Raw genomic sequence first — 47,368 nt, forward strand, 5'->3', positions numbered from 1 at the left:
GCTTGCCCTTGCGCCCGCCCGGCACAAATGGCTCGATCCGAGCCCACTGATCGTCCCGAAGAACTTCGCCTTCCAACACCGCCTCCAAAAAGCAGCGTTGAATCAGAACCGCCTCTCGACGGGAATCCTAAATCGTCACCAGGCCCTAGAGCATTTTTCGAGCGAAGTGGTTCCGGTTCGCGTGAAGAAAAATGCGTCAAAACAGAAGATTAGAGCTCACGGCTTGACGCAGTCAGGTCGGGAAATGCTCTAGCCCCGCCGCAAGAGCACCGTCGGTCCGTCCTTGTAGATCGTCCGCGCCACCTCGACGAACTCCATGCGCCTTGCCAGCTTCAGCGACGGGGCGTTGTCCGGATCGATGATGCAGACCACGGGACCCTCGCCCCACACCGTCTCGCCCCAGGCCAGGCCCGCCGTCACGGCCTCCGACGCCAGGCCCTGCCCATGCGCCCAGAGCGCCAGCACCCAGCCCATCTCGGGAATTCCGTCGATCGACGGCTCCAGCGCCCGGTGAAAGTCGGCGAACCCCACCTCGCCGACATAGCGGCCGGTGGCCGTCTCGCGCACGCCCCAATAGCCGTAGCCCAGCAACGACCACAGGCCGCGGGCCCGCAGCAGGCGCGCCCAGCTCTCCTCCGGCGTCGAGGTGCGGCCGCCGACATGGCGGGTGACCATCGGGTCGCTCCACAGCGCGACGCTGTCCTCGAAGTCGGACCGCTCCGGCGGGGCCAGGGTCAGGCGTGCGGTGGTCAGCACGGGCAGGGACGACATGCGGTCGGGGCCTCCTGTTTGCGACGGTCAGGGCGCAGCCTATACCGGCGTACGGCCCGCCAGCCACATGCAACTCGAGCGCTTGCCCATGACCTCGCCCACCGACGCCATCGCCGCCCGCCGTAAGCTGACCAACAGGCTGATCGCCGGCAAGGACGCGCGTCGCCTGGCGCCGTTCTTCGCGCTGGACATCAAGGTGATCGTCGGCGACGGGTCATTGATCCTGGGTCGCGACGACGTGCTGGCCGCCTTCGCCAGCCAGTTCACCGACCCGGCCTTCGTCGCCTATGTCCGCACCACCGAACGGGTCGTGAGCGACGCCCAGGGCGACCGGGCCGCCGAGCACGGAACCTGGGTCGGCACGACGCGCGGCGTGGCGGATACAAGCGGGACCTATCTGGCGACCTGGCGCAAGATCACCGGCCAGTGGGTGATCGAGAACGAGCTGTTCGTGACCTTGAGCTGACACGGTCCGCCGCATGAAACATGCGCTTGGCCGCAAGATGACGGGAAATTAATGCCGCCGCCGTTGCCGCGCCGGGCAAGGCCCTCTAGGCCTTTGCCCAGCTAGATCCAGGGCAAGGGGACCCACGCCATGCAAAACCGTCGTCAGATGCTGCTGTCCACCGTCGCGGCGGGCTTCGCCGCCAGCGCGCCCAGCCTGGCCCTGGCCGACGCGCCCGCCGCCGCCGCCGCCACCGGCGAGGCGGCCAGGCTGAACGCCCTGTTCGACGCCTTCATGGCCAAGACCCTGCGCCAGTCGCCCGAGACCACCACGGGCCTGGGCATGGACGTCGGCGACCTGGCCTGGACCAAGTCGCTGCTGGCCGACCGCTCGTCCGCCGCCATCGCCGCCGGCGTCGCCCAGACCAGGCAGCAGCTGGCCGACCTGCGCGCCATAGACCGCAAGGCCCTGACCGGCATGGACGGGGTCAATTACGATACCGTCGAGTTCACCCTAGCCGTGCAGGATGAGGGCAACAGCAAGTTCAGCTATGCCGGCGGCGGCTCCGGCGCGCCCTATGTGCTCAGCCAGCTGACCGGCTCCTACCAGTCCTGTCCCGACTTCCTCGACACCCAGCACGCCATCGAGACCAAGGAAGACGCCGACGCCTATCTGTCGCGGTTGGAGGCCTTTGCCCGGCTGATGGACCAGGAGTCAGCCATCGCCGCCCGCGACTTCGCCGACGGCGTGATCCCGCCGGACTTCGTGATCGACAAGGCCCTGATCCAGATGAAGGCCTTCGCCGGCACGCCCGTCGCCGAGGCGCCGCTGGTGCTTTCGGTGGCCCGCCGGACCAAGGCCAAGACCATCCCCGGCGACTGGGCCGGCGAGGCGACCAGGATCTACGAGACCTCGGTGCTGCCCGCCCTCAAGCGCCAGATCGCCCTGCTGGAAAGCGTCCGCCCCAAGGCCACCCATGACGCCGGCGTCTGGCGGCTGAAGAACGGCGACGACTACTACGCCGTGTCGCTGAAGAACTACACGACCTCGAGCATCACGCCGGACGAGATTCACCAGCTGGGTCTGGACCTGGTCAAGTCGCTGTCGGCGCAGATCGACGTGCTGTTCAAGAGCCGGGGGATCACCAAGGGCACGGCGGGCGAGAAGATGCGCGCCCTGGCCACCGATCCCGCCCAGATCTACGCCAATACCGACGCGGCCAAGGAACAGCTGATCGCCGACCTCAACGCCAAGGCCAAGTGGATCGACAAGCAGCTGACGGCCTATTTCGGTGAACTGCCCAAGGCCCCGCTGGAGATCCGCCGCGTGCCCAAGGCCATCGAGGCCGGCGCGCCGGGCGGCTACTACAATTCGCCGTCGCTGGATGGCAAGCGTCCGGGCATCTACTGGATCAATCTGCGTGACACCGCCGAGCAGCCGAAATATCTGCTCACCACCCTGACCGTCCACGAGGGCGTCCCGGGTCACCACCTGCAGCTGTCGATCTCGAACGAGGCCAAGGGCCTGCCGCTGATCCGCAAGACCATCGGCAATTCCGGCTACACCGAGGGCTGGGCGCTCTATACAGAGCAGCTGGCCGTCGAGATGGGCATCTATAAGGACGACGCCTTCGGCCATATCGGCATGCTGCACGACGCCCTGTTCCGGGCCGTGCGCCTGGTGGTCGACAGTGGCATGCACCACAAGAGGTGGAGCCGCGAACAGGCGGTCAAGTACATGGCCGAGACCATGGGTGACGAGGAGAGCGGCACGATCACCGAGATCGAACGCTACGTGGTCTGGCCGGGCCAGGCCTGCAGCTACATGATCGGCAAGATCACCTGGCTGAGGGCCCGCGAACGGGCTCGCAAGGCGCTGGGCAAGCGGTTCGACATCCGCCAGTTCCACGACGCGGGCCTGCTGGCCGGCATGACGCCGCTGGTCGTGCTGGACCGCGTGGTGGACGACTACGTAGTCAAGACCAAGGCCGGCAAATAGGGGTTAGCCCCAGCCTTCCGAAATCCCGGCCCGCCGTGCTGCCGGGGTGACGGAGGCCACCTTCAACGCCGGCTGCGGCTTGTCGGCCGGCTTGCCGAACAGCCAGCCCTGGGCGAAATCGACCCCGGCCTTGCGGACGACCTCCTCGACCTCGACGGTCTCGACCATCTCGGCGACGGTGCGGATATTCAGGTCGCGGCACATCTGGACCAGGTGGCGGACCATGGCTCCGTCGCGGCCGCTGCCGGCCAGTTCGCGCACATAGCGGCCGTCGATCTTGACGATGTCCAGGCTCAGTTCCTGCAGATAGGCGAAGGACGAGGCTCCAGCCCCGAAATCGTCCAGGCACACCAGTGAGCCGAGGCCTCGGAGGGCCTGGATATGCTGGTTGGCGCGGGGCAGATCGTCGATGGCGCTGGATTCGGTGATCTCGAAGATCAGGCGACCCTTGGCCTTGTCATGCTTGGCCAGCAGGCGGCCGATGTGATCGACGAAGCCCTCGTTGACGATCGTCCGACCCGAGACATTGACCGCCAGCTTGATGGCGCCCGTCCGGTCGCCGGCCAGACGCTGGACGGCCATCTCGGCGATCGCGTGGTCCAGCTCCTCGATCAGGTCGAGCTCCTCGGCCATGCGGATCAACTGGAACGGGCTGCCGCCGTCCTCGAAGCGCACCAAGGCCTCGTGGTGATGGGCGATCCCCGTCGCCAGGTTGACCACCGGCTGGTAGGCCAAGGTGAACCGCCGCTGGCTGACCGCCACGCCCAGGGCGCCGGCCTTGGCCAGGGTGCGCTTGACCGAGCGGTTCATGGCTTCCGACAGGCTGATCGGGGGGGAGTCCTTCAGCCCCTCGCGAAGGAAATCGTCCAAGGCGTAGCGCAGGGCCTTCAGCCCGCGGGCCGGGGCGACGCCGGCGTCCAGCGGCACGACATGGGCGGTGGCCGTCAGCGTCGTGGACTTGGTCAGGCGTTGGGCCATGTCATCGGGATGGTCGGACTTGGTCCGCACCAGGGCGAAGCGTTCGGACGACAGCCGCGTGGCCATGCCGCCGGCGTGCGACTCGGCCCGCACCGCGCCGGCCAGCTTGACGTCCAGGGCGTGGGCCTCGCGAGGCGACAGCTGGTCGCGGACGACGTCCAGGCCCGAGAAGTCGACCATCGCGAGTTCAAGCTCGAGCCCGGTGACCCGGGCGGCCTCGAACAGGCCCCGGGCGATATCCTCGAAGCTTTCGCGGCTGCGCAGGCCGATCTCGTCGACCTGGCCCGAAGGGGCGGGGGCGGGGGTGACCGAAACCGAAATCCGGCCGCCATTGTCGGGCAGGGCGCGCATGGTCAGATTGACGTGACGCGGCGGCTCGCCGGCCATGCGCAGTGTGACGGGTCCGCGCCGGAAGCCATCGCTCATCACATTGAGCACGGCTTCGACCAGCGGGCGGTCGGCGGCGGTGAAGAGATCCCGGAACACCCGGCCCATCATCGAACGCTCGTCCAGGCCCATGATCCGCTGGGCCGCCCCGAGCGCCAGGATCACCTGGCCATTCTCGACTTCCATCAGCAGGTCGGCGCTGGCGAAGGCCAGGCCCAGTAGACGGCGCGGATCGATCGACAAAACGGTGCTCCCCCCGGGAAGAGGGCACCATGAGCGCCTGCCTGTTAAGGAGCGGTTGAGGCGCGGACGAAAGCTCGACCGCAGGGCGCGAGAAAATGTCGCAGGGCGGCGATTTGCGTCGCGAACTATGTGACCGCTTCTGACGCATATAGCCGATAGACCGTCCTCATCGCTTCCGCGCCACGAGAAAAGAACATCTTGTGAACACGGAACAAAGCATGTACTCGTTAATCATTCCACAGGCGAAGGGCGCGCCGAGCGCGAACCTCCGATCTGCCGGTCGGAATCATGGAATAAGGGCGGATCTCCAATGAGCAATCAGGCGGCTTTGAAACTCGTGGGCAAAGAAGACGGCGACAAGCAGCGCGCTCTTGAAGCGGCGCTGGCGCAGATCGACCGGGCGTTCGGCAAGGGCTCGGTGATGAAGCTGGGCGAAAAGGGTAAGATGGAGATCGAGTCGGTGTCCACCGGCTCGCTGGGCCTCGACATCGCTCTGGGCATCGGCGGCCTGCCCAAGGGGCGGGTGATCGAGATCTACGGTCCGGAAAGCTCGGGCAAGACCACTCTGGCCCTGCACGTGGTGGCCGAAGTCCAGAAGGCCGGCGGCACCGCCGCCTTCGTCGACGCCGAGCACGCGCTCGATCCGGGCTACGCCTTCAAGCTGGGGGTCAATCTCGACAACCTGCTGGTCTCGCAGCCCGACAACGGCGAGCAGGCCCTGGAGATCACCGACACCCTGGTGCGCTCGGGCGCCGTAGACGTGGTGGTCATCGACTCGGTCGCGGCCCTGACCCCCAAGGCGGAAATTGAAGGCGAGATGGGCGACAGCCTGCCGGGCCTGCAGGCCCGCCTGATGAGCCAGGCGCTGCGCAAGCTGACCGGCTCGATCAACAAGACCAACACCATCGTCATCTTCATCAACCAGATCCGTCACAAGATCGGGGTGATGTACGGCAGCCCGGAAACCACCACGGGCGGCAACGCCCTGAAGTTCTACGCCTCGGTCCGCCTGGACATCCGTCGTACCGGCTCGGTGAAGAACCGTGACGAGATCGTCGGCAACAACGTCCGGGTCAAGGTGGTCAAGAACAAGGTGGCGCCGCCGTTCCGCGAGGTCGAGTTTGACATCATGTATGGCGAAGGCATTTCCAAGCTGGGCGAGATCATCGACCTGGGCGTCAAGGCCGGGGTGATCGACAAGGCCGGCTCCTGGTTCTCCTATAACAGTCAGCGCATCGGTCAGGGCCGCGACAATGTCCGCGAGTTCCTCAAGGTTAACAAGGATCTGGCCAACGAGATCGAGGCCGCCGTCCGCAAGTCGTCGCAGAAGATCGAGGAAGAGCTTCTGGTCGGCGGCCCGGAGGAGGGCGACGAAGCTTAGGTCCAGGCCCAGCGCCTGACCTGACACAGGTTTCGCGGCCGCCGTTTCCATAGCGTGCGACCCCGCCTTATAGCCGCCGTGGAATACCGCCTCGGCAGGCCGCGATCCCCGGACGCCTGGACCCCATGCCAGGCGTCCGATTTCGTTTCTCCGACAATCCTCTCACGCAGGGGGAGGTGGCCCGCAGGGCCGGAGGGGGTTTACCGCGCTATCTGCCAATTCCCTTCAAGGGGAGGAGCCGCCCGCTTCGGGGGACGGAGGGGTCTGCTCAGTTGGCCGGTAGGTCTCGCTTCCTAAGAGGAGGTGGCCCGAAGAGCCCCGGCGGCTCCGCCGCCTCGACCACCCAAGTCCTCTCCCCCCCGTGGGGGAGGCGGTCGCGAAGCGACCGGTGTGGGAGTGTGGGGTCGACTGAGTCGGGTGGTGACCTGCGCCGCTCACACCCCCTCCGTCGGCTTTGCCGACACTTCCCCTACGGGGGAGGATCTCAAGCCCCGGCCTGCACCCCAACGACCAACGTGGTTTCCACTCCGCTTGAAACCGCGCTATGCAGCCCCGACCTCCGGTTCGACCGGATCCAGTACGAACACCCGAGACGCCGATGACCAGCCGACCCAACCTGAACGAGATCCGCAGCACCTTTCTGAACTATTTCGGCGCGGCCGATCATGCGATCACGCCCTCGGCGCCGCTGGTGCCGCAGAACGATCCGACGCTGCTGTTCGTCAATGCCGGCATGGTGCCGTTCAAGAACGCCTTCACCGGCGCCGAGGCCCCGCCCTATCCGCGCGCCACCTCGTCGCAGAAGTGCGTCCGGGCCGGCGGCAAGCACAATGATCTCGACAATGTCGGCTACACCGCCCGCCACCACACCTTCTTCGAGATGCTCGGCAATTTCTCGTTCGGCGACTATTTCAAGGAACAGGCGATCACCCACGCCTGGACCTTGCTGACCCGCGAGTTTGGCCTGCCCAAGGACAAGCTGCTGGTCACCGTCTACCACACCGACGACGAGGCCGCCGATCTCTGGAAGAAGATCGCGGGTCTGGATGACAGCCGCATCATCCGCATCGCCACCAACGACAATTTCTGGTCGATGGGCGATACCGGCCCCTGCGGCCCGTGCTCGGAAATCTTCTTCGACCACGGCGACCACATCCCCGGCGGCCCCCCCGGCAGCCCCGATGAGGACGGTGACCGGTTCATCGAAATCTGGAACCTGGTCTTCATGCAGTTCGAGCAGATGGCCGGCGGCGATCGCCTGTCGCTGCCCAAGCCCTCGATCGACACCGGCATGGGCCTGGAGCGCATCGCCGCCATCCTGCAGGGCGTGCACGACAATTACGACATCGACCTGTTCAGGGCCCTGATCGCCGCCAGCGTCGAGCTGACCGGGGTGAAGGCGCAAGGCGACCAGGCCCCGTCGCACCGGGTGATCGCTGACCATCTGCGCTCGTCCTCGTTCCTGCTGGCCGACGGCGTCACCCCCTCGAACGAAGGCCGCGGCTATGTGCTGCGCCGGATCATGCGCCGGGCCATGCGCCACGCCTATCTGCTGGGCGCGGGCGAGCCCTTGATGCACCGCCTGGCGCCGACCCTGGTGGCGCAGATGGGCCAGGCCTATCCCGAACTGCGCCGCGCTGAGGCCTCTATCGTCGACACCCTGCGCCAGGAAGAGGAGCGTTTCCGCGTCACCCTGGGCCGCGGCATGGGCCTGCTCGACGACGCCACCGCGGGCCTGACGGCCGGCGGCGTGCTGGACGGCGAGACCGCCTTCAAGCTCTACGACACCTACGGCTTCCCGCTCGACCTGACCCAGGACGCCGTGCGCGCCAAGGGCATCACCGTCGACACCGACGGCTTTGACGTGGCCATGGACCGCCAGCGCACGATGGCCCGCGCCAACTGGGCGGGCTCCGGCCAGACCGGGGCCGCCGCCGCCTGGTTCGGCGTCAAGGAACGCGCCGGCCCGACCCAGTTCACCGGCTATGACCACACCGAGACCACGGGCGTTGTGAAGGCGATCCTGATCGACGGCGCGGAAACCGACGCCGCCACGGCGGGCACGACCGTCGAGGTCCTGCTCGACCGCACCGGCTTCTACGCCGAGAGCGGCGGCCAGGCCGGCGACACCGGCGTGATCGAGGCGAACGGCGTCGAGAGCCGGGTGCTCGACACCCAGAAACAGGCCGGCGAGCTGTATGTGCACCGCGTCGAACTGGCCGGCCCGCTAAAGGTCGGCGATCAGGTCGTCGCTTCGGCGGACGCCGGCAAACGCGCCACCACCCGCGCCAACCACTCGGCCGCCCACCTGGTGCATGCCGCCCTGCACCATGTTCTGGGCCCGCACGTGGCTCAAAAGGGCCAAATGGTCGATGGCGACCGCATGCGCTTCGACTTCAGCCACGGCGGCCCGCTGACCGCCGACGAGATCGAGCGCATCGAGGCCGAGGTCAATGAGGTGATCCGCCAGAACGCGCCCGCCGAGACCAAGGAAATGGCGCCCCAGGAGGCCATCGAGGCCGGCGCCATCGCGCTGTTTGGCGAGAAATACGGCGACAGCGTCCGCGTCCTGACCCTGGGCAAGTCGCTGACCGAGGACGGCAAGGCCTATTCGGTCGAGCTGTGCGGCGGCACCCACGTGGCCCGCACCGGCGACATCGCCCTGTTCAAGATCGTCTCCGAGCAGGGGGTCGCGGCCGGCGTCCGGCGCATCGAGGCCCTGACCGGCGAGGCGGCCCGCCGCTTTCTGCTTGACCAGGCTGGCGTCGCCAAGGCCTTGGCCGACCAGTTCAAGGCTCCGGTCGCCGAGGTCGCCGCCCGGGTCGACGCCCTGATCGCCGACCGCAAGCGCCTGGAGCGCGAATTGGCCGACGCCAAGAAGCAGCTCGCCCTGGGCGGTGGTTCGGGCCCGGCTTCGGGTCCAGAGGACGTCGCGGGGACGGCCCTGATCGCTCGTGTCCTGGACGGCGTGGGCGGCAAGGAACTGCGCGGCGTGGCCGAGGAGTTCAAGAAACAGCTGACGTCCGGCGTCGTGGCCCTGGTGGGCACGAGTGATGGCAAGGCCGCCGTGACGGTCGCCGTCACCGCCGACCTGACGAGCCGGTTCAGCGCCGCCGAGCTTGCCAAGGCGGCCGTTCTGGCCATGGGCGGCCAAGGCGCGGGCGGCAAGGCCGACTTCGCCCAAGGCGGCGCGCCCGACGCGACCAAGGCCCAGGCGGGCCTGGACGCCATCAAGGCGGCGCTGGCAGGCTAGAGCATTTTTCGAGCGAAGAGGTTCCGGTTCGCGTGAAGAAAAATGCGTCAAAACAAGAGATTAGAGCTCACGGCCTGACGCAGTCAGGTCGGGAAATGCTCTAGGGCCTTTGGCGACGTTCCCATGAGGTCGCTTCGGCGCTGTCAGGACTGCCCAGGCCGCTGCCGCCGGCCTGCTCTTCGATGGAGGCGGCGACGACTTGGGGATCGGCGGGCTTGGCCATGTCTTCGGACTCGGTGTCCACCCGGTCGGCGATGTTGGGCGCGTCGCGCCTCAGTTCCTCAAGGAGCTGAATGATCTTGGCGCTTTTCTTGTCGGCCAGCAGCGCCAGCTGCAGGGTCAGTTGGGCGCGGCGGTCGGCAAGCTGGTCCTCGCGCCTCTGGGTCACCAGGATCAGGATCGCCACCAGCAGGGCGGCCAGGGTGGCGGCCAATTCCAGCCAGGCGAATGACGGTTGATCGACCCGGCCGCCCCCGCGCCACGCCGCCAAGCCCGCCCAGCCTGCGATCACCACGGTCAGAAAGACGGCGGCGGCGGGCCGGCCGAGCCGCTCTGTGGCGCTGTCGATCAACCGCTGAAGGCTGCTGGCCCGCCGGTAATGGTCGCGATGAAGGCAGGCGACGGCCTCGACCGTATCAACCTCATGGTCGGCGAGGCCATCGGCGGCGCGATGGGATGGTCCACCCGGACCCTCGGTGTCGGCCATCGTCTGTATCTCCCTGGGCAGCCCGGGAGACTGTCAGTCACCGCAACGGCGCCCGTTGCTCATCGTTCCCGCTCACCAGATCTCGCGAGGTGTTCACCAAAACCTAGGTCAAGCGAGCTGCCGCCCAAGCCTTGGCGGTAACGGACGTTTCGCGGATCTAGCGGACCAGAACCCGTTCCAGCAGGATCGCCGCGACCGACAGGGTGACGCAGGAGGCGGCCGTGGTCAGGGCCACGATCCGCGCCCCGCCGCGTTCGAACACACTGTAGGCCTTGGTCTGGATGAACACATTGACCGCCGTCGGGGTGGCGGCCATCAGTGTCGCGCCAAGGCGGAAGATCAGCGGCGCGTCGACCAGGCCGGTGGCGAACCAGGTGGCGATGGGCAAGAGGATCAGCTTGGCCACGGCGGCGACGACGATTGGGCCCCAGCGCGGGATCGGGGCCGGTTCCTCGGTGGGGGGATCGGAAGGAACACCGGCGGCCGGCAGGCCGGTCAGGCCCAGCGCCACGCCCAAGGCGACCAAGGCCGCGGGGCTACCCGAGGCCGCCGCGGCGCCAACCGCGCGATCCAGCACGTCGGGCAGGCGCAGGGCAAGGAGGGCCATGGCGGTGCCGGTGATGGCGGCCAGCACGATCGGATTGCGCAAGGCCTGCATCAGCGAGCGCCAGGTCGAGCGTCCGCCGGCCCAGCCCAGCAGCCCCACGCCGATGGCCGCAACGACCACGAAATCGACCGCCACAACGCCCGCCGACACGCGGGCGGCCTCGGGGCCAAGCACGGCGGCGGCGATCGGCAGGCCCAGGAAGGCGCTGTTGCCCAGGCTCGCCGACAAGGCGCCCCCGGCCCGTTCCTCACGGGTCCAGCGGAGCGCGACGCCCAGAGCGACCATCAAGGCCACCACCAGCAAGGCGCAGGCGCCATAGGCCGACAGCCCCAGGGTCAGGGCGCGATCGGGGATACCGACCCGCGACAGCGAATGGATGAGCAGGGCGGGAAAGCCGATCCAGTAGACATAGCTCGACAGGCCGGTCGACATCCGGGCGTCGAACAGCCGCAGCCGCGCCAGGGTGACCCCGGCCGCGACCAGCAGGAAGAAGGGCAGCACCCGCTGCGGCACGTCGAACAGCAGGGGGATCAAGGCGCTACCAGGAAGCTACGGGACGATGACACGCGGCGGTCTCCGCCCAGGTGGGCCGCAGGTCGATACCATTGGCGGCGGCCGGCGGTCTAGCGCCCGATCAGCGCTCGTCTTGCGGCAGGCGCACATGCACCAGCTTCCACTCGAACAGCTTGCCGCGCTGGAAAGTGAAGACCGTGGTCTTGTCCGCCGCATCGGGCCGTTTGACGGCGATCCGCACGCGGTTGGGATCCCAGTAGGCGATGGCGGCGTGCGGTCCGGTGACGGCCGCCTTGGCCTTGTCCATGGCGGTGACGGGCTTGGCGGCGGCGGTCGGCGCCATGCCCGGCGGATAGCCGCGGGTCAGGGCCGACAGCCCCGCGACGGTCAGATAGCGATCCACCTTCGGCTCGCGCGGCGCGATCGGCTCGATGGCCCGCTTGAAGACCCCCAGCGGGTCGCGCCAGATCGACGGCGGTTCGGCCGGCGCCACGGCGGCGGGCTCGGCGTCGTTCAACTCGCTGGTGAGGCTGCGACGCACCGCGGGAAAATCGACCAGTTCGCTGATCGCCTGCACGTCCTCGTACTGGGCGGCGGCCTTGAGGGCGCGAAAGGCAAACCAGGGTGCGGTGGCGAAGGCGGCGGCGAAGACGAAGATCGCCAGGACCACCAGGTCCCACAGCCGTTTCTGAAAGGTCATCGCCGCCCCCGCGCGAAGAAGTTTAACGCCAGCATAGACACCCTAATCCCCAGCGCGCCGCAAGGCTTCTCGCGCCACGCGAGCATGGGATTTCAGACAGTACGCCCGCAAACACCGACCTGCCTTGCCAGACCGCTCCAATCCATGGAAATCCTCAATGCGCCGCGACCCGCCTTGTCCCTCAATTGAAAGCGATCCTGTGTCCGAAGCTGACTTCCCCATTGTCATCTTCCACAACCGCAGCCTGCAGGACCTCGCGCAACGTCGTGGCCATCGTCGAGGCGGCGGGCTATGCGCCGACGGTCGTCGAGTATCTGAGCGTCGGCTGGACGGGCGACCAATTGCGCGACCTGTCGGCTCGGGCGGGGGCGTGTCTCCGCGACCTGTTGCGCGAGAAGGGCGCCCCGGCCGGCGAGCTGGGCTTGGCGGACGGGACGGCGACCGAAGATCAGATCCTGGAGGCGACGGTCGCTACCCCCATCCTGGTCGATCGACCGATCGACACCTTCAGCAAGGAAGATGGCGAAATCGTCGCGCCATGTTCCTCGCGTCGCTGATCTTCCGAGCGGCGCGGCCATGATCACGCTGCGGCTCATCACTAACGACGAGGGTGCGCAGGCCGCGGCGCTCCATCGCCGGGCCGGGGCCTTGATCCCCGGCTACGACACGTCGCTTCACTCCGAAGCCGAATTCGCCGCCTTCTATCGTGACAGGGTGATGGTCGAGGGTCCTGTCTGGGGCGCGTTCGAGGACGCCATCCTTCGTGGACATCTCGCGTTGCTGCCTGGATGGATTGACCATCTCTATGTGGACACGGATTTCCACGGGCAGGGGATCGGCGGCGCCTTGGTGCGACTTGCCCAGAACCAGCAAGATGAACTGCGGCTCTACACATTCCAGTCAAACCTCAGAGCCCGGACTCTCTACCAGCGGCATGGCTTCCTGGTCGAAGAGCTGACCGACGGCGCACGCAACGAAGAGAAGATGCCTGACGTGACCTACCACTGGCGACGCCGCTAGATTGTTTAAGCCCACCGCGAACGAAAAACGCCCCCCGGTTTCCCGAGGGGCGCTGCTTCTGTTCCGTCGATGACGGTTCGCGACCTAGACCGCCATCGCGATCTTCAGGTTCTCGTCGATCTTGTCGAGGAAGCCTTCGGTGGTCAGCCACGACTGCTGGTCCCCGACCAGCAGGGCCAGGTCCTTGGTCATGAAGCCGCTCTCAACAGTGTCGACGCAGACCTTTTCCAGGGTGTGGGCGAAGGCCGTCAGTTCGGCGTTGTCATCCAGCTTGGCGCGGTGGGCCAGGCCACGGGTCCAGGCGAAGATCGACGCGATCGAGTTGGTCGAGGTGCTTTGGCCCTTCTGGTGCTGGCGATAGTGGCGGGTGACCGTGCCGTGGGCGGCCTCGGCTTCCACCGTCTTGCCGTCCGGGGTCATCAGCACCGAGGTCATCAGGCCCAGCGAGCCAAAGCCTTGGGCCACGATGTCGGATTGAACGTCGCCGTCATAGTTCTTGCAGGCCCAGACATAGCCGCCCGACCATTTGATGGCCGAGGCCACCATGTCGTCGATCAGGCGGTGCTCGTAGTGGATGCCCTTGGCCTTGAAGGCCTCGGCATATTCGGCGTCGAAGATCTCCTGGAAGATATCCTTGAAGCGGCCGTCATAGGCTTTCAGGATCGTGTTCTTCGTCGACAGATAGACCGGATAGCCGCGACCCAGGCCATAGGCGAGCGAGGCGTGGGCGAAGTCGCGGATCGACTCATCCAGATTGTACATGCCCATGGCCACGCCGGCCGACGGGGACTTGTAGATTTCGTGTTCGATCACCACGCCGTCCTCGCCGACGAACTTCATCGTCAGCGTGCCCTTGCCGGGGAACAGGAAGTCGGTGGCCTTGTACTGGTCGCCGAACGCATGGCGGCCGACGATGATCGGCTGGGTCCAGCCCGGCACCAGGCGCGGCACGTTCCGGCAGATGATCGGCTCGCGGAAGATCACGCCGCCCAGGATGTTGCGGATGGTGCCGTTCGGCGACTTCCACATCTTCTTGAGATTGAACTCGGTGACCCGCTGTTCGTCTGGGGTGATGGTGGCGCACTTGACGGCGACGCCGTGCTTCTTGGTGGCCTCGGCCGCGTCGATGGTCACCTGGTCGTTGGTGGCGTCGCGGTTCTCGACGCTGAGGTCGAAATAGTCGAGCTCCAGGTCCAGATACGGAAAGATCAGCTTGTCCTTGATCAGCTTCCAGATGATCCGGGTCATTTCATCGCCGTCCATATCGACGACGGGATTGGCGACTTTAATCTTGGCCATTGCAGGGGCTTTCCTCTGGCGGTGGCGCGCCTGTGACTCTTTGGCGCACAGGGCCCAGGAGCGGCGCGGACGGGAGGCCTATAGACTGTTGCAAGCCGCTGGGAAAGGCGAGGTCGCGACGACGTCGTCCTAGGCGGTTAAGGCGCTGATCGGGTAGGGTAAAATCTTGTTGAGGCTTGCGGGGTAACAACGGGCGTGGAGAGCCGTCGAGCCAATACCGAAGTTACGTCGCCACTTGCCCGGCGCCTGTTGGCGATCGTCGCGATCCTGTCGATCGCGGTGACTGGCGTGGCCACGGCCGTGACCTTCGTTTTTGTCCAGCGCGCCGCCGCCGACGTCCAGATCCGCCACCTGGCCGAATATGTCGCCGAGCGGGTGAAGACCGAGGACCGTCTGTTCTCGGACCTGGTCAAGGTGCACGAAGCGGCCTCGGACTCGCTGGCCCGCCGGCTTCAGGCGTTGGATTCCGCCACCGTCGACCGGGAATTCGACGCTCAGTTCCCAAAACAGGGCGACGGCACGCGACGCTCGGTCGATACGCTCTATGACGGCGGCGTGGTCGATGGTGACTACACCTACGGCATCGGCGGTTTTCTGCGCGACGCTGATAAACTGACCCGGCCTCAGAAGGCCCTGATGCTGGCCGCCACCCAAGTGGTCTCGCACACCGGCGAGGCCGAGCTGAACCGCTACGACAACTTCTACTTCTTCACGCCCGATACCCGGCTGGTGATGTTCGGTCCCAAGCGCGCCGACCGGCTGATCTACTACCGCCGCAAGGCCCCGCCGACCCTGGATATCCGCGGCGAGGAGATGAACCTCCTGACCCTGCCGCAGCAGAACCGCCAGCGGGTCATGAAGTGCACCAAGCTGATCTCCGACCCCAGTGGCCGAGGGCTGAACTCGGCCTGCGTGACGCCCTTCGACTATCACGGCCAGCAGCTTGGCGCCTGGGGCACCAGCCTGTCGCTGGACTCCTACCTGCTGCGCGCGGTGGGCGACGCCCTGCCGGGTGGGCGCAACATGATCGTCTCGTCCGACGGCGAGCTGATCGCCTTGCCGGGCCTGGCCAAGAACGGCGTGGTCGACGCCCAGACGCTGGTGCGGGCCCAGAGCGAGGAGGGCGTCGCCGACGTCGTTCGCCAGATCCGGGCGCGCGGCGACGATGTCGGCGCGATCCGCAACAAGCACCGGGTGATCGCCTATGGCCGGCTGAAGGAGCCCGACTGGTACTTCCTGATGATCTTCCCGTCCGGCGACCTCGTGTGGTCGGCGGTCAAGACCGCGTCGTGGGTGCTGCTGTTCGGCGTGCTGGGCGCGGTGGTGCAGGTGGCGCTGCTTTACCGCGTGATGCGCATCACCGTCGAACGGCCGCTGGTCGTGCTGGCCGACGCTCACCGCACGGGCAATGTCTATGAAGCCGAGCCGATCGAGACCCGCACCGACGAGATCGGCGCCCTGGCGCGAACTCTACGCAGCCAGCGCGACGGCAATATCGAGCTGCTCCGTTCGCTGGAGGAACGCGTCGCCGAACGCACGATCGAGCTGGAGCGCGCCAACCAGGCCAAGTCGGTGTTCCTGGCCAACATGTCCCACGAGCTGCGCACGCCGCTGAACGGCGTCATCGCCATCGGCGATCGGCTGGCCGAGGAGATGGATCCGGAGCGTCGCCGCCAACTGGCCGCCCTGGTCACCTCCTCGGGCCGGCTGCTCGAGCAGGTGCTCAGCGACATTCTCGACGTCTCCAAGATCGAGGCCGGTCAGTTTCAGCTGTCCTCGGCGGCGTTCGACCTGAACCAACTGGTCAATGGTGTCGCCGAACTGCACCGCGCCTCGGCCGAGGCCAAGGGACTGGATTTCAACTGGTCGCTGGAGCCCGGCTCTGAAGGCGCCTATCTGGGCGACGCCGGACGGATCAGCCAGATCCTCAACAACCTGCTGGCCAACGCCGTGAAATTTACCGCCGTGGGCGGCATCGGCCTGGTGGTCGAGCGCACCGAGGAGGGGCTCAGCTTCACGGTCAGCGATACGGGCGTCGGCTTTGACGACACCGTGCGTCGCCGCCTGTTCAAGCGCTTTGTCCAGGCGGACCAGTCGATCACTCGCCAGTTCGGCGGCACGGGCCTGGGCCTGTCGATCTGCGCGGCCCTGGCCGAGATGATGGGCGGCCGCATTGACGCCCGGGCCGTGGTGGGACGTGGGGCGATCTTCCAGGTCGATCTGCCGCTGGCCCAGGTCCAGGCCATCGAGATCGACGACGATGGCGACGGCGAGGAAGTTTCCCTGGAGGGCCTGCGCGTGCTGGTCGCCGAGGACCATCCGACCAATCAGAAGGTCGTCGAGATCGTGTTGCAGCCGTTCGACGTTATCCTGACCATGGTCGAGGACGGTCAGGCGGCGGTGGAGGCCTTCGAGGTCGGCGCCTTCGACGCGATCCTGATGGACATGCAGATGCCGATCATGGACGGCCTGACCGCTACCCGACTGATCCGCGAGCGTGAAGCCTCCACCGGCGCGCCGCCGGTGCTGATCATCATGCTGACCGCCAATGCGATGGAAGAGCACGTCGCCGCAGCCAAGGCCGCTGGCGCCGACCTCCACCTGGCCAAGCCCATGCGGCCGGCCATGTTGCTGGAAGCCCTGGCCCGGGTGCGGATAAAGCCGCGCGCCGAGCCGATCAGCGCGGTGAGCTAGAGCCCGACTTCACCTCTCCCGCCGCCTTGATCACGATCCGCCCGACATCGGCGATCAACCGCTCCTGCTCGACCTCGCCTAGCGACGAGCCCGACAGAAATACCGCCACGGCGACCTTGCGGCCGTCCTTCAACCGATAGGTGCCGATGTCGTTGACCACCGGCGTGAAGCCTAGATCAGTGCGCGCCGTGCCGCCCATGTGGGCCAGCCCCGCCTCGTTCGGCAGGGCGGCGCGCAGGCGGCCGGGCGCCGCGGGGCTGTGGATCATTAGGCCGATCAAGCGCTGGGTCGAGGCCGGGGACAGAAGTTCGTTCTGGTTCAGCGCTTCCAAAAAGCGCACGGCGGCCAGCGGCGTGGCGGTGTCCTTCGGATCGGTCAGAGAAGCCAGGGTCGCGCGACGGCGGGCCTGGGCGGGCACGGCTCCCAGCGCCGCGCGATAGGCGGCCTCGCCCTTCCAGTCGGGGCGGAACGAGGCCAAGCCAAGGCTGTCGGGCTCCAGTTGGCGGGTATAGCGATCAATATCGAGGCGCTCGATCTTGCGACTCTGCAACCAGGCGGTCACCGCGCCCGGTCCGCCGATCTCGCGCATCAAGAGGTCGGCGGCGGTGTTGTCGCTGTCACCCACCGCACGCTCCAGCAGGTCGCCGATCGTGTAGTCCTTGCGGCCTGGCCAAGCGTCGGCGATGGGGCTGTAGGGTGGCGAGAGGTCCTCGTCCTCGATCGTCACGGTCTGGTCCAGCTTCAACCGTCCGGCGTCCACCTCGGCCAGCACGGCGGCGCCCAAAGGGGCCTTGGAAACCCCTTGCAGAGGAAAGCGCCGCTCGCCGTTGAACGACATCACCTGGCCGGTGCGCAGATCCTCGACCGCCACGCCCAGGGTCCCGGACCCAGCGCGGTCGGCGACCGTCTGGAACTGGGCGGTCAAGGTGTTGGGGTCGAACAAGGGGACCTCCTGGCCCAGCATCGGCGGCTCTCCGCAGCGGACCAGCAACAGCGTCAGGGCGAGGAGGGCGGGACGGATGAGCATGCGCGGCGGTCTCTTGCGGTCTTGTGGGAGCGAGCTGGACCGCAGCTAAACGCGCGACTTGCCATTGTGGGGCTTGCACCCTGGGGGCGTCCGGCGGCAAAGGGAGGCGATGACGACGACCTTTCCCCCGCCCTGCGTGATCCTCAACCATCCGCAGATGGCCGAAAACATCGGCGCGGTCGCCCGGGTCATGGCCAATTTCGGGCTCGAGGACCTGCGCCTCGTCAAGCCGCGCGACGGCTGGCCGCAGGAACGCGCCTGGCCCAGCGCCTCGGGCGCCACCTGGCCGCTCGACAACGCCAAGGTGTTCGACACCCTGGCCGAGGCCATCGCCGACCTGAAGCTGGTGTTCGCCACCACCGCCCGTCCCCGCGAGACCCGCCTGCCCGTGGTCACCCCGCGCGAGGCCGCCGCCCAGCTGTCGGACGAGGTGGGCCAGGGCCATGCCGTCGGCCTGCTGTTCGGCGGCGAGCGGGCCGGACTGGAGACTGACGACATCGCGATGTGCCAGGCGATCATCAGCATTCCGATCGCCGAGCGCTTCCGGTCGCTGAACCTGGCCCAGGCGGTTTCGATCACCGCCTATGAGTGGAAGCTGACGGTCGACGACCGGCCGTGGGTGAAGTTCGAGCAGAACGTCGAGCCGCCGGCCGACCAGTCCAGCCTGCTGGGCCTCTACGCCCAACTGGAGGAGCAGCTGGAGGAGGCGGGCTTCTACCACCCGCCCGAGAAGAAGCCGTCGATGGTCCGCAACCTGCGCGCCCCGCTGGCAAGGGCCCGGTTGACCGAGCAGGAGGTCCGCACCTTCCGCGGCGTGGTCACAGCGCTATCGCGCGGCCGCGGCCGGGTGCTGGCCAAGCTGGCGGCGCAGAAGGCGGCGAAGGCCGATAAATAAATCTTCTCCCCTCCGGGAGAGGGTTTCAGAACTTCACCCCTCCCACTGAAACACCCGCTCCACGCCCACTCCGAAAACCTGGGCGATGCGGAAGGCGGCTTCCAGGGAGGGGGAGTATTTGCCCTGCTCGATGGCGGCGATGGTCTGGCGGGTCATGCCGATGCGCTGCGCGAGATCGGCCTGGGTCATCTCGCCGTGCTCGAAGCGCAGGCGGCGGATGTCGTTCTTGATCGGGGGCGGGGCGGGCATGGCTCAGCCCGCCCGCCGGTAGCCGAGGATGATCCCGCCGTGCCGGGTGAGTTCCGAGACCGCGAGAGCCAGGATCACCGCATGGGCCATCAGGGTCTTGTCGGCGAAATAGACCGTGATCGCCGCGCCCATCGCCGCCACCTGCAACACGTAGAAAGCCCGCGTCGAAGCCTCCAGATCAATCAGCCGCTCGCGCTCGTCCTGGGCGGTGCGGGGCTCGCGCGACAGGGCCGCCAGCGCGATCTGCAAGCCGACCTGCAAGACCACCAGCACCAATATGCAGGCTGTCAACGGCCCGGCGAAGCCGAGGGACCGGCCCTCGATCGCCATCTTGCCGACATAGGCGACATAGGCGCGATAGACGATCAGGGTCGTCCAGAACAAAACCCACGCACTCTTTTCTCGCAGAGCCATGGCCTGCTCCTGTGATGTAAAATATCTTGTACATAACGTCTGCTAAGGGCGTCAGCATGTCAAATATACTTTACACAAAGCGGCACGGTTCGTCGGAGAAGATCGCGCTGGGACTGGCCCGCGCCGTCAAGCCTTGGCAAGGTGCCGCCGACTCACGTTCCGGAGAGCTTTCGATGAAAACCCGCGCCGCCGTCGCTTTTGCCGCCAAGCAGCCGCTGGAGATCGTCGAGGTCGACCTGGAAGGGCCAAAGGCCGGCGAAGTGCTGATCGAGATCAAGGCCACCGGCGTCTGCCACACCGACGCCTACACCCTGGACGGGCTGGACTCCGAGGGTCTTTTTCCCTCGATCCTGGGCCACGAAGGCGCGGGCGTCGTGGTCGAGGTCGGGGCCGGTGTCACCAGCCTGGCCGTCGGCGACCACGTGATCCCGCTCTACACGCCCGAATGTCGGCAGTGCAAAAGCTGCCTTTCCGGCAAGACCAACCTGTGCACGGCGATCCGCGCCACCCAGGGCAAGGGCCTGATGCCCGATGGCACGAGCCGCTTCTCCTACAAGGGCCAGACCATCCACCATTATATGGGCTGCTCGACCTTCTCGAACTTCACCGTGCTGCCCGAGATCGCCGTGGCCCGGATCCGCAAGGACGCGCCGTTCAAGAGCGCCTGCTATTGTGGTTGCGGCGTGACCACGGGTGTGGGGGCCGTGGTCAACACCGCCAAGGTCGAGCCGGGCGCCAATGCCGTGGTCTTCGGCCTAGGCGGCATAGGCCTCAACGTGCTGCAGGGCCTGAAACTTGTGGGCGCCGACAAGATCATCGGCGTCGACATCAACCCGGACCGCGAGGACTGGGGCCGCAGGTTCGGCATGACCCACTTCGTCAACCCCAAGGACGTGCCGGGCGGCGACGTGGTGGCCCATCTGGTGGCTTTGACGGACGGCGGCGCGGATTACAGCTTCGACTGCACCGGCAACACCACGGTGATGCGCCAGGCTCTGGAATGCTGTCACCGCGGCTGGGGGACGAGCATCATCGTCGGCGTGGCCGAGGCGGGCAAGGAAATTTCCACCCGACCCTTCCAACTGGTCACCGGCCGCGTCTGGCGCGGCACGGCCTTCGGCGGCGCGCGCGGCCGCACCGACACGCCGAAGATCGTCGACTGGTACATGGACGGCAAGATCCAGATCGACCCGATGATCACCCACGTCCTGCCGCTCGATCGCATCAACGAGGCGTTTGATTTGATGCACGCGGGGACAAGCATCCGGACGGTGGTGACGTTCTAGATCTCTAGAATCCGCTCATCCCGGCGAATGCCGGGACCCAGGTGAAACCCACCAACCGCTCAGGCTGAATCTGGGTTCCGGCATTCGCCGGGATGAGCGGATTGGGGATCTTTGGTCAGGTACCGAAATGTCCAACCTCGAGACCCTCGCCACCCACCGCACCCAGGGCGGGACCCTGCGCTACTGCCAGCACGACAGCGCCAGCACCGGCACGCCAATGAAGTTCACCGTCTGGACGCCTGGACCAGACAAGAATTGCGGGAAGAGACCATTCCCCTATCTCGTCTGGCTGTCGGGCCTGACCTGCACCGAGGACAACTTCACCACCAAGTCTGGCGTCTACGCCTACGCGGCCCAGCAAGGGATCGCCATCGTAGCGCCCGACACCAGCCCGCGAGGGGAAGGGGTGGCCGACGATCCGGCCTATGACCTGGGGCAGGGGGCGAGCTTCTATGTCGACGCCACCCAGGCGCCGTGGGCGTCGCACTTCTCGATGTATTCCTACGTCACCAAGGACCTGTTGGAGGCCGTCGACGGCGCCTTCCCGCTAGATCCGGCCCGGCGGGGGATCTTCGGCCACTCGATGGGCGGCCACGGGGCGCTGACGATCGCCCTGCGCAACCCCGACCGCTTCAAGTCGGTCAGCGCCTTCTCGCCGATCGTCTCGCCGCTGAACTGCCCGTGGGGCGACAAGGCCCTGACCGCCTATCTGGGCGAGGACCGCGCCGCCTGGCGGGCCCATGATGCTGTCGCCCTGATCGAGGACGGCGCGGGCGCGGCCTTCGACGAGATCCTGATCGACCAAGGCCTGGCCGACAACTTCCTCGAAAACCAGCTGAAGCCCGAACTGCTAGAAGCCGCGGCCGCCAAAGCGGGCCGCAAGGTCACCGTCCGCCGCCAAGAAGGCTACGACCACAGCTACTTCTTCATTGCCACCTTCATCGGTGAGCACGTGGCATGGCACGCGGCCAGGCTTTAGGCAGCTTTGAGGGGCGCCGTCGTCGTGATACGGTCGAAATCATGACCCCCGAACCCTCAATCTTCGATCAAGTCGATGACGAGTCGGAAACAGCTGCTGACGCCGAAGGTCTAGCGGACCTAGAGGCTGGACGGGTGGTGCCTCATGCTGAGGTGGCAGCCTGGCTAGACACTTGGGGCACAGCTGACGAAAAGCCAGCACCGGCGTCGTGGTTCAAGTAATCTGGACGCGCCGAGCGCTTTCGGATCTGGCGGCGCTCCGGGCCTATATAGGCCAGTTCAGTCCACTCGCCGCCCAACGTATGGCCATTCGGCTCAAGCGGGCTGGCGACAGTCTTGGCGAGCATCCCGAGCGAACCCGATCGATCGGGCCAAGCCTGAGAGAATTCACGGCCATTCCACCCTATATTCTGCGCTATCAGGTGACGCTTGAGGCAGTGGTCATCATCCGGATAAGGCACGGCGCCCAGCAGGTTGATTAGGTCCTACACCCGTTGACTCCCCGCATCCCCTCCGCCATAAACCGCGCCTTCTCGCCAGCGGCTTGCCGTTTGGCGAGAAGACCACATGACGGATTGATGCGACGCCGCCGTTGAGATCGTGCCCCTGCCAGCAGGGGCGCCGGCCCGGATCGAATAGAAGAGCTACACATGTCCAAGCGCCATAGCGCCAAGTACAAGATCGATCGCCGCATGGGCGAGAACCTCTGGGGCCGGCCCAAGTCGCCGGTGAACCAGCGGTCCTACGGCCCCGGCCAGCACGGCCAGCGCCGCAAGCAGAAGGTTTCGGACTTCGGCCTGCAGCTGCGCGCCAAGCAAAAGCTGAAGGGCTACTACGGTAACCTGACCGAAAAGCAGTTCAGCCGCACCTATGAAGAAGCCGCGCGCCGCAAGGGCAACACGGCTGAAAACCTGGTCGGCCTGCTGGAGTCGCGCCTCGACGCCATCGTCTATCGCGCCAAGTTCGTGCCGACCCCGTTCGCCGCCCGCCAGTTCGTCAACCACGGCCACATCCTGGTCAACGACAAGCGCGTCAACATCGCCTCCTACCGCGTCAAGCCGGGCGACGTCGTCAGCGTCCGCGAAAAGTCGCGCAACATGGCCTTGGTCATCGAAGCTTTGGCCTCGGGCGAGCGCGATTTCTGCGAATATGTCACCGTCGAAGCCAAGGCGATGAGCGCGACCTATGTCCGGATCCCGGAACTGTCGGAAGTGCCCTATCCGGTGAAGATGGAACCCAACCTCGTCGTCGAATTCTACGCCTCGTAAGACACGTAGCCTTCGCAACGATCGGAAAGGCCCCGGGAAACCGGGGCCTTTTTCGTATCGGGTCGCGCCCTTGAAACCGGCGCCGCGCCTTCCCAGTTACAGCATGCGGGCCGGGCCCCTCTGGCGAGTGATGCAAGCACTCGTGATGTCGGACCGCATCGGGTGTTCTCGATGTCTGGGTCCGGTTGTCCCCCTCCCGCGTTCCGGATCAGAATCGAGAGCACCCGTTCCATCCACGGAACCAGGACCGCCCATGCCACTTCTGATGTGCCCCAATTGCGACGCCTCCATGCAGGCCGTGCAGCGCGCCACCGTCGAGTTCGACATGTGCCCCCAATGCCGGGGCGTTTGGCTGGACCGCGGCGAGCTGGAAAAGCTGATGGCCATGGAGCGGGGTGAGCCGCGTGTCGCCCAACCCCGCCTGCCCGATTACGACAGGCCCCGCGAGCCGCGCGACGACCGGCGCGATGACGACCGGCGCTATGACCAGGGCGGCCAGAGCAAGAAGAAGCGCTTCGACCTGTTCGACATCTTCGACTGATCCCGCGACAATCTGTCACCCCGCCTCGCCGAGGCGCGCGTCCTTAACCAGGCGACAAGGCGCACGGCGTTATCTGCTTGAAACGCCAAGGGGAAAGCCATGACCGTCACGCTTGAGAAGACCCAAACCACCAGCATGGTCGACGTGCTCGAAGCCCTGTCAGCGGAGATGTCGATCGCGGCGGTGTCGTGCGGCCACCTCGACGGCGCGCTGGGCCAGATCCTCGAGGAAGTGCCGATGGAGTCGCGGATGAAGGTGATGCAGGAGCTGCACATGGTCGACATGCTGGCTCAGCACATCACCGCCATCACCGACTTCACCGCTGGCCTGGCCCAATCCATGGCCGCCACGGGCGCGCCTGACGTCCACGGCTCGCTCTCGCGGATTACCTTGGGCGACGTGGCCAATCGCTTGCGCGAGAATTTGGCCAAAGGCCAAGCCTAAGGGGCCGCCACCGGCAGCACCGGATTATACTCCCACGTCCACGGCATCCCCACGTCGCCAAGCGCCGCCTTCACCAGGGGCGGGAAGAGCCGCGCCCCGACGCCGCTGTTGGTCAGCATGACGATGCAGCGCTGGCCGCGTTCGACACAGATCAGCTGATTGTCGGTGATGTCGTTGTGGCCGCCCTTGTAGAAGGCGTGGCCTTGAGGGCCGTCGAACACCACCACGCCGATCCCGGCCGCCAGACCGATCTTCGCATTGTCGGGATTGTCGACGATCCGGAACGGTGGGAACTGGTGGGCGCCGACGATCGGGAAACTGGCCTTGGTTCGCTCGGCCCGCGCTTTCGCCGACAAGCCTATGCCCGAGACCATGGCGGCGGCCAGCTGCGCGAGATCGTGGATCGAGGTGTCCAGCGAGCCGGCGGCCTTCACGCTGCCCCGCATGTCATGGTCCTCGAACGACCCATCGGCCTTGTAGCCGTCGGCCAGGTTGCCGGCGAAGTCGTCGCGCCAGATCATGCTGCTGCGGGTCATGCCCAGGGGGGCGAAGATGCGTCGCTGCATCTCGTCGCCGACCTTCAGCCCGAGGCCCTCGTCGATGACGAATTGCATCAGGTTGATCCCCTCGCCGGAATAGGCGTAGCGCGTGCCAGGCTCCAGGTTGAACCGCAGCTTGTTGTCGGGGTCATAGACCCGCTGGTCGGCCAAGCCCGAGCTGTGGGTCAGCAGCATCCTCGGGGTGATCTTTTCCCAGCGCGGATCGCCGGCCAAGTCGGCGTAGCGCGGATAGTCGGGCAGCGGCTTTGGCAGATAGGTCTTTATCGACGTGTCGAGATCGATCTTGCCGTCATCCACCAGCATCAGCACGTACTGCGCGAAGGCGGCTTTGCTGATCGAGGCGCCGTACATGATCGTTTCAGGCGTCAGGGGCAGCTTCTTCTCGACATTGCGAAAGCCCTGAGCCGAGACGTGCACGACCTTGCCGTGCTCGATCACCGCGAAGGCCAGGCCCGGAATCTTGCCCTGCCTCATCAGTTGGGCGGCCGTTGCATCCAGCGCCTCGTAGTGGGCGGCGAAGGCGGGCGAGGCAGCGGCCAGCGACAAGGCCACGGCGGCGATCGAAGCGATTTTACGGAGCACTCGGGTCCTCGTCGGTTGCGCGCGGCCAAGCCGTGGGCAAACGAGGGCGGAGTTTCTCTCTAATGCCAAGGCGTGCATGACCCTCGATCGACGCGGACTGCTGGCGACCGGGCTCCTGTTGGCCCTGGGCGGCTGCGCGGCGTCACGAGGAATCACCCTGGTGGCGGGCCCCACGGGCGAAACAGCCGAGCTGGAAGCCCTGGAGGCGATCACCGCCACTCGCGACGGCTTGGTTCTGCGCGTGACTTCCAGCGGCTGCACGCGCAAGGAGGATTTCACCTTTTACCTCGATCACGCAGCCTTGCCGCCGACGGTAGCCTTTGCCCGCAAGCGCGTGGATGGCTGCCACGAGGCGGCGGAGGCGGTCGAGCTTCGGTTTAGCTATGAGGAGCTTGGTGTCGTCAGGCGGGGGCGGTTGGCGGTGCTCAATCCCGTGACGCAACAATAGAGCATTTCCCGACCTGACTGCGTCAGGCCGTGAGCTCTAATATTCTGTTTTGACGCATTTTTCTTCACGCGAACCGGAACCACTTCGCTCGAAAAATGCTCTAGCTCAGCCCTTCAGGTCGCCCACCCAGGTGTAGCCTGTGGCGGTCTTGTGGGGCAGCAGTTCGCGGCGGTAGTCGATCTCATGCCGGCGCGCCACCCAGCTCCATCCCGCCCGCTCTTCGGGCAAGGCCCAGGCGTCCCAATGGGCGATCGCCAGGTCCGGACCCAGGCCAGATAGACCACGTTGTTGACATGGCCATTGTTAACTGTGCTGCGGGAAGGAACAGTTCCGGGCGCTAGGCCAATTTCTCGCTTCGACCCGTTGCGGACATTTCGACTATCCGTTTGAGCGGGTTTTCAGACACAGCCGCCATTGCGAGCGCTTCGCCACACGCGTAGGTCGCTCTTGCATTCCGCCGCCCACTCTGTGCTCCTCCCTAGGGAGAGCGCATTGCGCCGAGCGGGGACGGATCATGGGTAACCCAATAACCGATCGTCAGCTCGCTTGGTCCAGGCGGTGGGCCGAGATCGCGACCGGCTGTTTTTGCTATTTCATTGTGGTGCTTGTCCTTCTGCATGGTCTGCGGCCGGACTACACACCCGTAGACCACATGATCAGCGACTATGCGGTCGGACGTCTTGGCTGGGTGATGACGACGGCCTTCGTGGCGCTGGCCGTGGGCTGCCTGACGCTAGGAATAGGAATGGCCATGGCCGGTCCGAGATCCTTGCCGGGCCGTGCAGCGGTGCTGCTGCTGTGGGTCGCGACGGTGGGCCTATTGACGACGGCGACGTTTCCCACCGATCTTGAAACGGCGGCCACGACAATAACGGGCAACATCCACACCGCCAGCTTCCTGGTCAACGTGGTCAGCGTGATCCTGTGCTCGCTGCTTTTCGCCGTCAGCTTTCACCAGAGCGAGGAGTGGCGCGGCTATCGCTGGATCGGCCTGGCTCTGGCGATCGCCTTGCTCACGGCGTTCATCGCCCAGTTCCTGACCCTGCATCGAGGCGCGCCCTATGGACTGACGAACCGTCTCTTCGTCGCCGTGCTCATGACCTGGTTCGTGGCGACCGCCATACGACTCCGCCGCGTCGCCATTCTGCGACAGGTGGCGTGACATTCAATGCGTCGTTGGGCGGTCCAACCGCCTACAAAGGGTGGTTCCTGCCCTTGATGGCGACCAGAATCGGCCTTGGTTTGGCCACCTCTGGCGCGGGGGCCAGTTTCTTTTTTCCACCCTTCAGAAGTTCGAAAGTCCGCTTCCGGGCTTGCGGCAGACGACAACGTCGCCTCAGCAAGCTATCGCCGACTGTGCAGTCAGCGTTGTCTATTCAATACAGAGCGTTAGCCCGATCTGGCCAACTTGTGAATGTGTTGACAATTGTTGACGTGGCCATTGGCGTCGATCTCCGACGCCTTCGGTTCGAAGGTTAGCTGAAAGGCGTCGCCCGGCGGGACGAAGACCCGGCTCAAGCGCGCCCCCCGAAAGTGTGGGCGGTTTCGGGACAAGGGCGCGCGTTCGCTAAGAGAGGTGAGCCCGCCGAAGGCGGTCTCAAGCGGCGATCAGGCCTTGCTCTTCCATCAGGGTCTTCAATTCGCCCGACTGGAACATCTCGCGGACGATGTCGCTGCCGCCGACGAACTCGCCCTTGATGTAGAGCTGGGGAATGGTCGGCCAGTCGGTGAAGGCCTTGACGCCCGCCCGCAACTCGTCGTCCTGCAGCACGTCGACGCCGATGAACTCGACGCCCAGATGGTCGAGGATCTGCACGGTGATCGACGAGAAGCCGCAGCGCGGCTGATCCGGCACGCCCTTCATGAACAGCACGACGGGGTTTTCGGCCACGGTCTTGGCGATGAACGCCAGGGCGGGCGAGGCGGCGGCTTCGGCGGTGACGTCGGTCATGGGGGAAGATCCTTGGCGTAGTCTCTCAGCTAGGCGCCAGGGCGGTCCGGGTCAAGGGCGAGGGCGTTGCAACGATCGGGGACAGGCCCATGGGCCTGGCTCCGATCGTCAGGCCCGACGCTTGTTGCGTTCGGCTTCCTGGGCCGAAAAGCGGGCCATTTCGATCTGGGCCGAGCAGCCGGTCGGCAGGTCTCGCTCGGCGATGGCGGCCAGATCGGCCAGTTCGGCCGGCGTACTGGCTGTGATCTGCACCGTGGCCAGCGAGGGCTCGGTGAGGGCGTAGGCCAGGCAGATCTGCTGCGGAGTCCAGCCGTGAGTGTCGTGCAGGAAGGCGTAGCCGCCCACATCGGCCAGCGGATCGGTGCGGCGACGCCACAGCGACGGCTTTGGCAGGAAGGCCTTGCGATCGTCGCGCAGGGCGTAGGGCCAGAAGTCTAGTCCGATCACCGCGATCTCACGGCCCATGGCCGCGCGCACGCGATTGCGCTCCACCCAGCCCGAAGCCAGGTTGAACGGCGTGGCCATGGCCTCGAACAGCCCCGAGGCCACATAGGCGTCGAACTTGTCGCCCCCGCCGGCCACCGCCAGGGTGCGGACAAGCCGCGCGCTACGGACGGCCTTCAGGTGTTCCAGGGTCTCGGTCGGGAAATCATTGGCGTCCGGATCGTCGATCGTGGCGACGTCCAGATAGCCCAGGCCCGTGCGGTCCAGCGCCTGTTCGATCATGTCGTGGATCGCCTCGGCCTTCAACGCCCGGTCGCTCTGGGCGCGCAGCCGCCAGCCGATGAACAGCAGCCGCCGCTCGACCGTGGAGAAGGCTTCGGTCGCGCCTTCCATCAGGGCCGGCGACACGCCGTCGAACTCGAAGCTGTTGACGCCATTTTCCAGCGCCGCGAAGATCAGCTTGCGCCAGTCGTCGGCCTTCAGGCGCGGCTGGTCCTGGAGGCTCAGCGAGATCGCCGAGACCGCCACGCCCGCATTGCCGAAGGGTCGGTAGCGCACCGGGCTATTCCGGAGGCGCGGCGGTTTCGAGCGCCAGGGCGTGCAGCGCGCCGCCCAGCACATCGGCCAGGGCGCGGTTGACCATCTGGTGCTGCTTGACCCGGTTCAGGCCCCTGAAGGCCGGCGAGACGATGCGCGCCTTGTAGTGATCGCCGTCGCCCGCCAGGTCGGTCAGCACGATCTCCGCGTCGGGAAACGCGTCGTTGAGGCGGGCTTCGAGGTCGGCGGGGGACATGGGCACGGCGGAAGACTCCGAATCTCTGCGACTTGGTTATGCCGCGTAAACCTTAAGAACGGGCGTACGATGGAAATGCGCGCTGGGCCGGAGCTGTCATTTCTCGACTGGCGATCCCGGACGACGCGCGGCATGAAGACTTGGTCACCGGGATGTCTCACATGCGTCACCACCTGATTTCCGTCGCCCTCCTAGCCGCGCTCTCGACCGCCAGTTACGCCACCGCTGCGCCCAATCCCGGCGTCCACGCCCTCGACGACGTCCGCATCCTCTCCGCCGACGACATGGAAGGCCGGGGCGTCGACACGCCGGGCGGGGCCAGGGCGCGGGCCTATATCGTCAAGCGGTTCGGCCAGATCGGGCTGAAGCCGCAGGGCGCGACGTTCGAGCAGCCGTTCACCTTCACCAGCCGGCTGGGAAAGATTCTGCACGGCGTCAACCTGGTGGCTCGCATCCAAGGCACGTCGAGCTCGGACAAGGTTCTGGTGGTCTCGGCCCATTACGACCACCTGGGGATCAAGAACGGCAAGATCTATAACGGCGCCGACGACAACGCCTCGGGCGTGGCGGGCCTGCTGGCGGTGGCCGAGGCGTTCAAGGCGCGGCCGCCGCGTCACACGGTGCTGATCGTCGCTTTCGATGGCGAGGAAAGCGGCCTCCGGGGCGCCAAGGCCTTCGTCGAGAAGCCGCCCGTGCCGCGGGACACGCTTGGTCTGGAGGTCAATTTCGACATGATCAGCAAGAACGCCGAGGGCGAACTCTATGTCAGTGGGGCTGGCCCGCAGCCCTGGCTGAAGGCGGTGCTGGAGCGCGTCGCCAAGTCCGCGCCGCTGACCCTGAAGCTTGGCCACGACACCGACGCCAACGGCAAGCACGACAACTGGACCGACCAGTCCGACCAGGGACCTTTCGCCGCCACCAAGGTCCCCTGGGTCTATTTCGGCGTCGAGGACCACGCCGAATACCACCAGCCCACCGACGATTTCGAGACCGTGCCGCGGGACTTCTTTCAGCACGCGGTGACGACGGTGGTGATGGCGACGCGCGCACTGGACGATGATCTGGACGCGATCAGCAAGGCGGCCGGGCGGTAGGTCGGTCGGCGCGCGACGCCCCCTCCGTCAGCTTCGCCGCCTCCTCCGCCGTTTCACGGGGGAGGAGAAGGATCATTCAGCTTCCTCCTCACCCGTGAAACGGGGGAGGCGGCGCGATGCGGATACGCATCGTGACGGAGGAGGCGTCCTGGCGCGGCTTTCAAAAGAATTACATCCTTCGGCAGCCGCCGCCCGTAGCTCCGTCGCCTCGATCAGGGGCGAGGACCACCCGGAGCCCACCCCCATGAAGACGACCCTGCTGCTCGCCGCCGTCGGCGCGCTGACACTTTCGGCGGCCCCGACCTTCGCCCATGTCGCCGCCCAGATGAAGCCGACGCCGATGGCGCACGAGAAGACCGTCATGGTCGGCGGCGCCGCCATGTACCCGTCCAAAACCATCGTGCAGAACGCGCTGAACTCCAAGGATCACACCACCTTGGTCGCCGCCGTCAAGGCCGCCGGCCTGGTCGACACCCTGTCGGGCCCCGGTCCGTTCACGGTGTTCGCCCCCACCAACGCCGCCTTCGCCAAGCTGCCGGCCGGCACGGTCGAAACCCTGATCAAGCCCGAGAACAAGGCGACGCTGACCAAGATCCTGACCTATCACGTCGTCGCCGGTCGCATGACCGCCGCCAACCTGAAGGCCAATGCCAAGGCGCACGGCGGCAAGGCGATGCTGACCACCGTTCAGGGCGAAAAGCTCACGGTCAGCAAGGCCGGCAGGGGCTGGAAGGTCACCGACGCCAAGGGCGGCTCGGCGATGATCACGGTTCCCGACGTGATGCAGTCGAACGGCGTGATCCACGTGGTGGACACGGTCTTGATGCCGTAATGGGCGGCGTGTAGGGGGCGTCACTTGCCCCCTACGGATCGCTTCGCGATCGTCTTCCCCCAAAGGGGGAAGAGCTCGAACCATACGGTGCTCCGCCCCCTACGGGGGCGGACAGACCGCGAAAGCGGTCAGGTGGGGGGCAAGTGCGTGAGCCGCTAGAGCATTTTTCGAGCGAAGTGGTTCCGGTTCGCGTGAAGAAAACTGCGTCAAAACAGAAGATTAGAGCTCACGGCCTGACGCAGTCAGGTCGGGAAATGCTCTAGCCCGCCGTCTCGTCCACCTCTTCCGAGTCGTCTTCTTCCAGTCCGAACACCTCGTCGATGACCTCGACGATCTCCTCGAGGTCATCCAGCGTGACCTTCAGCTTCAGGGTCGTCTCGTCGTCGCCGGTGACGGTCAGGAAGATGCCGTCCTCGGTTTCCTCGAGAATGAACTCGTCCAGGTCGGCGATCGTGGTCATGGGGCCGTTCCTCGTTTTCGGGCAAGCGGCCAAGGCGGGGCTTTCGTTCCCGCCCAACCCTTACGCCTCCACCGAAAGATAGTCTCGCCCCACGCAGCATCGTGACGCCGAGCACGTCAGCCTGTTCGCCGACCCTGTAGCGTGGGGGCCGACAGCCCTATCAGACGCGACCGGTCCGCCATGACTGTGTGCTGCGCGATCTTGGTTGAGACTTCGCGCCGGTGCTCACCAGCGCCGCTGGCGTTCGGCAACCGTCACTTCGCCGCCGAGGGTCTGACCAGCCAGATCGTCGAGCTAGCTAGGGCGCGGCGTCGATCTGTGTTTAGCTGGTCGAACGCCGTCATGGCGCGACAGGCCGGGACGCCGAACGCGGCGCTGAGGCCACGGCTTCGGGGGGAAGCGATGATCCTGACCTGGCTCTGGAAACTCGTGCAGTGGTTTCGGCGCGGTGACGATCCGCCAGCGCTGGAGGCGGCCCGGCCGCCCCTGCGATCGGCCGACGACCTTGGCTTCATCAATCAGTCCACCGACCAAAACAACGCCGATCCCGTGATCTTCGCCGGTCCGAATGATCCGCTCTCGCGACCCCTATCTTCCACTCACCCCGGCCAAGGCCGGGACCCAAGCTGAGCCTGGCGGTTTCGCTCTAAGCCAACGGTGGACTCGGCTCGGGTCCGGGCTTTCACCGGGATGAACGGATTTGTGGGTTAGTCGACGCAGATCGTGCCTGTCGACTTGCCGGCCACGATCTTGGCGTAGCAACCGAACTGGACATTGGTTCTTTGGCACTGCCCGACGGTCGCGGCCTGGGACTCAGCGTTGCCGTCGGCGATGCACGAGCCTTGGCAATCGGCCTTGTCGGAACACATCTTGCCGGCGTCGGCATAGGGCAAGACGCAGGTCTGGCGCTGCATCCGGCCGACGGGCTGCAGCGTTCCGCCGCGCGTCGAGCACGAGGCGTCGGCGCTTTGGGTGGCCCCCGTTTGCGAAGAAAGGGCCGGACCGGAGGCGGCGGGGGCGCAGGCGGCCAGCAGCGACAGGGCCAGGCTGGCCGTGGCGAGGATCGAGAACTCACGCATGGGGTGTTTTCCTTAGGCGGGGGCGTTCATGAAGCCCGGCATCCAGGCCTCGTGGGCCGCGCGCAGGGTCTCAATGGGAATGCTGAAAAGGTCGCTCGAAGCGAAGGCGTCGCCGCCGGCCACGCCGGCCAGGTTGGCGTGGACGCCCGCTTCCTTGGCCGCCAGCAGCAGGCCGTCCGGATCGGGCGTGGCGACCAGATAGCGGGCCTGGTCCTCGCCGAACAGGTAGGGATGGGCGTGGGCGTGGCTGGCGGCGTTGAGCGTGATCCCGACCTTGCTGGCCAGGGCCACGTCGGCGGCGGCGATCAACAGGCCGCCGTCCGACAGGTCGTGCAGACCCGCCACCAGACCGGTGGGGATCAGGCCTCGCACGAAGTCGCCGTTCTTGCGCTCCAGAGCCAGGTCGACGGGCGGCGGGGCGCCATCCTCGCGGCCGAGGATCTCGCGCAGATAGATCGAGGCGCCCAGTTCACCGTGGGTCTCGCCAATGAGCACCAGCGTGTCGCCCTCGGCCACGTTGCCGAAGCCCATGCGCAGATCGTAGTCATCGAGCAGGCCGACGCCGCCGACCGTTGGGGTCGGCGGAATGGCGACGCCGTTGGTCTCGTTGTAGAGGCTGACATTGCCGCTCACGACCGGGAAGTCGAGCGCCCGGCAGGCCTCGGCCATGCCGTCGGTGGCGCGGACGATCTGGCCCATGGTTTCGGGCTTTTCGGGGCTGCCGAAGTTGAGGTTGTCGGTGATGGCGATCGGCGTCGCGCCGGCGGCCGTCAGGTTGCGCCAGGCCTCGGCCACGGCCTGCTTGCCGCCCTCATAGGGGTCGTTCTGGACATAGCGCGGGGTGACGTCGCTGGTCACGGCGATGGCCTTGCCCTTGCCGTGAATGCGCACGATGCCAGCGTCGCAGCCGGTGGCGCTGTCTTCCAGGGTGTCGGCCATCACGTGGCGGTCATACTGTTCCCACAGCCAGCGCTTGGAGGCCATGTCGGGGCTGCCGACCACCTTCAGCACAGCGGCGGTCCAGTCGGCGGGGGCGGGGACCTGGCCGGGGTCGAGGCGCGGATGCAGGGCCGGTTGCACCCAGGGTCGGTCATAGAGCGGGGCGTCGTCGAACAGCGGGGCCAGGGGCACGTCGCAGACCGTCTCGCCGTGGTGCTTCAGCACCATGCGGCCGGTGTCGGTGGTGACACCGATGACGGCGGCGTCCAGGCCCCATTTCTCGAAGATGGCGTGGCCTTCGTGCTCGCGGCCGGGCTTGAGCACCGCCAGCATGCGCTCCTGGCTTTCCGACAGCATCATCTCATAGGCGCTCATGCCGGTCTCGCGTTGCGGGACCATGTCCATGTTCAGCTCGATGCCGACGCCGCCCTTGCCGGCCATCTCGACCGAGGAGGAGGTCAGGCCCGCCGCGCCCATGTCCTGGATGGCGGCGACGGCGCCCGTGGCCATCAGCTCCAGAGTGGCCTCGATCAGCAGCTTCTCGGCGAAGGGGTCGCCGACCTGGACGGTGGGGCGCTTCTCCTCGGAGTCCTCCGAGAACTCGGCCGACGACATGGTCGCGCCGTGGATACCGTCGCGGCCGGTCTTGGAGCCGAAATAGACCACTGAGAGGCCCGCGCCCGGCGCCGCCGAATAGAAGATCTTGTCGGCGTCGGCCAGGCCCACGCACATCGCGTTGACCAGGATGTTGCCGTTATAGCCCGCGTGGAAATTGGTCTCGCCGGCGATCGTGGGCACGCCGACGCAATTGCCGTAGCCGGCGATGCCGGCGACAACACCTTCGACCAAGCGCTTGGTCTTCGGGTGACTGGGATCACCGAACCGCAGGGCGTTGAGCAGGGCGATCGGCCGCGCGCCCATCGTGAAGACGTCGCGCATGATGCCGCCCACCCCCGTCGCCGCGCCCTGATAGGGCTCGATGTAGGAGGGGTGGTTGTGGCTCTCCATCTTGAAGATGATGGCGTCGCCGTCGCCAATGTCGATGACGCCGGCGTTTTCGCCGGGCCCGCAGATCACCCGCGGGCCGGTGATCGGGAACTTCTTCAGCTGGTTCTTCGACGACTTGTAGGAGCAGTGCTCGGACCACATCACCGAGAACACCCCCAGCTCGACCAAGTTGGGCTCGCGACCCAGGCGGTCGAGGACGACGGCGTACTCCTCCGCGTTGAGGCCAAATTCGCGGGCCGTGTCGGCCATGGACTTCTGGAAGGCGGGCGAGGTGCTCATGGGCGGGCCTTCTAGCGTGGACCGGCGGATTCCGCTATATTCTAGAAACATCAAGGGCGGTTCTAGAATGGGCATTAGCATCAAGAGGGTGGAGACCGAAGACCTTGCTCGCCAGGTCGCCGTTATCACAGGGGAAAGTTTGACCGAAGCGATCCATCAGGCGTTGGTGGAGAAGGTGGCGCGGCTTTCAACGCCCTATGCCCTGTCGGCCGCCGAGGAGGCCGCCAAGCTGGCATTCTTCGCCGAACTCGACGCGCGCCCCATTCTCGACCCTCGCGACTGGCGTGAGATCGAGGCTGAGCTTTACGACGAGAACGGTCAACCGATCGGATGATCGTCGACACCTCAGCCCTGTTGGCCATCGCCCTGCGCGAACCGGAGCGCGACACCTTCTATGTGTTGCTTCTCCGCGCCAAGCGTCGCCGGATGTCGGCGGCGTCCTATGTCGAGGCGGCCGAGGTCTATATGCGGCGAACCAGCGTTTCGACGGGCATCGCGCTGTTGAATCGCGACCTGGCTCAGCTGCGGATCGAGATCGTCGCCGTGACGGCGGAGCAGGCCTATGCCGCAGCCGAGGCGCGGCGAACTTACGGCAAGGGCCGGCACGACGCCGACCTGAACTACGGCGACAGTTTTACCTACGCCCTCGCCAAGTCCCTGGACGAGCCCCTGTTGTTCAAGGGAAATGACTTCATCCATACCGACGTGAAGCGAGCCGCTCCATGATCTCTCGCCGCCATTTGCTCGCGCTCACCGCGGCCCTGCCGCTGACGGCCGCCGGCGCTGCCCCCGTCCGGGTGCAAATGGTCACCGATCGGGGGCCGATCGTCATCGAACTGTATCCGGCCAAGGCGCCGATCACCGTGGCCAATTTCCTGGGCTATGCCGACCAGCATCTGCTGGACGGCGGCGCCTTCTACCGGACGGTCTCGCCGAAGAACGACAACAACCCCGCCACCATCAGGGTCATCCAGGGCGGGCTGAACCGCGACGACAGCCCGCTGCCGGCCATCGCCCACGAGACCACCAAGGTCACGGGGATTCTGCACACCGACGGGGTGATCTCGATGGCGCGAGGCGCGCCGGGCACGGCGGGCTCGGAATTCTTCATCTGCCTGGGCGACAATCCGGCCCTGGATTTCGGCGGCGCCCGCAACAAGGACGGCCAGGGGTTCGCGGCCTTCGGCAAGGTGGTCGAGGGCATGGATGTGGTTCGCAAGATCCATGACGCGCCGACCGTGACCAAGGCCGACGATCCCTACATGAAGGGCCAGATCCTCGATCAACCAGTGAAGATCAAGAGCTTGAGCCGGCGTTGAGCCTGTCCCCCTGTGGGGGAGGATCTGAGCCCTACTTCCCCACCACCGGCAGTTCCACGAAGCTGGCCTTGCCCGGCGCGTGGAACACCGTCTCCGTCGCCTTCTGGTAATCGGCCGGCTTGGCCAGGAAGATGTTGGGCACGAAGGTCTGCGGGTTGCGGTCGTAGAGCGGGAACCAGCTGGACTGCACCTGGACCATGATCCGATGGCCGGGCAGGAACACGTGGTTGGCGTTGGGCAGGGCGAAGCGGTAGCCCAGCGGCGCATTGGCCTTGATCGGCTTGGCCTGGGCGAAGCCCTCTCGATAGCGGCCCCGAAGGATGTCCATCGCCACAGGCAGTTGATAGCCGCCCATCGTTGGATCGCCGGGGACCTCGTCGGGATAGACGTCGATCAGCTTGACCACCCAATCGCCGTCGGTCCCGCTGGTCGCCGCGGTGAGGTTGACGATCGGCTCGCCACTGATCTTCAGCGGCGCGGTCAGCACATTGGTTGTGTAGGTCAGCACGTCAGTGCGGCCCGAGGCCTCGCGCTGGTCATCGACCAGCCATTGCGTCCAGGTCAGGGGCGGGACATAGCCGGTCGGCTGGCTGGGGCGAGCACGATAGGGCACTGGCTTGGCCGGGTCGGAAACATAGGCGTCGCTGGTCGCCTCGCCAGCGGCCTCTCGGGCCTGGGGCGCGACGAAGTCGGCCTTGAAGCCCGCGTGGAGATAGAGCGGGGTGGGGGTGATCGCGCAACCCTTGGCGCAGCCCGAGGGCCAGGCTTCCAGCTTGCGCCAGCGGTTGGTCCCGGTCTCGTAGGCGGTGACGGGCGCGACGTCCATGGCCGGGGCGTCGTCCTTTAGATAGTGGGCCAGGAACGGGCCCAGCACCTCCTGACGGAACTGCAGGGCGGTGTCGGCGCCAAACTTGATCGCGCCCAGACTGGCGGCGTCGTGGATCTGCTGGCCATGGTTCCAAGGCCCCAGCACCAGGAACACCTTGTCATTGGCGGTGTCCTTGGGCTCGATCGCCTTGTAGACAGCGGCCGCGCCGTAGATGTCCTCCTGGTCCCAGAGGCCAGCGACCACCATCACCGGCACCTTCAGCGGCTCCTTGCCCAGCAGCTTGTCGACCGCCTGGTCGCTCCAGAAGGCGTCATAGTCCGGGTGGGCCAGAATCTTGCGCCAGAAGCCAGTCTGTTCCAGCCCCATCTGCGACCCCAGCGCCCCGGCCGAGCCGGCCCGCATGAAGAGGTCGTAGTCGTCATGCACGCCCGAGGCCCACTTCTCCTCGTTCTTCCGGCCGCCGACCTGCTCGTAGATATAGGGCATGTTCTGTTGGCGGAAGGCGCCGTTGTGAAACCAGTCGTCGCCCATCCAGCCATCGACCATCGGGTTCATCGGCACGGCGACCTTCAGGGCCGGGTGCGGATTGAACAATGCTTCCAGGGTGGTGAAGCCGTCGTAGGAGATGCCCAGGATTCCAACCTTGCCATTGGTCTCGGGGATGTTCTTGACCAGCCAGTCGATGGTGTCCCAGGTGTCGGTGGCGTGGTCGACCTGCGTCGGGTTTTGCGGCCCCTTCAGTGGCCGGTTCATCACATAGTCGCCTTCCGAGCCGTGCTTGCCACGAACGTCCTGGACGACGCGGATATAGCCGCCCTCGATCACCACATCGACCGGGTGGTCGTAGCCGTCGATAGCGTCGGCCAGGTGGGTGGTGGCGTTGATCGAGGTCATCGCCGTGGCGTCATAGGGGGTGCGGGTCAGCAGGATCGGCGCGCGCTTGACGCCCTTGGGCACGAGGATGACGGTGTGCAGCTTCACCCCGTCGCGCATCGGGATCATCACGTCGCGCCGCTCGTAGTCGAGACGATCCGTGGCGAGCTTGAAGACGTCGGGGGTCTCGCTGGGCAGGCTGCCTGGAGCCACGGTCTGCGCGAAGCTGGCTCCGGCCAGCAGCAGGCTCGCGGTCGCGAGTAACAGAATCGTTTTCATGTGAATCCCCCAGCAGCCAACCTTGCGGAGAGGATCGCACGCTCTCTTCCCCCGTGAAACCAGGAAGGAGGCGCGATGCGACTACGCATCGTGACGGAGGGGGCGTTCCAGCGCCGAGCTTTTTGGGACCGGATAAGCCGCAAGGCCCCCTCCGCCACGCCGCCTATCGGCGCCGCGCCACCTCCCCCGCTATGTGGGGCAGGAGAAGATTCAGATCAGGCGCTGGCGAACACGCTGCGGAAGAGCAGGGCGCCGTCGGCCGAGCCGAGGTCGGGGTCGAACGACCGGTCGGGATGGGGCATCAGGCCCAGCACATTGCCGCCGGCGTTGACGATGCCAGCGATGGCGCGGGCCGAGCCGTTGGGATTGTCCTTGTAGCGGAACACCACCTGGCCCTCGCCCTCGAGGCGGTCCAGGGTATCCTCGTCGGCGAAGAAGTTGCCCTCGCCGTTGCCGACCGTCATCACCGCCTCGCGCTGCTCACCATATTCGGCGGTGAAGCGGGTCTGGCCGTTAACGATATCGAGCTCGACCGGCTTGCAGATATATTTCAGCTTCTCGTTGCGCAGAAAGGCGCCGGGCAGCAGGCCCGCCTCGCACAGCACTTGGAAGCCGTTGCAGATCCCGACCACGGCGACGCCGTTGCTGGCGGCCTTGACCACTTCCTTCATGACCGGGCTCTGGGCCGCCATGGCTCCGCAGCGCAGATAGTCACCGTATGAGAAGCCGCCGGGCAGGACGATCAGGTCCAGGTCGTCCGGCAGGGCCGTCTCCTGGTGCCAGACCATCTCGACGCGGGCGCCGGCGGAGCGCTCGATGGCGACCTTGCAGTCACGATCGCAATTGGAACCGGGGAAGACAACGACGGCGGCTTTCATGGCGCGGGCCTGTAGCATCGTTCGCGGGGGTTGTCAGCGCCCGTTCGGTGGCCGACGCCCCCTCCGTCGGGCTACGCCCGCCATCTCCCCCGTTTCACGAGGGAGGAGAAGGTCAGCTTTCCTAACCCGCGCAGCGGGGGAGGTGGTGCGATGCGAATACGCATCGTGACGGAGGGGGCGTCCGGGCGGCTGCGAACGCCTGCTACGCGCACTCGTCCAGCACCGGCTCCACCGGCGCCGCGTCGGGCGAGGGGAACGGGATCTTGAACGTGAAGGCGTCGGCCGTCGGGCCGTGCTGTTCCAGCAGCGCCAGGCGCGACTTGGCCTCATCGATGGTCGGATGGTGACCGGCCGGCGCCCACCACAGCACCATGAAGACGTCCATGTGCTCGAACCATTCCGCGCGGCGGCGCATGATCTGCAAATGGTCGCCGCGATAGACAAAGGCGCCTAGCGACTGGATGTCGATCCAGACCGACATGTTGATGGCGATCATCGGGTCTTCGTAGGGCTGCAGATCGACGGCGCTGTTGCCCTCGCCCTTCAATCGCCAGACAAAGCCGGGCGAGGCCTCGGCCAAGGCGTTCACCCGGTCGAGGCTGTCGACAAAGTCCTTGATCATCGGGTCGTCGATCGGCGCCCGAAGGCGGGCGATATTGACCTCCGCCAGTTGCCAGTCCGCGCTCACGCTGTCGCTCCCATCAGCCTGTGACAAGAGGATGGGGATGATGGTCTAGCTTCGCTAGGGTATCAGTGTTCGTCGACTGAAAATGCCGTCTCGCTGGTCACCATGCGCGCCTCGGCCGCGCCCATCGGCACCGTCGCGGGCCAGCGGGCGCCCAGCAGCCGGTCCTTGGCTAGACGTGCGACGCTGACGCTGTCGGACTGGTTGCCGCCCAAGACGAAGAAACTGGTGGCGTCCTCGCCGACATAGAATGCGACATGGCCCAGGAAGCCGCCCGGCGAGACTCGCCAGAACACCAGCACAGCCCCGGGCTGTGGCGTGCAGGGCGCGCCGAACTTCAGCCAGTTGCGCGCGCCCAGCACATTGGTCGACAAGGGTTCGGCGTCTTGCCGTTAAGCGCGACCTAGCCGAAGTTGATCGCGTAGCTCTCGATCACGGTATTGGCCAGCAGCTTGTCGCACATGGCCTTGACCTCGGCCTCGGCCTTGGCCGGGTCGGTCTCGCTGACGTCGAACTCGATGGTGCGGCCGACCCGTACGCCCGACACATCGGCCCAGCCCAGGCCGTGCAGCGCGGCTTCGACGGCCTTGCCCTGGACGTCGAGGACGCCGGGCTTGAGGAACACTTGGACCTTGGCTTTCATGTCTTTCCTGACCTTTTCACTCTCTCCCGGAGGGGAGAGGGAGGGACCCATGCGCAGCATGGGAGGGTGAGGGGTGAAGGCGTCAGACGGCGTGCCGGCACGACGGGAAGGGCGTAACCCCTCATCCTCCCACGACTTCGTCGCAAGCCCCTCCTTCTCCCTCTGGGAGAAGGTGTTCTTAGGCTAAGCCACGCCGCCTTGGATGACGGTGGGCATTTCCTTCATGATGCCGAGCCGGCGGGCCACCTCGGTATAGCTTTCGATGACATTGCCAAGGTCGCGGCGGAAGCGGTCCTTGTCCATCTTCTCATTGGTGGTCGAGTCCCACAGGCGGCAGCTGTCGGGGCTGATCTCGTCGGCCAGGATCACGCGGCTGAAGTCGCCTTCATAGATACGGCCAAACTCGATCTTGAAGTCCACCAGGGTGATGCCCACGGCGCTGAACAGGCCGCTCATATAGTCGTTCACCCGCAGGGCCATGGCCATCATGTCGTCGATCTCCTGGGTGGCGGCCCAGTTGAACGCGGTGATGTGCTCCTCGGAGACCATCGGGTCGCCCAGCTTGTCGTCCTTGTAGTAGAACTCGATGATCGAGCGCGGCAGAGGCGTGCCTTCGGCCAGGCCCAGGCGCGTGGCGATCGAGCCAGCAGCGATGTTGCGCACCACCACCTCGAGCGGGATGATCTCGACTTCCTTGATCAGTTGCTCGCGCAGGCTGAGGCGGCGGATGAAGTGGTTCTGGACGCCGATCGCGTTCAGGCGAGTCATCATGTACTCGCTGATGCGGTTGTTGATCACGCCCTTGCCTTCGAGCACGGCCTTCTTCTGGGCGTTGAACGCCGTGGCGTCGTCCTTGAAGTACTGGATCAGGGTGCCGGGCTCGGGACCCTCGTACAGGATCTTGGCCTTGCCTTCGTAGATCTTCTTGCGGCGGGTGGTCATGGCTCTCGTCGAGGCCCTTCTGAATGCGAAGCGCGCCCGGCCCGAAGAAACGAAAAGCGCGCGCGGCGGATAGCGGCGCGCGGCGTTCGACTCAAGGCCGCTCACGAAAAATGTCCTTTCGAAACTAGCCGAACGCGGTCCCTGGCGCAAACGGCCCTAGTCGTGGCCTCGGGATTGTGACCGGATTGCAGGCGCTGCGGCGTTGCTTGTGATTGCCCACTGGCCCGGCAAGGGATATGCAGCGCGCTTAGAGACTATTGGGGCTTTCATGACCACCTTCGACGAACGCGAACAGGGTTTCGAACGCAAGTTCGCGCACGACCAGGATCAGGAATTCAAGGCGACCGCCCGTCGCAACCGCCTCTTGGGCGAATGGGCGGCCGAATTGATGGGCCTGGCCACGGTCGAGGAATATGCCCGCGCCGTCGTGAAGTCCGATTTCGAGCAGCCCGGCGACGAGGATGTGCTGCGCAAGGTGGCCGGCGATCTCAAGGGTTCGGGCGTCAATGTCGGCGAGGGCGAGGTGCGTCGCAAGATGGACGAACTGCTGGCCGTGGCCCGCGGTCAGATCATCGCCGGCGCGTAGGGCCTGCCGCCTTCCAGATGCGAAAAGGGCCGCCCCACCGGGGCGGCCCTTTTGTTTATAGGCGTTACCAAACCCGCGAGCGATCCTCGGGCTTGAGGTAGTAGGTCTCGCCCGGCTTGACGCCGAACGCGTCGTACCAGGCGTCGACATTGCGCGTCGGGCCGATCACCCGGAACGAAGACGGCGAGTGCGGGTCGGACGCCATCTGCTGCTTCAGCGAATCGGGACGGGTCTTGTCCTGCCAGGCCTGGGCGAAGGCCAGGAACAGGCGCTGGTCACCGGTCAGTCCGCCGATCACCGGGGCCGGCTTGCCGCCCAGCGACGTATGGTAGGCGTCCAGCGCCACCTGCAGGCCGGCCAGGTCGGCGATGTTCTCGCCCATGGTCAGCTTGCCGTTGATCTTGCTGCCAGGCACAGGCTCATAAGCGTCGTACTGCTTGCCCAGCACATCGGCCTGGGCGTCGAAGCGCTTGGCGTCCTCGGCGGTCCACCAGTCGCGCAGCTTGCCGGTGGCGTCGATCTTGCGGCCCTGGTCGTCGAAGCCGTGGCTGATCTCGTGGCCGATCACTGCGCCGATCGCGCCATAGTTCACCGCCGGGTCGGCGGCCGGATCGAAATAGGGCGCCTGCAGGATGCCGGCCGGGAACACGATCTTGTTCTCCAGCCCGCCGTTGTAGGCGTTGACGGTCTGCGGGGTCATGCCCCACTTGCCGTGGTCGACCGGCTTGCCCAGGTCATCGCGCGCATACGCCCACTCGAAGGCCCGGCTGGCGACGACATTGCCGTACAGGTCATCGACATTGAGCTTCAGGCCCGAATAGTCGCGCCACCTGTCGGGATAGCCGACCATCACGCTCATCTTCGACAGCTTGGTCAAGGCCTCGGCCTTGGTGGCCGGACTCATCCAGGTCGCCGCCTGGATGCGGGCGGCCATGGCGGTCTTCAGATTGGCGATCAGGTCGACCATCTGGGCCTTGGACGAGGGCGGGAAGTACTTGGCGACATAGGTCTGGCCGACCACCTCGCCCAGGCTGCCGTCCACAAGCTGAACGCCGCGCTTCCAGCGGGGCCGCAGGGCCGACTGGCCGGACAGGGCCTTGACGTACTCGAACCGGCTGTCGACGAAGCGCTTGGACAGGTAGGGCGAGGTTTCCATGATGACGTGGAAGGTCTGCCAGGCCTTCAGGGTCTCAAGCGGGGTGTCGGTATAGACCTTGGCGATGTCGCGCACGGCGGTCTTCTCGCCCAGGATCACCTTGGTCTGGCCCGGCAGGCCCGAGGCGTCCAGATAGGCGGCCCACGGGAAGGGGGCGTAGGTGGCCAGCTCGCCGACGGTGGTGGGGTTATAGACCTTGTCGATGTCGCGGCGGTCGGCGACCTGCCAGCTGACCTTGGCGATGGCGGTCTCGAAGGCCACGACATCTGCGGCGGCCTTGGCCGGGGCGGGGTGGCCGGCCATGGTCAGGGCGCGGGTGACAAAGGCCGTATAGGCGGCCAGCTGCGGCTTGAAGGTGTCGGTCAGATAATAGTCGCGGTCCGGCAGGCCCAGGCCCGACTGGCCGATATAGAGGACGTTGATCTCGGGGTTCTTGGCGTCCGGCGCGATGTCCAGCGAGAAGATGTCGCCGCCGAAGCCGCCATGGGCGCGGCCCAGGGTCTGGACGAACTGAGCCTTGGTGGCGATCGCTGTCACCTTGGCCAGGTCGACCTTCAGCGCCTTGTCATCCGCCGCCTCGACCTTGGCCTCGTTGGTGAAGCTCCTGAACAGCGCGCCGATCTGGGTCGAGGGCTCGGCGGTGTCGATCAGGGTGCGCAGCTGGTCCTGCGAGCGGTTGTAGACATCGTAGCCGACCCCGGCCGAGCCCTGGTCGGCGGGGATCTCGGTGCGGGCCTCCCAGGCGCCGTTGGCGTATTTGTCGAAATCGGTCCCCGGCGACACCTTCGGGTCGCCGCCGGTCAGATCGACGCCCCAGGCGCCGTACATCGGCTTGGCCGGATCGGCCGCGAACGCGGCGGTGGACGAAATGGCGAGCACCGAGACGGCGGCCAGCAGGATCATGCGCATGTGCGGAAAAACCTCTTTCCCTATAGGCGGCGGATGCTGCCCTAGTCGGAGACGGCGCGCTGATTAAAATGCGGTAATGTTCGGCGATATCGTCATATTGCCTTTTCAACTGCCTTAGCTAAGTTAGTTAGCTAGGAGAGGCGCCCATGACCGTTGTCACTATTCACTATGCAAAGACAAACCTCTCTCGCCTGTTGGCCGAGGTCGAGGCCGGCGGCGAGGTTGTCATCGCCCGCGGCAAGGCGCCGGTGGCCACGCTGACGCCAGCCAAGCCGCCATGCCCCAAGCGGGTATTCGGCTCGATGAAGGGCCAAGTCGCGCTCGACGACAGCTTTTTCGAGCCGCTGCCCGACGATGAGTTGGCGCTCTGGAACGGCGACGACGCTTGAACCTCCTGCTCGACACCCATGCCTTGATCTGGTTCGTCGCGGGATCGGAAAACCTGTCGCCGCCGATCCGGGCGGCCATTGAGGACGAGCGCAACGCCGTCCATGTCTCGGCGGTCTCGGCCATGGAGATCACCACCAAATTCCGCCTCGGCAAGCTGCCCTCGGCGGCGCCGCTCGCCACCGACTTCACGCGCGTGGTCGCCGAGCGCGGCTTCATGCCCCTGCCGATCACCCTCGGTCACGCCGAGCGGGCTGGCGCCATGAACATTCCGCACAAGGATCCGTTCGACCGCTTGCTGATCGCCCAGGCGATCGCGGAGGCCATGACACTGGTGTCCAACGAGTCGGTGTTCGATGGTTTCGGCGTCAGTCGTCTATGGTAGCGTGGCTCAGGCCAGCCAGGCCTTCATCGCGCTCCACAACGCCAGCTTCTCCTCGAACGACCGCGCCGCGTGGGCCGGGCTGGAGGAGGGCAGGGCCAGGGTGGGCAGGCGGGCGCCCAGCAGCTTGCCGCCGAGCTTGGCCGCCGCGCCGCCATTGAACGCCACGCCGCGCAGGGCGGGCAGGGCGCCCACGAGCGCCAAGAGGTCGTTGGCCTCGGCGTCGACGATGGCGGCGTCGAGGCTGCCGGGGCGCTTCGCCTCGGCGATGACGTCCCACAGCCCGACGCCGCGCGACAGCAGGGTGGTCAGGCGGCTTTCATAGGAGAGGGCGACCAGCGGTGTCTTGAGCACCCCCTCCAGCAACCGCCAGAAGGCGTTGCGCGGATGGCCGTAATATTGCGCGACCGCCAGCGAGGCGTCGCCCGGCAGGCTGCCCAGGATCAGGACGCGCGTGCGCGCGTCGACGACCTCCGGGAAGCCCGCCTTGCGCCCCTCCCGGAGGGACAAGGACCTAAGCCTGCTCGCCGAACACCCGCTTGAAGATCACGTCGACATTCTTGGTGTGGTAGCCGTAGTCGAACAATTCCTCGAGCTCGGCGTCCGACAAGGCCTTGGACACCACCTCGTCGGCCTTCAGGAACTCGATGAACCGGCCCTCGCCGCGCCACACCTTCATCGAATTGCCTTGCACGGCGGCATAGGCGTCCTCGCGCGACACGCCCTTCTGGGTCAGGGCCAGCATCACGCGCTGCGAGAACACCAGGCCCCCCAGCTTGTCGAGGTTCCGCGCCATGTTGTCGGGATAGATGTTGAAGCGCTCGATCACCCCGGCCAGGCGGCGCAGGGCGAAGTCGAGGTGGATGGTGGCGTCGGGCCCAATGCCCCGCTCGACCGACGAGTGGCTGATGTCGCGCTCGTGCCAGAGGGCGACGTTCTCCAGGGCCGGGGTCACGGCCGAGCGGACCAGCCGGGCCAGGCCGGTCAGGTTCTCGGTCAGGATCGGGTTGCGCTTGTGCGGCATCGCGGACGAGCCCTTTTGCCCGATCTCGAACGGCTCCTCGGCCTCCAGCACCTCGGTGCGCTGCAGGTGGCGGATCTCGGTGGCCAGCCGCTCGACCGACGAGGCGACCACGCCCAGGGCGCAGAAATAGGCCGCATGACGGTCGCGCGGGATCACCTGGGTCGAGACCGGCTCGACCACCAGGCCCAGCTTGTCGGCCACGTACTGCTCGACCCGCGGATCGACATTGGCGAAGGTGCCCACGGCGCCGGAGATCGCGCAGGTGGCGATCTCGAACTTCGCCATCGCAAGTCTTTCCTTAGCCCGCTGGAACTCGGCATAATAGCCGGCCAGCTTCAGGCCAAAGGTGATCGGCTCGGCATGGATGCCATGGCTGCGGCCCACGCACACCGTCATCCTGTGTTCCAGCGCCCGGCGCTTCAGCGCGACCAGCAGCAGATCGACATCCTCGATCAGCAGGTCGGTGGCCTTGGACAGCTGGACGGCGAAACAGGTGTCCAGCACGTCGGAGCTGGTCATGCCCTGGTGCAGGAACCGCGCCTCTGGGCCGACGATCTCCGACACATGGGTCAGGAAGGCGATGACGTCATGCTTGGTGACGCGCTCGATCTCGTCGATCCGGTCGCTATCCCAGACCGCATCGCGGCCCTTCTCCCAGATCGTCTCGGCGGCGCGCTTGGGGATGACCCCCAGTTCGGCCATGGCGTCGGCGGCGTGAGCCTCGATCTCGAACCAGATCTTGTACTTGGTCTGGCTGGACCAGATGGCGACGGCTTCGGGGCGGGAATAACGGCTGATCATAGGGCCGGGGTTTCGGCGCGGCGGGGATGAGAGTCAAGGGTGGGGTGGGGGGAGAGGCCCCCGCGCCGTCTGTGGTCTGTTGTTCGCGCGGGGCATGATGTCGGCATCTGTTTAGGTTTCTTGGACGCCCGCCAGGCGCGGCGACGGGGCTGACCCCGAGAGCGGGTGTTTGAGAAAGCTCGAAGTCTGACCCGCGGGATGGCGGTAGCAGCCTGTGGGGATTTGAGGGGCGCGCTGGTCCCATGGGGTCGCGGGCGATGCGCTGTTGGCCGTTGTCGCTGCTGCAGGCGGCCGGTTTGGTCCGTTAGGATGCCCCTGATGATGTGCGGGTCGGGGTGTTCTTGGGCGCTCAGGGCCGCTTTTTGGCGTTGGTGCGCAAGGCCGCTCACGCGGCCCTTGGCCGTTGCTGTAGCGCTGCGATTTTGGGTGGCGTTGTCTGTGAGCCTCATGACGAGTCGATCCTGAACACGGGTCTTGGCGGCGCGCTGCGTGGCGGGCCTGCGCGCTCGAAGATCTCGACGAGGATCATGCGGCCGCCGCAGCAAGGGCAGGCGATCGGCGGCTTGGCGTCGGTGTGGGGCTCGGGGTTGGAGGCGACCGGAGATGGTGGCGGCGTCTGGAGCAAGGCGCGGGCCTTGGCCAGGTTGGCGGCGCGGCCGGTGTTGGCGAAAAGGCCGTAGTGGCGGATGCGATGGAATCCGCTGGGCGGGACGTGGATCAGGAAGCGGCGGATGAACTCGCCGGGCGCCAGGGTCATCTCCTTGCGCCGGGCCTGACCGTTCTGGCGGTAGTCCTTCCAGCAAAGGTGACACCCCTGTCGTCCAGGGCGGCCAGGCGGCTGCTGGAGATGGCGACGCGGTGGGTGTAGCGGGCCAGATAGGCCAGGACGGACTCGGGTCCGGCGAAGGGCCGCTTGGCGTGGACCACCCACTCGGCGCGGCGCGGCGGGGCCAGGCGGGCGGCGAAGGCTGCGCGGTCGGCCAGGCGGGTGAGGTCGCCGAAGAAGGCCAGGCGTCCCTCGGCGTGGGCGGCGGCGAGCTTCTCCAGGAACAGTCGCCGAAACAGCCGGGAGAGCACGCGCACGGGCAGGAAGAACCGTGGACGGCAGG

The 47,368-nt window shown here is 66.3% G+C and carries 51 protein-coding genes and 3 pseudogenes; 26 read left to right on the top strand and 28 right to left on the bottom strand.

Annotated features, from left to right (window positions below):
• Together ACP7AG_RS16770 and ACP7AG_RS16775 are read right to left on the bottom strand one after the other, a co-directional pair.
• Positions 1-79, bottom strand: a pseudogene (locus ACP7AG_RS16770) (IS5/IS1182 family transposase); the annotation flags it as partial.
• Positions 80-249: 170 nt separating this feature from the next.
• Positions 250-771 carry a GNAT family N-acetyltransferase gene (locus tag ACP7AG_RS16775; RefSeq protein ID WP_426013977.1) on the bottom strand — a complete coding sequence of 174 codons (522 nt, stop codon included), beginning with the start codon at positions 769-771 and terminating at the stop codon, positions 250-252.
• Positions 772-859: 88 nt separating this feature from the next.
• On the opposite strand from ACP7AG_RS16775, the gene ACP7AG_RS16780 reads away from it, so the two are divergent.
• Complete coding sequence (locus ACP7AG_RS16780; protein WP_426013975.1) at positions 860-1,237, top strand: YybH family protein; 378 nt, start codon at positions 860-862, stop codon at positions 1,235-1,237.
• A gap of 129 nt (positions 1,238-1,366) precedes the next feature.
• Positions 1,367-3,214: a DUF885 domain-containing protein gene (locus ACP7AG_RS16785; RefSeq protein WP_426032220.1), complete on the top strand. Its 1,848-nt coding sequence runs from the start codon at positions 1,367-1,369 to the stop codon at positions 3,212-3,214.
• A 3-nt stretch (positions 3,215-3,217) separates the two neighbouring features.
• Here the strand turns inward: ACP7AG_RS16785 and ACP7AG_RS16790 are convergent, their stop codons facing one another.
• Positions 3,218-4,822, bottom strand: coding sequence for an EAL domain-containing protein (locus tag ACP7AG_RS16790; RefSeq protein ID WP_426032222.1), 1,605 nt, complete (start codon positions 4,820-4,822; stop codon positions 3,218-3,220).
• A gap of 310 nt (positions 4,823-5,132) precedes the next feature.
• Here ACP7AG_RS16790 and recA point away from each other — a divergent pair, with 310 nt between their 5' ends.
• A complete protein-coding gene (recA, locus tag ACP7AG_RS16795; RefSeq protein WP_426013969.1) occupies positions 5,133-6,203 on the top strand; it encodes a recombinase RecA in 1,071 nt (356 codons plus the stop codon).
• Between the two features lie 598 nt (positions 6,204-6,801).
• On the top strand, positions 6,802-9,456 hold the full coding sequence (gene alaS, locus ACP7AG_RS16800; protein ID WP_426032224.1) for an alanine--tRNA ligase: 2,655 nt from the start codon (positions 6,802-6,804) through the stop codon (positions 9,454-9,456).
• 100 nt (positions 9,457-9,556) lie between these two features.
• On the opposite strand, the gene ACP7AG_RS16805 is transcribed toward alaS, so the two are convergent.
• The 3 genes from ACP7AG_RS16805 to ACP7AG_RS16815 form a co-directional block, all read right to left on the bottom strand.
• Positions 9,557-10,162: a DUF1003 domain-containing protein gene (locus ACP7AG_RS16805; protein ID WP_426032226.1), complete on the bottom strand. Its 606-nt coding sequence runs from the start codon at positions 10,160-10,162 to the stop codon at positions 9,557-9,559.
• A gap of 157 nt (positions 10,163-10,319) precedes the next feature.
• The gene (locus ACP7AG_RS16810) at positions 10,320-11,303 is read right to left on the bottom strand and encodes an AEC family transporter (protein WP_426013965.1); all 984 of its coding nucleotides are present in this window, start codon (positions 11,301-11,303) and stop codon (positions 10,320-10,322) included.
• A 100-nt stretch (positions 11,304-11,403) separates the two neighbouring features.
• On the bottom strand, positions 11,404-11,982 hold the full coding sequence (locus tag ACP7AG_RS16815; protein ID WP_426013964.1) for a DUF2939 domain-containing protein: 579 nt from the start codon (positions 11,980-11,982) through the stop codon (positions 11,404-11,406).
• A gap of 221 nt (positions 11,983-12,203) precedes the next feature.
• Here ACP7AG_RS16815 and ACP7AG_RS16820 point away from each other — a divergent pair, with 221 nt between their 5' ends.
• Together ACP7AG_RS16820 and ACP7AG_RS16825 are read left to right on the top strand one after the other, a co-directional pair.
• Positions 12,204-12,539 carry an ArsC/Spx/MgsR family protein gene (locus tag ACP7AG_RS16820; protein ID WP_426032228.1) on the top strand — a complete coding sequence of 112 codons (336 nt, stop codon included), beginning with the start codon at positions 12,204-12,206 and terminating at the stop codon, positions 12,537-12,539.
• A 19-nt stretch (positions 12,540-12,558) separates the two neighbouring features.
• A complete protein-coding gene (locus ACP7AG_RS16825; protein ID WP_426032230.1) occupies positions 12,559-13,002 on the top strand; it encodes a GNAT family N-acetyltransferase in 444 nt (147 codons plus the stop codon).
• Between the two features lie 84 nt (positions 13,003-13,086).
• On the opposite strand, the gene ACP7AG_RS16830 is transcribed toward ACP7AG_RS16825, so the two are convergent.
• Positions 13,087-14,301: an NADP-dependent isocitrate dehydrogenase gene (locus ACP7AG_RS16830; protein WP_426013960.1), complete on the bottom strand. Its 1,215-nt coding sequence runs from the start codon at positions 14,299-14,301 to the stop codon at positions 13,087-13,089.
• A gap of 195 nt (positions 14,302-14,496) precedes the next feature.
• Here ACP7AG_RS16830 and ACP7AG_RS16835 point away from each other — a divergent pair, with 195 nt between their 5' ends.
• Positions 14,497-16,995, top strand: coding sequence for an ATP-binding protein (locus tag ACP7AG_RS16835; protein ID WP_426013959.1), 2,499 nt, complete (start codon positions 14,497-14,499; stop codon positions 16,993-16,995).
• Here the strand turns inward: ACP7AG_RS16835 and bla are convergent.
• On the bottom strand, positions 16,979-18,022 hold the full coding sequence (gene bla, locus ACP7AG_RS16840; protein WP_426013957.1) for a class A beta-lactamase: 1,044 nt from the start codon (positions 18,020-18,022) through the stop codon (positions 16,979-16,981). The genes ACP7AG_RS16835 and bla overlap by 17 nt on opposite strands.
• A gap of 109 nt (positions 18,023-18,131) precedes the next feature.
• On the opposite strand from bla, the gene ACP7AG_RS16845 reads away from it, so the two are divergent.
• A complete protein-coding gene (locus tag ACP7AG_RS16845) occupies positions 18,132-18,917 on the top strand; it encodes an RNA methyltransferase (protein WP_426032232.1) in 786 nt (261 codons plus the stop codon).
• 33 nt (positions 18,918-18,950) lie between these two features.
• Here ACP7AG_RS16845 and ACP7AG_RS16850 read toward each other — a convergent pair whose 3' ends face one another.
• Both ACP7AG_RS16850 and ACP7AG_RS16855 read right to left on the bottom strand, forming a co-directional pair.
• Entirely contained in the window at positions 18,951-19,166 is a 216-nt protein-coding gene (locus ACP7AG_RS16850) for a helix-turn-helix transcriptional regulator (RefSeq protein WP_426013954.1), read from the bottom strand.
• 3 nt (positions 19,167-19,169) lie between these two features.
• Entirely contained in the window at positions 19,170-19,580 is a 411-nt protein-coding gene (locus ACP7AG_RS16855) for a hypothetical protein (RefSeq protein WP_426032234.1), read from the bottom strand.
• A 173-nt stretch (positions 19,581-19,753) separates the two neighbouring features.
• On the opposite strand from ACP7AG_RS16855, the gene ACP7AG_RS16860 reads away from it, so the two are divergent.
• The 7 genes from ACP7AG_RS16860 to ACP7AG_RS16890 all read left to right on the top strand — a co-directional run bounded on the left by ACP7AG_RS16860 (position 19,754) and on the right by ACP7AG_RS16890 (position 24,097).
• Positions 19,754-20,866, top strand: a complete 1,113-nt coding sequence (locus ACP7AG_RS16860; RefSeq protein WP_426032236.1) for an S-(hydroxymethyl)glutathione dehydrogenase/class III alcohol dehydrogenase — start codon at positions 19,754-19,756, stop codon at positions 20,864-20,866.
• Between the two features lie 127 nt (positions 20,867-20,993).
• Positions 20,994-21,845 carry an S-formylglutathione hydrolase gene (gene fghA / locus ACP7AG_RS16865; RefSeq protein WP_426013949.1) on the top strand — a complete coding sequence of 284 codons (852 nt, stop codon included), beginning with the start codon at positions 20,994-20,996 and terminating at the stop codon, positions 21,843-21,845.
• Between the two features lie 41 nt (positions 21,846-21,886).
• Entirely contained in the window at positions 21,887-22,066 is a 180-nt protein-coding gene (locus ACP7AG_RS16870) for an antitoxin (RefSeq protein ID WP_426032276.1), read from the top strand.
• Positions 22,054-22,326 carry a type II toxin-antitoxin system RelE/ParE family toxin gene (locus ACP7AG_RS16875; RefSeq protein ID WP_426032238.1) on the top strand — a complete coding sequence of 91 codons (273 nt, stop codon included), beginning with the start codon at positions 22,054-22,056 and terminating at the stop codon, positions 22,324-22,326. Before ACP7AG_RS16870 ends, ACP7AG_RS16875 begins: the two co-directional genes overlap by 13 nt.
• Before the next feature lie 168 nt (positions 22,327-22,494).
• Complete coding sequence (rpsD, locus tag ACP7AG_RS16880; RefSeq protein ID WP_426013945.1) at positions 22,495-23,112, top strand: 30S ribosomal protein S4; 618 nt, start codon at positions 22,495-22,497, stop codon at positions 23,110-23,112.
• 253 nt (positions 23,113-23,365) lie between these two features.
• On the top strand, positions 23,366-23,653 hold the full coding sequence (locus tag ACP7AG_RS16885) for a zf-TFIIB domain-containing protein (protein ID WP_426013943.1): 288 nt from the start codon (positions 23,366-23,368) through the stop codon (positions 23,651-23,653).
• 99 nt (positions 23,654-23,752) lie between these two features.
• Complete coding sequence (locus ACP7AG_RS16890) at positions 23,753-24,097, top strand: hypothetical protein (RefSeq protein WP_426013941.1); 345 nt, start codon at positions 23,753-23,755, stop codon at positions 24,095-24,097.
• Here the strand turns inward: ACP7AG_RS16890 and ACP7AG_RS16895 are convergent.
• Positions 24,094-25,239: a serine hydrolase domain-containing protein gene (locus tag ACP7AG_RS16895; RefSeq protein WP_426032240.1), complete on the bottom strand. Its 1,146-nt coding sequence runs from the start codon at positions 25,237-25,239 to the stop codon at positions 24,094-24,096. The two genes, ACP7AG_RS16890 and ACP7AG_RS16895, sit on opposite strands and share 4 nt — an antisense overlap.
• Positions 25,240-25,315: 76 nt before the next feature.
• Between ACP7AG_RS16895 and ACP7AG_RS16900 the strand changes: the two genes are divergently transcribed.
• Positions 25,316-25,687 (top strand): hypothetical protein, encoded by a 372-nt coding sequence (locus ACP7AG_RS16900; protein ID WP_426013937.1) that lies wholly within the window; start codon positions 25,316-25,318, stop codon positions 25,685-25,687.
• A gap of 108 nt (positions 25,688-25,795) precedes the next feature.
• Here ACP7AG_RS16900 and ACP7AG_RS16905 read toward each other — a convergent pair.
• Positions 25,796-26,034, bottom strand: a pseudogene (locus ACP7AG_RS16905) (thioesterase family protein); the annotation flags it as partial.
• Between the two features lie 167 nt (positions 26,035-26,201).
• On the opposite strand from ACP7AG_RS16905, the gene ACP7AG_RS16910 reads away from it, so the two are divergent.
• Entirely contained in the window at positions 26,202-26,849 is a 648-nt protein-coding gene (locus tag ACP7AG_RS16910; protein ID WP_426032242.1) for a DUF998 domain-containing protein, read from the top strand.
• Between the two features lie 435 nt (positions 26,850-27,284).
• Here ACP7AG_RS16910 and grxD read toward each other — a convergent pair whose 3' ends face one another.
• From grxD to ACP7AG_RS16925, 3 genes are all read right to left on the bottom strand, one after another.
• Complete coding sequence (grxD, locus tag ACP7AG_RS16915; protein WP_426013934.1) at positions 27,285-27,638, bottom strand: Grx4 family monothiol glutaredoxin; 354 nt, start codon at positions 27,636-27,638, stop codon at positions 27,285-27,287.
• Between the two features lie 108 nt (positions 27,639-27,746).
• Positions 27,747-28,640, bottom strand: a complete 894-nt coding sequence (locus ACP7AG_RS16920; RefSeq protein WP_426032244.1) for an aldo/keto reductase — start codon at positions 28,638-28,640, stop codon at positions 27,747-27,749.
• Between the two features lie 4 nt (positions 28,641-28,644).
• Complete coding sequence (locus tag ACP7AG_RS16925; RefSeq protein WP_426013931.1) at positions 28,645-28,881, bottom strand: BolA family protein; 237 nt, start codon at positions 28,879-28,881, stop codon at positions 28,645-28,647.
• Positions 28,882-29,036: 155 nt separating this feature from the next.
• Here ACP7AG_RS16925 and ACP7AG_RS16930 point away from each other — a divergent pair, with 155 nt between their 5' ends.
• On the top strand, positions 29,037-29,969 hold the full coding sequence (locus tag ACP7AG_RS16930) for a M20/M25/M40 family metallo-hydrolase (RefSeq protein WP_426032246.1): 933 nt from the start codon (positions 29,037-29,039) through the stop codon (positions 29,967-29,969).
• A 244-nt stretch (positions 29,970-30,213) separates the two neighbouring features.
• A complete protein-coding gene (locus tag ACP7AG_RS16935) occupies positions 30,214-30,801 on the top strand; it encodes a fasciclin domain-containing protein (RefSeq protein WP_426013928.1) in 588 nt (195 codons plus the stop codon).
• 259 nt (positions 30,802-31,060) lie between these two features.
• Here ACP7AG_RS16935 and ACP7AG_RS16940 read toward each other — a convergent pair whose 3' ends face one another.
• Positions 31,061-31,261, bottom strand: coding sequence for a hypothetical protein (locus tag ACP7AG_RS16940; protein ID WP_426032248.1), 201 nt, complete (start codon positions 31,259-31,261; stop codon positions 31,061-31,063).
• Positions 31,262-31,663: 402 nt separating this feature from the next.
• Here ACP7AG_RS16940 and ACP7AG_RS16945 point away from each other — a divergent pair, with 402 nt between their 5' ends.
• Positions 31,664-31,891, top strand: a complete 228-nt coding sequence (locus ACP7AG_RS16945; protein WP_426032250.1) for a hypothetical protein — start codon at positions 31,664-31,666, stop codon at positions 31,889-31,891.
• Positions 31,892-31,968: 77 nt separating this feature from the next.
• Here the strand turns inward: ACP7AG_RS16945 and ACP7AG_RS16950 are convergent, their stop codons facing one another.
• Positions 31,969-32,340 (bottom strand): hypothetical protein, encoded by a 372-nt coding sequence (locus ACP7AG_RS16950; protein WP_426032252.1) that lies wholly within the window; start codon positions 32,338-32,340, stop codon positions 31,969-31,971.
• A gap of 12 nt (positions 32,341-32,352) precedes the next feature.
• The gene (purL, locus tag ACP7AG_RS16955) at positions 32,353-34,566 is read right to left on the bottom strand and encodes a phosphoribosylformylglycinamidine synthase subunit PurL (protein WP_426032254.1); all 2,214 of its coding nucleotides are present in this window, start codon (positions 34,564-34,566) and stop codon (positions 32,353-32,355) included.
• On the opposite strand from purL, the gene ACP7AG_RS16960 reads away from it, so the two are divergent.
• Genes ACP7AG_RS16960 through ACP7AG_RS16970 form a run of 3 tightly spaced genes read left to right on the top strand, consistent with a single transcriptional unit; the run spans position 34,535 to position 35,885 of the window.
• A complete protein-coding gene (locus tag ACP7AG_RS16960) occupies positions 34,535-34,900 on the top strand; it encodes a type II toxin-antitoxin system VapB family antitoxin (protein WP_426032256.1) in 366 nt (121 codons plus the stop codon). The genes purL and ACP7AG_RS16960 overlap by 32 nt on opposite strands.
• Positions 34,897-35,292: a type II toxin-antitoxin system VapC family toxin gene (locus tag ACP7AG_RS16965; RefSeq protein ID WP_426032258.1), complete on the top strand. Its 396-nt coding sequence runs from the start codon at positions 34,897-34,899 to the stop codon at positions 35,290-35,292. Before ACP7AG_RS16960 ends, ACP7AG_RS16965 begins: the two co-directional genes overlap by 4 nt.
• Positions 35,289-35,885 (top strand): peptidylprolyl isomerase, encoded by a 597-nt coding sequence (locus ACP7AG_RS16970; protein WP_426032260.1) that lies wholly within the window; start codon positions 35,289-35,291, stop codon positions 35,883-35,885. Before ACP7AG_RS16965 ends, ACP7AG_RS16970 begins: the two co-directional genes overlap by 4 nt.
• Before the next feature lie 31 nt (positions 35,886-35,916).
• Here ACP7AG_RS16970 and ACP7AG_RS16975 read toward each other — a convergent pair whose 3' ends face one another.
• The 6 genes from ACP7AG_RS16975 to purC form a co-directional block, all read right to left on the bottom strand.
• Positions 35,917-37,866: a CocE/NonD family hydrolase gene (locus ACP7AG_RS16975; protein WP_426032262.1), complete on the bottom strand. Its 1,950-nt coding sequence runs from the start codon at positions 37,864-37,866 to the stop codon at positions 35,917-35,919.
• Between the two features lie 215 nt (positions 37,867-38,081).
• Complete coding sequence (purQ, locus tag ACP7AG_RS16980; RefSeq protein ID WP_426013913.1) at positions 38,082-38,744, bottom strand: phosphoribosylformylglycinamidine synthase subunit PurQ; 663 nt, start codon at positions 38,742-38,744, stop codon at positions 38,082-38,084.
• A 202-nt stretch (positions 38,745-38,946) separates the two neighbouring features.
• Complete coding sequence (locus tag ACP7AG_RS16985) at positions 38,947-39,432, bottom strand: DUF3291 domain-containing protein (protein WP_426032264.1); 486 nt, start codon at positions 39,430-39,432, stop codon at positions 38,947-38,949.
• Positions 39,433-39,494: 62 nt separating this feature from the next.
• Positions 39,495-39,803: a hypothetical protein gene (locus ACP7AG_RS16990; RefSeq protein ID WP_426013910.1), complete on the bottom strand. Its 309-nt coding sequence runs from the start codon at positions 39,801-39,803 to the stop codon at positions 39,495-39,497.
• Positions 39,804-39,832: 29 nt separating this feature from the next.
• Positions 39,833-40,072 carry a phosphoribosylformylglycinamidine synthase subunit PurS gene (gene purS, locus ACP7AG_RS16995; RefSeq protein ID WP_426032266.1) on the bottom strand — a complete coding sequence of 80 codons (240 nt, stop codon included), beginning with the start codon at positions 40,070-40,072 and terminating at the stop codon, positions 39,833-39,835.
• Between the two features lie 183 nt (positions 40,073-40,255).
• Positions 40,256-41,014, bottom strand: a complete 759-nt coding sequence (gene purC, locus ACP7AG_RS17000) for a phosphoribosylaminoimidazolesuccinocarboxamide synthase (protein ID WP_426013906.1) — start codon at positions 41,012-41,014, stop codon at positions 40,256-40,258.
• Positions 41,015-41,282: 268 nt separating this feature from the next.
• Between purC and ACP7AG_RS17005 the strand changes: the two genes are divergently transcribed.
• Positions 41,283-41,600, top strand: coding sequence for a DUF1476 domain-containing protein (locus ACP7AG_RS17005; RefSeq protein ID WP_426013904.1), 318 nt, complete (start codon positions 41,283-41,285; stop codon positions 41,598-41,600).
• Between the two features lie 64 nt (positions 41,601-41,664).
• Here ACP7AG_RS17005 and ACP7AG_RS17010 read toward each other — a convergent pair whose 3' ends face one another.
• The gene (locus ACP7AG_RS17010; protein WP_426032268.1) at positions 41,665-43,665 is read right to left on the bottom strand and encodes a M13 family metallopeptidase; all 2,001 of its coding nucleotides are present in this window, start codon (positions 43,663-43,665) and stop codon (positions 41,665-41,667) included.
• A gap of 146 nt (positions 43,666-43,811) precedes the next feature.
• On the opposite strand from ACP7AG_RS17010, the gene ACP7AG_RS17015 reads away from it, so the two are divergent.
• Positions 43,812-44,054 carry a type II toxin-antitoxin system Phd/YefM family antitoxin gene (locus ACP7AG_RS17015; RefSeq protein ID WP_426032270.1) on the top strand — a complete coding sequence of 81 codons (243 nt, stop codon included), beginning with the start codon at positions 43,812-43,814 and terminating at the stop codon, positions 44,052-44,054.
• Positions 44,051-44,437: a type II toxin-antitoxin system VapC family toxin gene (locus ACP7AG_RS17020; RefSeq protein WP_426032272.1), complete on the top strand. Its 387-nt coding sequence runs from the start codon at positions 44,051-44,053 to the stop codon at positions 44,435-44,437. The genes ACP7AG_RS17015 and ACP7AG_RS17020 overlap by 4 nt, the downstream gene beginning before the upstream one ends.
• Positions 44,438-44,443: 6 nt before the next feature.
• On the opposite strand, the gene ACP7AG_RS17025 is transcribed toward ACP7AG_RS17020, so the two are convergent.
• The 3 genes and pseudogenes from ACP7AG_RS17025 to ACP7AG_RS17035 all read right to left on the bottom strand — a co-directional run.
• Entirely contained in the window at positions 44,444-44,944 is a 501-nt protein-coding gene (locus ACP7AG_RS17025; RefSeq protein ID WP_426032274.1) for a DNA-deoxyinosine glycosylase, read from the bottom strand.
• Positions 44,945-44,948: 4 nt separating this feature from the next.
• Complete coding sequence (gene purB, locus ACP7AG_RS17030; RefSeq protein ID WP_426013894.1) at positions 44,949-46,259, bottom strand: adenylosuccinate lyase; 1,311 nt, start codon at positions 46,257-46,259, stop codon at positions 44,949-44,951.
• 445 nt (positions 46,260-46,704) lie between these two features.
• Positions 46,705-47,368, bottom strand: a pseudogene (locus ACP7AG_RS17035) (IS91 family transposase); the annotation flags it as partial.

This window comes from Caulobacter sp. DWP3-1-3b2, from assembly GCF_049896325.1.
GTDB lineage: Bacteria > Pseudomonadota > Alphaproteobacteria > Caulobacterales > Caulobacteraceae > Caulobacter.

Excerpts from the sequence above, each read along its gene's own strand:
- ACP7AG_RS16775 (WP_426013977.1), bottom strand. The coding sequence starts at position 771 with ATGTCGTCCCTGCCCGTGCTGACCACCGCACGCCTGACCCTGGCCCCG.
- ACP7AG_RS16780 (WP_426013975.1), top strand. The coding sequence starts at position 860 with ATGACCTCGCCCACCGACGCCATCGCCGCCCGCCGTAAGCTGACCAAC.
- ACP7AG_RS16785 (WP_426032220.1), top strand. The coding sequence starts at position 1,367 with ATGCAAAACCGTCGTCAGATGCTGCTGTCCACCGTCGCGGCGGGCTTC.
- recA (WP_426013969.1), top strand. The coding sequence starts at position 5,133 with ATGAGCAATCAGGCGGCTTTGAAACTCGTGGGCAAAGAAGACGGCGAC.
- alaS (WP_426032224.1), top strand. The coding sequence starts at position 6,802 with ATGACCAGCCGACCCAACCTGAACGAGATCCGCAGCACCTTTCTGAAC.
- ACP7AG_RS16805 (WP_426032226.1), bottom strand. The coding sequence starts at position 10,162 with ATGGCCGACACCGAGGGTCCGGGTGGACCATCCCATCGCGCCGCCGAT.
- ACP7AG_RS16815 (WP_426013964.1), bottom strand. The coding sequence starts at position 11,982 with ATGACCTTTCAGAAACGGCTGTGGGACCTGGTGGTCCTGGCGATCTTC.
- ACP7AG_RS16825 (WP_426032230.1), top strand. The coding sequence starts at position 12,559 with ATGATCACGCTGCGGCTCATCACTAACGACGAGGGTGCGCAGGCCGCG.
- ACP7AG_RS16830 (WP_426013960.1), bottom strand. The coding sequence starts at position 14,301 with ATGGCCAAGATTAAAGTCGCCAATCCCGTCGTCGATATGGACGGCGAT.
- bla (WP_426013957.1), bottom strand. The coding sequence starts at position 18,022 with ATGCTCATCCGTCCCGCCCTCCTCGCCCTGACGCTGTTGCTGGTCCGC.
- ACP7AG_RS16845 (WP_426032232.1), top strand. The coding sequence starts at position 18,132 with ATGACGACGACCTTTCCCCCGCCCTGCGTGATCCTCAACCATCCGCAG.
- ACP7AG_RS16850 (WP_426013954.1), bottom strand. The coding sequence starts at position 19,166 with ATGCCCGCCCCGCCCCCGATCAAGAACGACATCCGCCGCCTGCGCTTC.
- ACP7AG_RS16855 (WP_426032234.1), bottom strand. The coding sequence starts at position 19,580 with ATGGCTCTGCGAGAAAAGAGTGCGTGGGTTTTGTTCTGGACGACCCTG.
- ACP7AG_RS16860 (WP_426032236.1), top strand. The coding sequence starts at position 19,754 with ATGAAAACCCGCGCCGCCGTCGCTTTTGCCGCCAAGCAGCCGCTGGAG.
- fghA (WP_426013949.1), top strand. The coding sequence starts at position 20,994 with ATGTCCAACCTCGAGACCCTCGCCACCCACCGCACCCAGGGCGGGACC.
- ACP7AG_RS16870 (WP_426032276.1), top strand. The coding sequence starts at position 21,887 with ATGACCCCCGAACCCTCAATCTTCGATCAAGTCGATGACGAGTCGGAA.
- rpsD (WP_426013945.1), top strand. The coding sequence starts at position 22,495 with ATGTCCAAGCGCCATAGCGCCAAGTACAAGATCGATCGCCGCATGGGC.
- ACP7AG_RS16885 (WP_426013943.1), top strand. The coding sequence starts at position 23,366 with ATGCCACTTCTGATGTGCCCCAATTGCGACGCCTCCATGCAGGCCGTG.
- ACP7AG_RS16890 (WP_426013941.1), top strand. The coding sequence starts at position 23,753 with ATGACCGTCACGCTTGAGAAGACCCAAACCACCAGCATGGTCGACGTG.
- ACP7AG_RS16900 (WP_426013937.1), top strand. The coding sequence starts at position 25,316 with ATGACCCTCGATCGACGCGGACTGCTGGCGACCGGGCTCCTGTTGGCC.
- ACP7AG_RS16910 (WP_426032242.1), top strand. The coding sequence starts at position 26,202 with ATGGGTAACCCAATAACCGATCGTCAGCTCGCTTGGTCCAGGCGGTGG.
- grxD (WP_426013934.1), bottom strand. The coding sequence starts at position 27,638 with ATGACCGACGTCACCGCCGAAGCCGCCGCCTCGCCCGCCCTGGCGTTC.
- ACP7AG_RS16930 (WP_426032246.1), top strand. The coding sequence starts at position 29,037 with ATGCGTCACCACCTGATTTCCGTCGCCCTCCTAGCCGCGCTCTCGACC.
- ACP7AG_RS16935 (WP_426013928.1), top strand. The coding sequence starts at position 30,214 with ATGAAGACGACCCTGCTGCTCGCCGCCGTCGGCGCGCTGACACTTTCG.
- ACP7AG_RS16940 (WP_426032248.1), bottom strand. The coding sequence starts at position 31,261 with ATGACCACGATCGCCGACCTGGACGAGTTCATTCTCGAGGAAACCGAG.
- ACP7AG_RS16945 (WP_426032250.1), top strand. The coding sequence starts at position 31,664 with ATGATCCTGACCTGGCTCTGGAAACTCGTGCAGTGGTTTCGGCGCGGT.
- ACP7AG_RS16950 (WP_426032252.1), bottom strand. The coding sequence starts at position 32,340 with ATGCGTGAGTTCTCGATCCTCGCCACGGCCAGCCTGGCCCTGTCGCTG.
- ACP7AG_RS16960 (WP_426032256.1), top strand. The coding sequence starts at position 34,535 with ATGGACTTCTGGAAGGCGGGCGAGGTGCTCATGGGCGGGCCTTCTAGC.
- purL (WP_426032254.1), bottom strand. The coding sequence starts at position 34,566 with ATGAGCACCTCGCCCGCCTTCCAGAAGTCCATGGCCGACACGGCCCGC.
- ACP7AG_RS16965 (WP_426032258.1), top strand. The coding sequence starts at position 34,897 with ATGATCGTCGACACCTCAGCCCTGTTGGCCATCGCCCTGCGCGAACCG.
- ACP7AG_RS16970 (WP_426032260.1), top strand. The coding sequence starts at position 35,289 with ATGATCTCTCGCCGCCATTTGCTCGCGCTCACCGCGGCCCTGCCGCTG.
- ACP7AG_RS16975 (WP_426032262.1), bottom strand. The coding sequence starts at position 37,866 with ATGAAAACGATTCTGTTACTCGCGACCGCGAGCCTGCTGCTGGCCGGA.
- purQ (WP_426013913.1), bottom strand. The coding sequence starts at position 38,744 with ATGAAAGCCGCCGTCGTTGTCTTCCCCGGTTCCAATTGCGATCGTGAC.
- purS (WP_426032266.1), bottom strand. The coding sequence starts at position 40,072 with ATGAAAGCCAAGGTCCAAGTGTTCCTCAAGCCCGGCGTCCTCGACGTC.
- purC (WP_426013906.1), bottom strand. The coding sequence starts at position 41,014 with ATGACCACCCGCCGCAAGAAGATCTACGAAGGCAAGGCCAAGATCCTG.
- ACP7AG_RS17005 (WP_426013904.1), top strand. The coding sequence starts at position 41,283 with ATGACCACCTTCGACGAACGCGAACAGGGTTTCGAACGCAAGTTCGCG.
- ACP7AG_RS17010 (WP_426032268.1), bottom strand. The coding sequence starts at position 43,665 with ATGCGCATGATCCTGCTGGCCGCCGTCTCGGTGCTCGCCATTTCGTCC.
- ACP7AG_RS17015 (WP_426032270.1), top strand. The coding sequence starts at position 43,812 with ATGACCGTTGTCACTATTCACTATGCAAAGACAAACCTCTCTCGCCTG.
- purB (WP_426013894.1), bottom strand. The coding sequence starts at position 46,259 with ATGATCAGCCGTTATTCCCGCCCCGAAGCCGTCGCCATCTGGTCCAGC.